Annotated in this window: 54 protein-coding genes and 1 pseudogene (1 of these 55 only partly in view); 39 read left to right on the top strand and 16 right to left on the bottom strand. The window is 60.7% G+C overall.

Translation table 11 applies throughout. The annotated features are described in order from the left end of the window. The first annotated feature begins 37 nt into the window (after positions 1-37). Entirely contained in the window at positions 38-361 is a 324-nt protein-coding gene (locus JQM68_RS05790) for a VOC family protein (RefSeq protein ID WP_235222045.1), read from the top strand. Between the two features lie 224 nt (positions 362-585). Here the strand turns inward: JQM68_RS05790 and JQM68_RS05785 are convergent, their stop codons facing one another. Next, positions 586-852 carry a hypothetical protein gene (locus JQM68_RS05785; protein ID WP_235222044.1) on the bottom strand — a complete coding sequence of 89 codons (267 nt, stop codon included), beginning with the start codon at positions 850-852 and terminating at the stop codon, positions 586-588. 230 nt (positions 853-1082) lie between these two features. On the opposite strand from JQM68_RS05785, the gene JQM68_RS05780 reads away from it, so the two are divergent. Next, a complete protein-coding gene (locus JQM68_RS05780; protein WP_235222043.1) occupies positions 1083-1736 on the top strand; it encodes a hypothetical protein in 654 nt (217 codons plus the stop codon). A gap of 62 nt (positions 1737-1798) precedes the next feature. On the opposite strand, the gene JQM68_RS05775 is transcribed toward JQM68_RS05780, so the two are convergent. Continuing rightward, positions 1799-2851 (bottom strand): LacI family DNA-binding transcriptional regulator, encoded by a 1053-nt coding sequence (locus JQM68_RS05775; RefSeq protein WP_235222042.1) that lies wholly within the window; start codon positions 2849-2851, stop codon positions 1799-1801. 240 nt (positions 2852-3091) lie between these two features. Here JQM68_RS05775 and JQM68_RS05770 point away from each other — a divergent pair, with 240 nt between their 5' ends. The 11 genes from JQM68_RS05770 (at position 3092) to JQM68_RS05720 (ending at position 15706) form a co-directional block, all read left to right on the top strand. Then, entirely contained in the window at positions 3092-3877 is a 786-nt protein-coding gene (locus JQM68_RS05770; protein ID WP_235222041.1) for a hydroxypyruvate isomerase family protein, read from the top strand. A 21-nt stretch (positions 3878-3898) separates the two neighbouring features. Beyond that, positions 3899-4915, top strand: a complete 1017-nt coding sequence (gene iolG / locus JQM68_RS05765; RefSeq protein WP_235222040.1) for an inositol 2-dehydrogenase — start codon at positions 3899-3901, stop codon at positions 4913-4915. 81 nt (positions 4916-4996) lie between these two features. After that, positions 4997-6004, top strand: a complete 1008-nt coding sequence (locus JQM68_RS05760) for a sugar ABC transporter substrate-binding protein (protein ID WP_235222039.1) — start codon at positions 4997-4999, stop codon at positions 6002-6004. A gap of 466 nt (positions 6005-6470) precedes the next feature. Beyond that, positions 6471-7661: a tryptophan synthase subunit beta gene (gene trpB / locus JQM68_RS05755; protein WP_235222038.1), complete on the top strand. Its 1191-nt coding sequence runs from the start codon at positions 6471-6473 to the stop codon at positions 7659-7661. Then, positions 7658-8434: a tryptophan synthase subunit alpha gene (trpA, locus tag JQM68_RS05750; protein ID WP_235222037.1), complete on the top strand. Its 777-nt coding sequence runs from the start codon at positions 7658-7660 to the stop codon at positions 8432-8434. Before trpB ends, trpA begins: the two co-directional genes overlap by 4 nt. Positions 8435-8487: 53 nt before the next feature. Beyond that, positions 8488-9474 carry a sugar ABC transporter substrate-binding protein gene (locus JQM68_RS05745; protein WP_235222036.1) on the top strand — a complete coding sequence of 329 codons (987 nt, stop codon included), beginning with the start codon at positions 8488-8490 and terminating at the stop codon, positions 9472-9474. 35 nt (positions 9475-9509) lie between these two features. Continuing rightward, positions 9510-11009 carry a sugar ABC transporter ATP-binding protein gene (locus JQM68_RS05740; protein WP_235222035.1) on the top strand — a complete coding sequence of 500 codons (1500 nt, stop codon included), beginning with the start codon at positions 9510-9512 and terminating at the stop codon, positions 11007-11009. Beyond that, positions 11006-11956 carry an ABC transporter permease gene (locus JQM68_RS05735; protein WP_235222034.1) on the top strand — a complete coding sequence of 317 codons (951 nt, stop codon included), beginning with the start codon at positions 11006-11008 and terminating at the stop codon, positions 11954-11956. The genes JQM68_RS05740 and JQM68_RS05735 overlap by 4 nt, the downstream gene beginning before the upstream one ends. Positions 11957-11969: 13 nt before the next feature. After that, complete coding sequence (locus tag JQM68_RS05730) at positions 11970-13412, top strand: xylulokinase (protein WP_235222033.1); 1443 nt, start codon at positions 11970-11972, stop codon at positions 13410-13412. A gap of 126 nt (positions 13413-13538) precedes the next feature. Continuing rightward, complete coding sequence (glf, locus tag JQM68_RS05725) at positions 13539-14699, top strand: UDP-galactopyranose mutase (protein ID WP_235222056.1); 1161 nt, start codon at positions 13539-13541, stop codon at positions 14697-14699. Then, the gene (locus JQM68_RS05720) at positions 14696-15706 is read left to right on the top strand and encodes a glycosyltransferase family 2 protein (RefSeq protein WP_235222032.1); all 1011 of its coding nucleotides are present in this window, start codon (positions 14696-14698) and stop codon (positions 15704-15706) included. The genes glf and JQM68_RS05720 overlap by 4 nt, the downstream gene beginning before the upstream one ends. Before the next feature lie 50 nt (positions 15707-15756). Here the strand turns inward: JQM68_RS05720 and JQM68_RS05715 are convergent, their stop codons facing one another. Further along, entirely contained in the window at positions 15757-16242 is a 486-nt protein-coding gene (locus JQM68_RS05715; RefSeq protein ID WP_235222031.1) for a nucleoside deaminase, read from the bottom strand. A gap of 249 nt (positions 16243-16491) precedes the next feature. Between JQM68_RS05715 and JQM68_RS05710 the strand changes: the two are divergent. The 5 genes and pseudogenes from JQM68_RS05710 (at position 16492) to JQM68_RS05695 (ending at position 19800) form a co-directional block, all read left to right on the top strand. Then, positions 16492-17937: pseudogene (locus JQM68_RS05710) on the top strand (circularly permuted type 2 ATP-grasp protein). Further along, on the top strand, positions 17919-18500 hold the full coding sequence (locus tag JQM68_RS05705; RefSeq protein ID WP_235222030.1) for an alpha-E domain-containing protein: 582 nt from the start codon (positions 17919-17921) through the stop codon (positions 18498-18500). The pseudogene JQM68_RS05710 and the gene JQM68_RS05705 overlap by 19 nt, the downstream one beginning before the upstream one ends. After that, complete coding sequence (locus tag JQM68_RS13740) at positions 18469-18603, top strand: hypothetical protein (RefSeq protein WP_268821424.1); 135 nt, start codon at positions 18469-18471, stop codon at positions 18601-18603. Before JQM68_RS05705 ends, JQM68_RS13740 begins: the two co-directional genes overlap by 32 nt. Beyond that, on the top strand, positions 18600-19538 hold the full coding sequence (locus JQM68_RS05700) for a M14 family metallopeptidase (RefSeq protein WP_235222029.1): 939 nt from the start codon (positions 18600-18602) through the stop codon (positions 19536-19538). Before JQM68_RS13740 ends, JQM68_RS05700 begins: the two co-directional genes overlap by 4 nt. Positions 19539-19596: 58 nt before the next feature. Further along, positions 19597-19800 (top strand): hypothetical protein, encoded by a 204-nt coding sequence (locus tag JQM68_RS05695; protein WP_235222028.1) that lies wholly within the window; start codon positions 19597-19599, stop codon positions 19798-19800. Positions 19801-19854: 54 nt separating this feature from the next. Here JQM68_RS05695 and JQM68_RS05690 read toward each other — a convergent pair whose 3' ends face one another. After that, positions 19855-21150 (bottom strand): cation:proton antiporter, encoded by a 1296-nt coding sequence (locus JQM68_RS05690; protein WP_235222027.1) that lies wholly within the window; start codon positions 21148-21150, stop codon positions 19855-19857. Between the two features lie 479 nt (positions 21151-21629). Here JQM68_RS05690 and thiD point away from each other — a divergent pair, with 479 nt between their 5' ends. Genes thiD through JQM68_RS05665 form a run of 5 tightly spaced genes read left to right on the top strand, consistent with a single transcriptional unit; the run spans position 21630 to position 25676 of the window. Further along, positions 21630-22436: a bifunctional hydroxymethylpyrimidine kinase/phosphomethylpyrimidine kinase gene (thiD, locus tag JQM68_RS05685; protein WP_235222026.1), complete on the top strand. Its 807-nt coding sequence runs from the start codon at positions 21630-21632 to the stop codon at positions 22434-22436. A gap of 1 nt (position 22437) precedes the next feature. Next, positions 22438-23103 (top strand): thiaminase II, encoded by a 666-nt coding sequence (tenA, locus tag JQM68_RS05680; RefSeq protein WP_235222025.1) that lies wholly within the window; start codon positions 22438-22440, stop codon positions 23101-23103. Between the two features lie 2 nt (positions 23104-23105). After that, entirely contained in the window at positions 23106-23861 is a 756-nt protein-coding gene (locus tag JQM68_RS05675; RefSeq protein ID WP_235222055.1) for an ABC transporter ATP-binding protein, read from the top strand. After that, positions 23858-24616: an ABC transporter permease gene (locus JQM68_RS05670; RefSeq protein WP_235222024.1), complete on the top strand. Its 759-nt coding sequence runs from the start codon at positions 23858-23860 to the stop codon at positions 24614-24616. Before JQM68_RS05675 ends, JQM68_RS05670 begins: the two co-directional genes overlap by 4 nt. A gap of 28 nt (positions 24617-24644) precedes the next feature. Beyond that, positions 24645-25676: an ABC transporter substrate-binding protein gene (locus JQM68_RS05665; RefSeq protein WP_235222023.1), complete on the top strand. Its 1032-nt coding sequence runs from the start codon at positions 24645-24647 to the stop codon at positions 25674-25676. A gap of 91 nt (positions 25677-25767) precedes the next feature. Here JQM68_RS05665 and JQM68_RS05660 read toward each other — a convergent pair whose 3' ends face one another. Further along, positions 25768-26724 (bottom strand): LysR family transcriptional regulator, encoded by a 957-nt coding sequence (locus JQM68_RS05660; protein ID WP_235222022.1) that lies wholly within the window; start codon positions 26722-26724, stop codon positions 25768-25770. A gap of 574 nt (positions 26725-27298) precedes the next feature. On the opposite strand from JQM68_RS05660, the gene gap reads away from it, so the two are divergent. From gap to JQM68_RS05645, 3 genes are all read left to right on the top strand, one after another. Then, positions 27299-28324: a type I glyceraldehyde-3-phosphate dehydrogenase gene (gene gap / locus JQM68_RS05655; protein WP_235222021.1), complete on the top strand. Its 1026-nt coding sequence runs from the start codon at positions 27299-27301 to the stop codon at positions 28322-28324. Positions 28325-28479: 155 nt separating this feature from the next. Next, positions 28480-29103, top strand: coding sequence for a hypothetical protein (locus JQM68_RS05650; RefSeq protein ID WP_235222020.1), 624 nt, complete (start codon positions 28480-28482; stop codon positions 29101-29103). Continuing rightward, positions 29060-30073 carry a GGDEF domain-containing protein gene (locus JQM68_RS05645; protein ID WP_235222019.1) on the top strand — a complete coding sequence of 338 codons (1014 nt, stop codon included), beginning with the start codon at positions 29060-29062 and terminating at the stop codon, positions 30071-30073. Before JQM68_RS05650 ends, JQM68_RS05645 begins: the two co-directional genes overlap by 44 nt. 42 nt (positions 30074-30115) lie before the next feature. Here JQM68_RS05645 and JQM68_RS05640 read toward each other — a convergent pair whose 3' ends face one another. Both JQM68_RS05640 and prfB read right to left on the bottom strand, forming a co-directional pair. Continuing rightward, positions 30116-31510, bottom strand: a complete 1395-nt coding sequence (locus tag JQM68_RS05640) for an MATE family efflux transporter (RefSeq protein ID WP_235222018.1) — start codon at positions 31508-31510, stop codon at positions 30116-30118. 127 nt (positions 31511-31637) lie between these two features. Next, positions 31638-32762 (bottom strand): peptide chain release factor 2, encoded by a 1125-nt coding sequence (gene prfB, locus JQM68_RS05635; protein ID WP_235222017.1) that lies wholly within the window; start codon positions 32760-32762, stop codon positions 31638-31640. Positions 32763-33006: 244 nt separating this feature from the next. Between prfB and JQM68_RS05630 the strand changes: the two genes are divergently transcribed. Beyond that, the gene (locus tag JQM68_RS05630) at positions 33007-35901 is read left to right on the top strand and encodes an S-layer homology domain-containing protein (RefSeq protein WP_235222016.1); all 2895 of its coding nucleotides are present in this window, start codon (positions 33007-33009) and stop codon (positions 35899-35901) included. 62 nt (positions 35902-35963) lie between these two features. Here the strand turns inward: JQM68_RS05630 and JQM68_RS05625 are convergent, their stop codons facing one another. The 3 genes from JQM68_RS05625 to pta form a co-directional block, all read right to left on the bottom strand. Next, a complete protein-coding gene (locus tag JQM68_RS05625) occupies positions 35964-36854 on the bottom strand; it encodes a YitT family protein (protein WP_235222015.1) in 891 nt (296 codons plus the stop codon). An 87-nt stretch (positions 36855-36941) separates the two neighbouring features. Next, positions 36942-38516: an N-acyl-D-amino-acid deacylase family protein gene (locus JQM68_RS05620; protein WP_235222014.1), complete on the bottom strand. Its 1575-nt coding sequence runs from the start codon at positions 38514-38516 to the stop codon at positions 36942-36944. A 346-nt stretch (positions 38517-38862) separates the two neighbouring features. Continuing rightward, positions 38863-39843: a phosphate acetyltransferase gene (pta, locus tag JQM68_RS05615; protein ID WP_235222013.1), complete on the bottom strand. Its 981-nt coding sequence runs from the start codon at positions 39841-39843 to the stop codon at positions 38863-38865. Positions 39844-40207: 364 nt separating this feature from the next. Between pta and JQM68_RS05610 the strand changes: the two genes are divergently transcribed. Together JQM68_RS05610 and JQM68_RS05605 are read left to right on the top strand one after the other, a co-directional pair. Continuing rightward, positions 40208-41866, top strand: coding sequence for a peptidoglycan DD-metalloendopeptidase family protein (locus tag JQM68_RS05610; protein ID WP_235222012.1), 1659 nt, complete (start codon positions 40208-40210; stop codon positions 41864-41866). Between the two features lie 11 nt (positions 41867-41877). Next, positions 41878-42264: a RidA family protein gene (locus JQM68_RS05605; protein ID WP_235222011.1), complete on the top strand. Its 387-nt coding sequence runs from the start codon at positions 41878-41880 to the stop codon at positions 42262-42264. Positions 42265-42299: 35 nt separating this feature from the next. On the opposite strand, the gene JQM68_RS05600 is transcribed toward JQM68_RS05605, so the two are convergent. After that, complete coding sequence (locus JQM68_RS05600) at positions 42300-42821, bottom strand: CarD family transcriptional regulator (protein ID WP_235222010.1); 522 nt, start codon at positions 42819-42821, stop codon at positions 42300-42302. A 241-nt stretch (positions 42822-43062) separates the two neighbouring features. On the opposite strand from JQM68_RS05600, the gene JQM68_RS05595 reads away from it, so the two are divergent. The 3 genes from JQM68_RS05595 to JQM68_RS05585 are packed head-to-tail and all read left to right on the top strand — an operon-like array spanning position 43063 to position 46057. Continuing rightward, the gene (locus JQM68_RS05595) at positions 43063-43989 is read left to right on the top strand and encodes a sugar phosphate isomerase/epimerase family protein (protein ID WP_235222009.1); all 927 of its coding nucleotides are present in this window, start codon (positions 43063-43065) and stop codon (positions 43987-43989) included. A 43-nt stretch (positions 43990-44032) separates the two neighbouring features. Then, positions 44033-45394: a TrkH family potassium uptake protein gene (locus JQM68_RS05590; protein WP_235222054.1), complete on the top strand. Its 1362-nt coding sequence runs from the start codon at positions 44033-44035 to the stop codon at positions 45392-45394. 15 nt (positions 45395-45409) lie between these two features. Continuing rightward, positions 45410-46057, top strand: coding sequence for a potassium channel family protein (locus JQM68_RS05585; protein ID WP_235222008.1), 648 nt, complete (start codon positions 45410-45412; stop codon positions 46055-46057). Positions 46058-46129: 72 nt separating this feature from the next. Here the strand turns inward: JQM68_RS05585 and JQM68_RS05580 are convergent, their stop codons facing one another. Then, positions 46130-46381, bottom strand: a complete 252-nt coding sequence (locus JQM68_RS05580; RefSeq protein WP_235222007.1) for a glutaredoxin — start codon at positions 46379-46381, stop codon at positions 46130-46132. A gap of 92 nt (positions 46382-46473) precedes the next feature. Beyond that, complete coding sequence (locus JQM68_RS05575; RefSeq protein WP_235222006.1) at positions 46474-47271, bottom strand: hypothetical protein; 798 nt, start codon at positions 47269-47271, stop codon at positions 46474-46476. 138 nt (positions 47272-47409) lie between these two features. On the opposite strand from JQM68_RS05575, the gene JQM68_RS05570 reads away from it, so the two are divergent. Then, positions 47410-47781, top strand: a complete 372-nt coding sequence (locus JQM68_RS05570) for a hypothetical protein (protein WP_235222005.1) — start codon at positions 47410-47412, stop codon at positions 47779-47781. A gap of 70 nt (positions 47782-47851) precedes the next feature. Here JQM68_RS05570 and JQM68_RS05565 read toward each other — a convergent pair whose 3' ends face one another. The 3 genes from JQM68_RS05565 to JQM68_RS05555 form a co-directional block, all read right to left on the bottom strand. Then, the gene (locus tag JQM68_RS05565; protein WP_235222004.1) at positions 47852-49135 is read right to left on the bottom strand and encodes a glycosyltransferase; all 1284 of its coding nucleotides are present in this window, start codon (positions 49133-49135) and stop codon (positions 47852-47854) included. A gap of 325 nt (positions 49136-49460) precedes the next feature. Beyond that, positions 49461-49835, bottom strand: coding sequence for a hypothetical protein (locus JQM68_RS05560; RefSeq protein WP_235222003.1), 375 nt, complete (start codon positions 49833-49835; stop codon positions 49461-49463). 123 nt (positions 49836-49958) lie between these two features. Next, the gene (locus JQM68_RS05555) at positions 49959-50969 is read right to left on the bottom strand and encodes a LacI family DNA-binding transcriptional regulator (protein WP_235222002.1); all 1011 of its coding nucleotides are present in this window, start codon (positions 50967-50969) and stop codon (positions 49959-49961) included. 411 nt (positions 50970-51380) lie between these two features. On the opposite strand from JQM68_RS05555, the gene JQM68_RS05550 reads away from it, so the two are divergent. From JQM68_RS05550 to JQM68_RS05525, 6 genes are all read left to right on the top strand, one after another. Further along, positions 51381-53246, top strand: coding sequence for an ABC transporter permease (locus tag JQM68_RS05550; protein WP_235222001.1), 1866 nt, complete (start codon positions 51381-51383; stop codon positions 53244-53246). Positions 53247-53266: 20 nt separating this feature from the next. Next, a complete protein-coding gene (locus tag JQM68_RS05545) occupies positions 53267-54388 on the top strand; it encodes an ABC transporter ATP-binding protein (protein ID WP_235222000.1) in 1122 nt (373 codons plus the stop codon). 62 nt (positions 54389-54450) lie between these two features. Beyond that, positions 54451-55686, top strand: coding sequence for an ABC transporter substrate-binding protein (locus JQM68_RS05540; RefSeq protein WP_235221999.1), 1236 nt, complete (start codon positions 54451-54453; stop codon positions 55684-55686). A 129-nt stretch (positions 55687-55815) separates the two neighbouring features. Beyond that, the gene (locus JQM68_RS05535) at positions 55816-56487 is read left to right on the top strand and encodes a hypothetical protein (RefSeq protein ID WP_235221998.1); all 672 of its coding nucleotides are present in this window, start codon (positions 55816-55818) and stop codon (positions 56485-56487) included. Further along, complete coding sequence (locus JQM68_RS05530; RefSeq protein WP_235221997.1) at positions 56465-57478, top strand: LacI family DNA-binding transcriptional regulator; 1014 nt, start codon at positions 56465-56467, stop codon at positions 57476-57478. The genes JQM68_RS05535 and JQM68_RS05530 overlap by 23 nt, the downstream gene beginning before the upstream one ends. A gap of 11 nt (positions 57479-57489) precedes the next feature. Beyond that, positions 57490-57671, top strand: the start of a protein-coding gene (locus JQM68_RS05525) for an endonuclease/exonuclease/phosphatase family protein (RefSeq protein WP_235221996.1). 856 nt of this gene lie beyond the right edge of the window; 182 of the gene's 1038 nt are visible here — the first part of the coding sequence; it begins with the start codon at positions 57490-57492; its stop codon lies beyond the right edge, outside the window.

Genomic DNA, 57671 nt, shown 5'->3' with positions numbered 1-57671 from the left:
GCGCTTACCGGGTATCGTAAAAAAGGAGGAAACTTCTATGTCCGCTGAGTATATGCACATCGGCATCCCCGTCACCAACCGCAAGCCCGGAATGCTCCACAACGAGGGTGCGAAATTCTGGTACAGCAATGTGGACGACTACGACTACAAGATCGAGTACCTGAAATTCGAGGAGGGCACGCCCTTCCCGGAGGAGATCCACCGCAATCCCCATGTGGCCTACAAGGTGGATGACCTGGAGAAGTACATCGCCGACGCTGACAGTGTCATCTGCGGCCCCATGGAGGCCAACGAAAAGGGCGACCGCCTCGCCTTCGTCTGGAAGGACGGCGCCATTCTGGAGCTCTATCAGGAGGCCTGAGAGCACCATGCATAAAACAGCCGCCGTGCCGGGTATACCCGGCACGGCGGCTGTTTTTTAATTTGTTTTACTGAGCGTCGTCCGCCGGCTTGCGGTACTTGGCGTACCGGGCCTTGACGTCGGCGATCTCCTTCTGATAGAGGGCGTCGGCCTTCTCAGGGAAGTTGTTCTTCAGAGAAGCTTGGCGGCATCCACTGCGCTGCCGGTGTATTTTGCAAAACGATCTACACGGCTGCGTGCAGAAGGGCATTGGTTTTTGCAATGACCGACTGGAGCTCCTTCTGCGTTTGGCGGCTCCCCTGAAAGGCGGGGGTCAAAAACGACAGCGCGGCTCTGATGTTGAGCAGATCGGAATGTTCGATCTGGCCCTGCTGAAGATGCTGGTGCGTTTCCCAGTAACGCTTTCGGATCTGCTCACTGACGGACTGCGGCGCGAAGTAGGACTGGATCACCCCGTCGATCAGCCAGGATTCTTCCTCTGTGTAACCCATGCGTATCCCTCCCAACGACAATATATGGTAGCACAGAAAGCAAAAGCCTACAAGATGCGCCTGTGGAGAGAAATTGACAAAAACTTCGTTGGATTTGCCAGCTTGACAAGGCGGCCAGGACCGGTTTCCGCAAAAAATGGCCGGCGTTGGTTGTACATTGCCGTTTCCTGTGGTAAAATGAACAGGATTTTCCGGGACCGGATTTTTGAAGACCGATGGAGGTACCGCGTATGCTGCGATTGAAGGATGTTTACGAAAACCCGCTGCCGCCCATGGCGCTGACGGATTATGACGCCCTGTCCAAAATTTTAAATGACGGGATGCGGCGGTGCGGGGAGTCGGGACGGAACTTCAACATGTTCCTGGACTGGGCGATCCACGCCCTGATCACCAGCCTGACCTCTGACAGCGCCTCCCGCATTTTCCTGCCCAAGACCAAAACCGCGCCGTTTTACATGGACGATCTGCTGCCCATATCCGGTATCCAGCCCTCCGGGAAAAAGCGCGTTCAGCTGCAGGAGACGTATCTGATCGCCCCGGTCTGGAACAACACGGACCTGGAGCTGGCGCTGGAGGCTTTCTACGACAGCGGCTTTGAGGACAGCAAGGTGGACCAGCCCTTTGACGGCGCCTATATCGAAGAGCTGAAGCTGGCGATCATCGACTCTCCGTCCAATGTGGATGTCCCGTATGTCCTGCGGGTGTGGGGCCGGGGCAGCATCCAATTAAACACATATTCCCTGAAACAGTTGAAAACCGTCCTCCGGACGGACGGCTCCAAATGGTACATCCAGGACGAAGAAGAACGCTCCGAGCCGGTCCTGGAGCCCCGGATGGCGGCGCTGTACAACTGCGCCCTCCGCCGGTACTGCGCGGAAGACTGAACCCCGTTTGATACAGAAAAAGGACCCCTGCCGGCAGTCGGCAGGGGTCCTTATTTGCGGTTTTACGTGCCGGATTCCGGCAGATTTTCCGCGCAGAGAATGTCGATCTGCGTGTTGAAGCGGTTCAGGTCCACGGGATTCTTTTTCCGCACCAGGTCCCGCAGCAGCATCAGCGGCGCGTAGCCCTGCTGGGTAAAATTCTGGGGAATGGTAAAGTCCACGCTGCCCTCCCGCAGGAGCTGGCGGATGCTCTCGTTGATGTCGTGGCAGACCACATGGACCGTCCCCTTTTTCCCAGCGCTCTTCACCGCCGCGGCGCAGGCCGAGACGTTCAGGTTCGCCATGTAGACGCCCCGCAGATTGGGATACTGCCGGAGGGCGCTCTGCACGATGTGGAGGGTGGTCTCGTAGTCGTTGAAGGTCTCCCGGATGACGATGTGGTCCTCGGGAAAGCCCAGCTCCCGCATCCTGTCCCGGAAGCCGTCCAGCCGCTGCCGGTGGCCGTCGAATTTCAGGTTGCCGACGGCGGCCAGGACCATGTCCTCTTTTTCCACGCACTTGCTCATCAGCCCTGCGGCGACCCGGCCGGCCTTTCGGATGTCCTGCCCCACAAAGCACAGCCGCCGGCTGCCGGGCAGGTCGGAGTTGAAGGTGATGCAGGGAATGCCCGCCTCCGCGAGTTCCGAGACGCGCTGTTCAATAGAAGGGTCGTTCAGCGTACACACCGCAAGGCCGGAGACGCCCTCGGCCCGCAGCTCCTCCAGCAGGCCGATGGCTTCCTGGGCCAGGTCTGTTTTGCACTTCCGGCTGATGACCTGCACATGGGAGTCCGCCAGCTCCAGCTGGGCCTGCCGGATGCCCTGGGTCACCTCGGTGAGAAACTGGTTGTCCCAGTTGGGCATGAGGACCCCCAGCTTGATGGGCTGAATGGCGGCGTCCATCTGCTGCTGGTGGGACTCCCGGGGAGACACATACCCGGTGTCCCGGATGGCGTCCAAAACTCGCTCCCGGACGTCCGCGCGCACATAGGAGCGGTTATTCAAAACACGGTCAACGGTACCCCGGGACACCCCGGCCAGGTCCGCTACCATCTGGATCGTGACCTTCTTTCCCATACAGGACCTCCTTGAATATGTGCATTTTTAAAAAAGCACATAAAGCACATCTTGATAGTAACGCATTTCTGCATGGTTGTCAATCCGCAAAAAATCGGGGAAATCTTTTGTTAAAAGCGACTATTTTCAAATATTTTAAAAAAATCGGCCAATTTTCTATTGACAACGGAGCGTGCTTTGCCTATATTGTGCTTAGCACATAGATGTGCAAAGCACAGAAAAGGAAAGACGGTGACGAACATGAAGTTTCTCAAATCCGCATGCATCGAGCCCATGTACAGTGAGCTTCCCTTCCTGGACCGGTTCCAGGCGGCCAAGAATGACGGTTTTGATTTTGTGGAGTTCTGGGGCTGGACGGACAAGGACCTGGACGCGGTAAAGGCTGCCGCGGAAAAGGCGGGCGTCGGCATCTCCGGGTTCAACGGCGACGCGGAGCTCTCCCTCATCGACCCCGAGCAGAAGACGGCCTACCTGGACTTTTTGAAGCAGTCCGTGGCGGCGGCAAAAAAGGTGGGGGCCCGCAGCGTGACCATCCACTCTAACGGCCTGGGCGAGGGCGGCGTGGTCATCAACCACTACGACGAGCTCTCCGACACGGTGAAGCTCTGTGCCATGTACGATACCCTGCTGGAGTGCGCCAGGATCGCGGAGGAGAGCGGCATCCAGATGAACCTGGAGCCGCTGAACATCACCACCGACCACGTGGGCAACTTCCTTCGGACCACCCGGATGGCGGCGGAGATGACCCGGCTCATCGGCTCCCCCAGGCTGAAGGTCCTGTATGACGTTTACCACATGCAGCTCAACGAGGGCAGCATCTGCGACAACATCCGGGCCTACGGCGACCAGTTCGGCCACATCCATGTCGCCGACGCTCCCGGCCGCCACGAGCCCGGCACCGGCGAGATCAACTACGCCAATGTGTTTGCCTGCCTGGAGGCATGCGGCTACACCGGCCTGGTGGGTTTTGAGCTGATCCCCAAAACCACCACTGCGGAAGCAGTGAAAGCCATTATGAAATATTAATGTATTCGGAGGATGAATCGTATGAAAACCATTCAAATCGGCATCATCGGCGCCGGCCGCATCGGAAAGGTCCACGCGGAGAACATCACCAAGTTTGTCCCGGAAATGGAGATCAAGACCATCGCCGACCCCTACATGAGCGAGGAGACGGTGGAGTTCCTCAAGCGCCTGCGTATCCCCAACATCGTCAATGACGTGGACCTCATCCTGAATGACCCGGAAATCAAGGCCGTCGTCGTCTGCTCCCCCACGGATCTCCACGCCGAGTACGCTATCAAAGTGGCACAGGCGGGAAAGGACGTGTTCGTGGAGAAGCCGGTGGACTACCGCATCGAACGGGTGAAGGAGGTCATCGCTGAGGCGAAAAAGGCCGGGGTAAAGCTCCAGGTGGGCTTCAACCGCCGGTTTGACCACAACCACCGGGCCGTCTATGAGGCCGTCCGGGCGGGCAAGGTCGGCAAGGTCAACCTGGTGAAGATCAGCTCCCGTGACCCCGAGCCCCCCACCATCGACTATGTGAAGGTCTCCGGCGGCATCTTCTACGACATGATGGTCCACGACTTCGACATGGCCCGCTTCCTGGCCGGTTCCGAGGTCACCGAGGTGTTCGCCTACGGCGGCGTGCTGGTGGACCCCGCCATCGGCGAGGCCGGCGATGTGGACACCGCCGTGGTGTCCCTGAAATTCGCCAACGGCGCCATGGGCGTCATCGACAACAGCCGCAAGGCCGTCTACGGCTACGACCAGCGGGTGGAGGTCTTCGGCTCTGAGGGCGCGGTGATGGACGTCAACGACACCCCCAACAACGCCACCTTCTACGGCGCCGACGGCACCGTCTCCGGCACCTGCTACAAGATCATGTGGGACCGCTACACCATGGCCTTCGCCGCGGAGCAGAAGGCGTTTGCCGAGGCGGTGATCAACGGCACGGAGACACAGGTCACTGGGGAAGACGGACTCGCCCCCATCCTCATCGCCGCGGCCGCCACCAAGTCCCTGAAGGAGGGCCGCCCCGTCAAGATCAGCGAGATCGAGTGAGATAGGCAAGCCCCATTTGCTGTTTGGGCCCCGGAATTGGATATTCCGAAAAAATAGGAAGAAGAAAAGGAGCAAGCAACCATGAAAAGATTTCTCGCATTGGCCCTGACTCTGGTCATGGCCCTGTCCCTGACCGCCTGCGGCGGCAAGACCGCAGAAAAAGCCCCCGAAGCCGAGACCCCGGCAGCCACTGAGACGGATGACGGCTATCACATCTCCGTCATCCTGAAGACCAGCTCCTCCGAGTACTGGCAGTACATCATCGCCGGCGCACAGGCGTACGAAAAGGACCATCCCAACGTCACCGTGGAGATCAAGGGTCCTCCCTCTGAGACTTCCTACGATGAGCAGCAGAACATGATCGAGACCGACATGAACAACGCGGACATCGACGGCTATGTCATCGCGCCCCTGCAGTCCGACATGGTGGCTACCATGATCAAGGGCCAGACCAAGCCCGTCATCGCGCTGGATACCAAGATCGACGCTCCCGAAGTGCTGGCCTTTGTCGGCACCGGCAACGAGGCCGCCGCCAAGATGGGCGGCGAGGCTGCCGTGGCTCTGGCCAAGGAGCGGGGCTGGACCGAGATCAACTGCATTGAGATCGCCGGCGTGCAGGGCGACTCCACCAACACCGCCCGGATGGACGGCTACCGCACCGGCGTCACCGAGGCCGGCGGCGTGTTCCTGGACGATGAGGTCCAGTACGCCAACGCTCTGGCTGACCAGGCCGTGACCTGCATGGAGGCCATCATGCAGAACCATCCCGAAGGCGTCGCCATCATCTGCGCCAACAACGAGGACATGGCGGTGGCCGCCGCCCGTGCCGCCGCCGGCAACGAGGCTTATAAGAACACCGTGTTCCTGGGCTTCGACGGCTGTCAGGCCGGCTGCGAGGCCATTCTGAACGGTCAGCTGACGCTGGACGTCTGCCAGCAGGGCTTCGACATGGCTTACAAGGCCGTGGACGCCTGCGTCCGTGCTCTGGAGGGCGAGAAGCTGGAAGCCTTCATCGACTCCGGCTCTATGATCATGGATGAGAGCAACGCACAGGAGCGCCTGGACCAGCTGAAGGGCTACATGGGCTGATTTTTACTGATCAAACGGCCGGGCTCCGTGTTTTCGCGGGGCCCGGCTGTTTGCCTGCCCGGGGCGTTGTACGCTTTTCACAGACTTCGAGCGAGAAAAACGGCTTATTTTTTACTTGACTTTTTCTCATCGTGCGGCTATGATAGGGACAATCCAATCAAGCACAAACCGCTGAGGTGAAAGTAAAGACCACCGTGCGCGCACAGAGAGTCCGGGGTGCTGGGAGCCGGGCCGAGATGCAGATGGTCACAATGGGTCACCGAGGGCGCGGCGAAAGCGGCATGGCCGCAAGTATCCCGCGACGCCGAAGGCAGGCGTTATCAGGCCGGGAGTATGTTGGTACTCTGCTGAGCGTGCGGCAGTTTCTGCCGCGAACCAAGGTGGCACCGCGGTTATTTACCGTCCTTGATGAGAGTTTTCTCATCGAGGACGTTTTTTTGTTGCGTAAAGCAAGGAGGCAATCACCATGACGAATCCGAAAGGAAGATTTGGCATCCACGGCGGACAGTATATCCCTGAGACGCTGATGAATGCCGTGCAGGAGCTGGAAGCGGCTTATGAGCACTACAAAAACGACCCGGAATTTCAGGCGGAGCTGACGGCCCTTTTGAATGACTACGCGGGCCGTCCCAGCCGGCTGTATTTCGCGGGGAAGGTCACGGAGGATCTGGGCGGCGCCAAGGTCTACTTAAAGCGGGAGGACCTGAACCACACCGGCGCCCACAAGATCAACAACGTGCTGGGCCAGGCGCTGCTGGCAAAGAAGATGGGCAAGACCCGCCTCATCGCCGAGACCGGCGCGGGCCAGCACGGTGTGGCAACCGCCACCGCCGCCGCCCTGATGGGCATGGAGTGCGTGGTGTTCATGGGCGAGGAGGATACGAAGCGCCAGGCCCTGAACGTCTACCGGATGCGGCTGCTGGGCGCGGAGGTCATTCCCGTCACCACCGGCACGGGAACCCTGAAAGATGCCTGCTCCGCCGCTTTCCGGGAGTGGACCAACCGCATCGCCGACACCCACTACTGCCTGGGCTCCGTTATGGGCCCCCATCCCTTCCCCACCATCGTCCGGGATTTCCAGTCCGTCATTTCCAGGGAGATCAAGGAACAGCTCATGGAGAAGGAGGGCAGGCTCCCCGACGCCGTCATCGCCTGCGTGGGCGGCGGCTCCAATGCCATCGGCGCTTTCTACAACTTTATTAACGACCCCTCCGTCCGGCTCATCGGCTGCGAGGCGGCGGGCCGGGGCGTGGACACCGCTGAGACGGCGGCCACCATCGCCACGGGGCGGCTGGGCATCTTCCACGGCATGAAGTCCTACTTCTGCCAGGACCAGTTCGGACAGATCGCCCCGGTGTACTCCATCTCCGCGGGCCTCGATTACCCCGGCATCGGCCCGGAGCACGCCTATCTCCACGACATCGGCCGGGCTGAGTACGTCCCCGTCACCGACGAGGAGGCGGTGGAGGCCTTCGAGTATCTGAGCCGCATGGAGGGCATCATCCCCGCCATCGAGTCCGCCCACGCGGTGGCCTACGCCAAAAAGCTGGCTCCTGCGATGGGCAAAGACCAGATCATCGTTGTCAATATCTCCGGCCGGGGCGACAAGGACTGCGCCGCCATCGCCCGGTACAGAGGGGAGGATATTTCCGAATGAGCAACATCAAAAAAGCCTTTGCGAACGGCAAGGCGTTTATCCCATTCATCACCTGCGGCGACCCGGACCTGGAGACCACCGCCAAGGTCGTCCGGGCTATGGCGGAGGCGGGGGCCGACCTCATTGAGCTGGGCATTCCCTTTTCCGACCCCACCGCCGAAGGCCCCGTCATCCAGGCGGCCAACGTCCGGGCCCTGTCCGCCGGAGCCACCACCGATAAAATCTTCGACCTGGTGCGGGACCTGCGGAGGGACGTCACCGTCCCCATGGTGTTCATGACCTACGCCAACGTGGTGTTCTCCTACGGCTCTGAAAAGTTTATCTCCACCTGCGCGGAGATCGGCATCGACGGTTTGATTTTACCGGACATCCCCTACGAGGAGAAGGACGAGTTCGACCCCATTTGCAAGCGGTACGGCGTGGACCTAATCTCCATGGTGGCCCCCACCTCCGAGGACCGCATCGCAATGGTGGCAAAGGAGGCCAGCGGCTTTATCTACGTGGTGTCCTCCCTGGGCGTCACCGGCGTCCGCAGCGAGATCACCACGGACATCGGCGCCATGGTGAAGCTTATCCGGGCCAGCTCCGACCTGCCCTGCGCCGTGGGCTTCGGCATCTCCACCCCGGAGCAGGCGAAAAAGATGGCGGGCCTCTCCGACGGGGCCATCGTGGGCAGCGCCATCGTCAAGCTCATCGCCCAGTACGGGCGGGAGGCCGTCCCCTACGTGGCGGACTATGTGAAGCGTATGAAAGACGCGGTACGGGAAGCGTAAGCGGGCGTCTGGTATCAAGCAACCTAACAAGCAATTTTAAGGAGGAACCTGAAATGAAAAAGTTTGTCTCTGTGCTGGCAGCCCTGACGCTGCTGCTGTCCCTGACCGCCTGCGGCGGCACTTCATCCCAGTCTTCTGCTCCGGCGGAACAGCCCGCCGCGGCGGAAGAAAGCCCCTTCGCCGGGAAGACCGTCTCCGTTATGACCCCCTACATGGCCTCCGTCACCACGAACCAGATGGTGGGCTACCTGGAGACCGACCTGACCGCCCAGGGCGCCGAGGTCAACGTCATCGACACCGCCAACGACTTCGCGGAGCTGGCCAGCCGCATCGAGGACGTCACCGCCTCCGGCACCGACGCCATCGTGCTGGTCAGCGCCGACCCAACCCAGCTGGAGAACCAGCTCCGGGAGGCCATGGACGCGGGCATCCCCGTCTTCGGCGTGGACAGCGGCTATATCGACGGCATGCAGGTCAACGCCACCAGCGACAACCACCAGATGGGCCAGCTGATCGCCGGTTACCTCTTTGACGACCTGATGGGCGGCGAGGGCACCGTCATCACCCTGACCCACCGGCCCCATCCCGGCGTGGTGAAGCGCTGCGAGGCTTTTGACGAGCTGATCGCCGCCAACGACAAGCTGACCCTCATCACCGAGCAGCACGTCCCCGCCGAGCAGCCCATCAACGACGCCCAGGACATCGTCCAGAACCTGCTGCTGGCGAACCCCGACAAGGGCTCCATCACCGCCATCCTCTGCGCGTGGGATGAGCCTGCCATCGGCGCTACCCAGGCCTGCCAGGAGGCCGGCCGGGATGAAATTCTGGTGGTCGGCGTGGACGGCAACGAGCAGGCCGTCTCCCTCATCCAGGAGGGCACCAACCTGAAGGCTACCGTGGCCCAGAACTTCCAGGGCATGGTGGACATCGTGGTGGAGGACATGGGCAAGCTGTTCGCCGGCGAGACTATTGAGACCGGCGAGAAATACGCCGAGGCCACCCTCATCACCGCCGACAACGCGGCTGATTTTATCAAGTAACTGACCAAGAGACTACCCACGAAAGGAGGCCCGCCATGCTGCTGCAAACGGAACACGTCAGCAAGGCGTTCAACGGCATCTATGCCCTGCGCGACATCAATTTCCAGCTGGACGCCGGAGAGATCCACGGCCTGGTGGGAGAAAACGGCGCGGGCAAATCCACCCTCATCAAGCTGCTGACCGGCGTCTACCAGCTCCGGGAGGGCCGCCTTTTGTGGAACGGGGAACCGGTGACCATCTCCTCCCCGGCGGACAGCCGGGCGCTGGGCATCCGGGTCATCCACCAGGACCGGACGCTCATCCCCACGTTCAACGGCATTGAAAACTGCTACTTAGGCTTAGAGTACCCCACCCGGCTTGGCCGGGTGGACTGGGCCGCCATGGAGCGCCGGGTGCGGCAGACCATGGAGAGCCTCGGCATCGGCCTGGATTTGAAAAAGACGGCGGCGGAGCTGTCCCCGCCCCAGCGGACGGAGCTGGAGATCGTCCGGGCCCAGATGTCCGACTGCCGTCTGCTGATTCTGGACGAACCCACCGCCAGCCTGACGGACCAGGAGGCGGAGCGGCTGTTCCGATTGCTGCAAAGCCTGCGGGAAAAGGGCACCTCCATCCTGTATGTGACCCACCGGCTGGATGAGATTTTCCTTTTGACCGACCGGGTGACCGTGTTCCGCAACGGCCAGCTGGTGGAGACCGTTCCCACTGAAAGTGTTACCCGGGAGGAGCTGGTGGCGAAAATGACCGACCAGACGGCGGTGGAGCCCATCTCCCGCCGGGACAGCTTCGGCCCGGTGCTGCTGGAAGTCAAAGACCTTGCCTCCCGGGACGGCCGGGTGAAGCAGGGCAGCCTGTCCCTTCGCAGCGGCGAGATTTTAGGCTTGTTCGGTCTGGGCGGCAGCGGGCGGACGGAGCTGCTGGAATGCATCTTCGGCTGCCGGGCCACTTCCAGCGGCACCGTGCTGCTGGACGGCGAGGCACGCCCCGGCCTGACGCCGGAGGAGGCCATCCGCAGCGGCATGGTCCTCATTTCCGAGGACCGCCGGGGCAAGGCCATGATCGGCGGCCTCAGCGTCCGGGACAATATCCTGCTCTCCAGCATCGATACCTTTTCCCGCCACGGCGTTCTGCGGACGAAGGCCGGAAATGACGCGGTGGCGGAGCAAATTGACGCCCTGCACATCAAACTGGCAAGCCCGAACCAGCGGATGCTGGAGCTCTCCGGCGGCAACCAGCAGAAGGCGGTGTTCGCCCGGGCGCTGATGACCGCACCGAAGATCTTCCTGTGCGACGAGCCCACCCAGGCGGTGGATGTGGCCACCCGCAGCGACATCCACCACCTTCTCCGGCAGAAAGCCGACGAGGGCGCCGGGGTGCTGTACGTTTCCTCCGACCTCAAGGAGCTGCTGGAGGTGGCGGACAACATCCTGGTCATGTCCAGGGAACGCACCGGAGCATGCTGGAAAAATGAGAATCTGACCCCACGGCAGGTACTGGCCTGCTGTTATGAGACCCAGGAGAAGGAGGCGCAGCCATGAGCCGCTCAAGCCTGAAAAGAATCTTGCAGTCCTACGGCACCGTTCTGGCGCTGGCGGTCATTGTGGCATCGTTCAGCCTCATCCGCCCGGACAAGTTCTGCACCCTGACGAACTTCATCAACATCACCCGCCAGATCTCCCTGCTGGTGATGATCTCCCTGGGCACCACGCTGGTGATGAGCGTCAATGAGTTTGACCTGTCCGTGGGCAGCATGGCGTCCCTCGGCGGCATCATCGCCGCTGTGCTGGCTGTAAAGGGCCTGCCCATGGCGGTGTGCTTTCTGCTTCCCGTTATCATCAGCTTCTTCATCGGCCTGCTGAACGGCTGGGTGGTGGCCCGGTTCCGGGTGCTGTCCTTCATCACCACCCTGGGTATGAGCACCGTCCTCTCCGGCGTCATCTACCGGCTCTCCGGCGGCGCCACGATTTTCGAGGGCATCCCCAAGTCCTTTTCCTTCCTGGGCACCGCCAAGCTGGGCCGTATTCCCCTGCTGTCTATCCTGATGGTGGTGTTCGTGGCCCTGTTCTTCTTTCTGCTGGAGCACACCACCCTGGGCCGGAAGTTTTACGCCATCGGCGGCAATGAGGAAACCGCTAAAATTGCCGGCATCCGGGTGAAAAAGTACAAGACCATCGCCTTCGCCCTCTGCGCGGTGATGGCCTGCGTCACCGGAATGCTCATCGCCTCCCGGGTGGGCTCTGCCAACACCACCGCCGGCGACGGCTATTTCCTCCAGTCCTACGCCGCCGTGTTCATCGGCTGCACGGTCTCCCGGAAGGGTATCCCCAACGCGGTTGGCACCCTGGTGGGCGCCGCCATCCTGGGCATTCTGGCCAACGGCCTCACCATTCTCCAGATGCCCAGCTACATGCAGAACATCATCACCGGCGGCATCATCATCCTGGCGGTCATCGCCCAGAAAGCCGGTCACGGCGACGCGGCGTGAGGAGGGAAACCATATGACATACATCGCCGCATTTGACGCGGGCACCACCGCTGTCAAGGGCACACTGGTCAATGAAGCGGGGGAGGCCGTTCTCTCCCGCTCCGTGGAATTGTCCACTCTCTGCCATGACGGGTTTCAGGACCAGGCACCCCAGGACTGGTGGGCGGCTTTCTGCGAAATTTCCCGGCAGTTCACCGGAGATGTCCCCGCGGAGGACATTCAGGGCATTATCATGAGCGGGCAGATGCAGGATCTGATCCCTTTGGATGAGAATTTGGACCCGGTCTGCCCCGCCATCCTCTACTCCGATGGCCGGGCAGAGGCCCAGGCCGCCGCGCTGGAAGAAGCCGTGGGCGGCGAATACTTCCTGCACACCACCGGGAACCGCTGCGACGGCTCCCTGTCCCTGCCCAAGCTGATGTGGCTGAAGGAGCACCGCCCGGAGCTGTACGCCCGGACGGTCCACATCCTCATCAGCTCCAAGGACTTTCTTGTTGCCCGGCTCACCGGCGTCTGCGCCGGGGATGTGACCGCCTGCGCCACGGCGGGAGCCATGGACATCCGCCGCAAGTGCTGGGATGAAAGGCTCCTGTCCGCCGCCGGGGTGGACGCAAAGCTGTTCCCCACGCTGTACCAGCCCCACCGGCAGGTGGGGACTGTTCTCCCGGAGGCGGCCGCTGCCTGCGGCTACCGGGCCGGGACAGCGGTGTTCGCCGGCATCGGCGACGCCGGGGCCACCACCCTCGCCAGCGGCATCCGCCGGCCGGGGCAGTACAACATCAACCTGGGCACCTCCGGCTGGGTGGCGACGGTATCGGATGACATTCTGCTGACGGAGGCGGGGGTCTTTAACCTGGCCGCCGCGTCGGAGGGCTGCTACATCAACGTGGTGCCCTTCCTCAACGCAGGCAATGTCCACAAGTGGATCGCCGGGGTGCTGGGACGGAAGGACGGTGCGCCGGACTATGGGGCGGTCAGCGCCCTTTTGGAGCAAAGCGCCCCCGGCAGCCACGGCGTGCTGTTTCTGCCTTACCTTGTGGGCGAGCGGTTTCCTGTGCTGGACCCGGACGCCCGGGGCTGCTTCTTCGGTATGACGGCGGAGACCTCCACCTCCGACCTGGCCCGGGCCTCGCTGGAGGGCGTGGCCTTTTCCCTGCGGCAGGGTCTGGAGCAGTTCTCCGAACCGCCCGCGTCCATCTCCCTCATCGGCGGCGGCGGCCGGGAGGCCGTCTGGTGCCAGATCCTGGCGGATGTGCTGGGCCATGACATCACCGTGCTGGGGGATACGGAATTCCGGGCCGCGCGGACCCTGGCCGCCCTGACCCGGCAGGATGCGGACAGCCTTATTTCGGCGGAGGACGGAACCGTTTACCGCCCCCGCAGCGAATACCGGGCGCTGTACGATGCCCAGTACGCCCGCTATCGGAAGCTCTATCCCGCCCTGCGGGAAATTTGACATCGAAAAACAGCGGTTTGGCAAAAGTCAAACCGCTGTTTTTGCGCTCCGCAGAGGGAAATCGGGCGAATCTTGACAGAAATTGCCGGTGATTTTATAATTTATCTCTAAGAAACAATCGCATTCATCCGACAGAAAGAGGGAGTTCCTACGAGCAACGGCGGAACAGCGCATTACCAATATCTCGTCGTGGGCGCCGGGCTGTTCGGCGCGGCCTTTGCCCAGCAGGTCAGGGCGGCGGGCAAGTCCGTCCTGGTCATTGACCGGCGGAGTCATATCGGCGGCAATGTGTATACGGAGGAGATCGAGGGCATCCAGGTGCACCGTTACGGCGCCCATATTTTCCACACCAATGACCGCTCCGTCTGGGAATACGTGAACCGGTTCGCGGAGTTCAACCGCTATACCAACGCCCCGGTGGCGAATTACCGCGGCGAACTGTACTCCCTGCCCTTCAACATGTACACCTTCAACAAGCTGTGGGGCGTGGTCACGCCCCGGGAGGCCGAAGCGAAGATCAGGGAACAGCGGGAGGCGGCGGGCATCACGGAGCCGAAAAACCTGGAGGAGCAGGCCATCTCCCTGGTGGGCACGGACATCTATGAGCGATTGATCAAGGGTTACACGGAAAAACAGTGGGGGCGGCCCTGCAGTGAGCTTCCGTCCTTCATCATCAAGCGGCTGCCGGTGCGCTTCACCTTTGACAACAACTATTTCAACGCCCGCTACCAGGGCATCCCGGTGGGCGGCTACACCCGCATGGTGGAAAGGATGCTGGACGGCGTGGAGGTCCGGCTGAACGTGGACTACCTCCAGCACAAAGCCGAGCTGGACGCCCTGGCGGACAGGGTGGTCTATACCGGCTCCGTGGACGCCTATTTTGATGACTGCTACGGCCCCCTGAGCTACCGCTCCGTGCGGTTTGAAACAGAAGTGCTGGATACGCCCAACTTCCAGGGCAATGCCGTGGTGAACTACACCGACCGGGAGACGCCCTTTACCCGGATCATTGAGCACAAGTTCTTTGAATTCGGCACCCAGCCGAAAACGGTGATCTCCCGGGAGTACAGCGCGGAGTGGCGCCCCGGCATGGAGCCTTATTATCCGGTCAACGACGAAAAAAACAGCGCCCTGTATGAACAATACAAGGCGCTGGCGGACCGGGAGCGGAAGACCGTTTTCGGCGGACGGCTGGGAGAGTACCGCTACTACGATATGGACGCGGTGCTGCTGTCCGCTTTGCAGCTGGCGGAAAAAGAACTGGGCAAAGAGGGGGAACAAGCGTGAAACTGCTGACGGTGACGGTGCCCTGCTACAACTCCCAGGACTACATGCGGCACTGTATCGAGAGCCTGCTCCCCGGCGGAGAGCGGGTGGAGATCCTCATCATCGACGACGGGTCCAAAGACGATACCGGGCGCATCGCGGATGAGTATGCCGAAAAGTATCCCACCATCGTCCGGGTCATCCACCAGGAAAACGGCGGCCACGGCGAGGGCATCAACCAGGGCCTGCGGCACGCTGCGGGCACCTATTTCAAAGTGGTGGACAGCGACGACTGGCTGAGCGATGATTTCCCGGCGTTTCTGGACCTGCTGGAGCAGTGCGAGGCCCGGGGAGGCGTGGATCTGGCGGTCACCAATTACTACTACGTTCATTCCGACGGGATCGGGGACCGCTCCATCAATTATTCCAGCGTTCTGCCGGAGGGCCGCGTTTTTACATGGGCGGATACGAGGCCCTTCCGCATCCACCAGATGCTGACCATCCACAGCTGCACCTTCCGGACGGAAAACATGCGCAAATGGGGCTGCGAGCTCCCAAAGCACACATTTTATGAGGACAATCTGATGGTCTACCTGACGCTGCCCCACACCCGGAGGATGGTCTACATGAACGCCGACCTGTACCGCTATGCCATCGGCCGGCCGGACCAGTCCGTGCAGCGGACGGTGATGATGAAGCGCTACCACCACCAGATTTTGGTGACGGAGCGGTGCTTTACCTCCTGCCATCTGGATGATATTCAGGAGCCGCGCCTGAAGCGGTACATGCGGCATGAGCTGTTTGTGATGTTCGGCATCGCCATCTTATTCACCCGGCTGAACAGGACCGTGGAGACGGACGCGGCCCTGGAGCGGATGTGGGAAACCTGCATGGCATTCGACCCCAAATGGGGCGGGTATTTCCGGAACCGCTCTCCGCTGCGGTTTATCTGTCTGCCGGGCAGGTTCGGACAGAATGTTTCCGGCCTTGTTTACAAGCTGGCGAACAAAGTCGTGCGGTTCAATTGAAGAAATGAGAGAATACCGGCCTTTTGGACGCTCCAAAAGGCCGGTATGTTTCAATGGTTCCAGAACCCTTTGTGGACTTCGGCGGCCTCCTGCTCCAGGGCGGGGAACGGCCCGATCACCCGGATGTCCTTCTGCCCCCTTGCGAATACGTCCCGGCAGGGCAGGTCAAAGGTGGGATTCTGCTCGTCGCTGCCGGTCAGCTCCAGAAGGCGCTTTTCCGTCATGGCGTACACCACCCGGCCGATATTGGCCCAGTAGATGGCGCCGGAACACATGGCGCAGGGCTCCGCTGTGGTGTACAGCGTGCATTTCCAGAGGAATTCCTTTGAGTAGATGTGGGAGGCCCTGGCGGCCAGCGCGGTCTCGGCGTGGCCTGTGCAGATGTTTTCCGTGATCTCGATGTTCCCCTGCTCCAGCAGGATGCTGCCGTCTTCGTCCGTCAGCAGCGCGCCGAAGGGGGTGTTCCCGCCGGCACGGGCCATCCGGGAAAGCTCAATGCACCGTTTCAGGTAGAATTCGTGGGGCTGGTAACGCATTGCAAAAACTCCTTTACTAAATTTTGGAAATCAAAAAAAGAGACTACCGGCGTGCCGTTCGTATCAGAAACAGCGAAAACCTTGTAGTCTCTTTTAAGTCAGACAGACTGATCGACTTGTCGGGACGACTATATCAAAAATTGCGGGCCAGTGCAAGGCTTTTTGCAAGAAATATCCCCGCCCGGAAGAACGGCGGGGAGGAACGCACAAAAAAGCCGGGCGGTCGGCGGCGAATATTCGTCATTAGGGATGTTTTCCCGCCTCCGTTCCCGGTTTTTCTTGACGGAATCCCGTATCCCGCCTATAATGAACTCATTCAGAAGCATGGCAACGGCGCCGAGAGGTGCCGCTGCCATGCTTTTTTGCGAGGAGGGTGTGTGGATGAATGATTTGATTCGGCATGAGCGGCAGATCAACCAGCAGCTCGGGCGGTACGGTGTGAAATTCGGCATCTATAAAAACGGCGAATTCCACGAGCGGCTGTTCCCCTTTGACACGATCCCCCGTGTCATTACGGCCCGGGAGTGGGAGAGCCTGGAAAAGGGCCTGATCCAGCGGGTCAGGGCGCTGAATCTGTTTTTAAAGGACGTCTAGGGGGAGAAGCGCATCATCGCCGACGGCGTGGTGCCGGAGGATTTCGTGTACCGCTCTCCCGGCTATCTGCCCCAGTGCGAGGGCATCCTCCCGGTAAAGGGCGTGTACAGCCACATCTCCGGCATCGACCTGGTCAAGGGGAAGGACGGTGTGTGGTACATTCTGGAGGACAACCTCCGCATTCCCTCCGGCGCATCCTATCCGCTGATCGCCCGGGAGCTGTGCCGCCGGTGCAGCCCGGACACCTTCCGCCACAACGACGTTCTGGACAACCGGAATTACGGACAGCTCCTCCGCCGCACCATGGACAGTGTGAATACCGGCGGCATCAACGTGGTGTTTACGCCGGGGCGCTACAACGCCGCCTATTTTGAGCACTCCTATCTGGCGGAGCAGGCCGGGGCGGTGCTGGCGGAGGCCGGAGACCTGTACGTCCGGGACAGCGCCCTGTATTACCGCTCCACCCAGGGGGACCAGCGGGTGGGCGCCATCTACCGCCGGGTCTCCGACGAGTACATGGACCCGCTGACCTTTGAGGCCAGCTCCCTCATCGGCATCCCCAACCTGATGTCCGCCTACCGGGCGGGGAATGTGGCGGTGCTGAACGCCTTTGGCAACGGCGTGGCCGATGACAAGGGCGTCTACTACTTTGTGCCCAAGATGATCCGCTATTACCTGAATGAGGAGCCCATTCTCTGCAACGCGCCCACCTACCTGCCCTTCTATGAGGAGGACCGGAAGTACGTTTTGGAGCACATGGACACGCTGGTCATCAAGGATGTGGCGGAGGCCGGCGGCTACGGCGTGGCCTTCGGCAGCAAGCTGACGCGTGAGCAGCTTGATGACCTGAAGAACACCATTCTGGCCCAGCCCCGCCGGTTCATCGCCCAGGAGGTCATCGACTTCCAGGACCTGCCCATCATGGAGGGAGATGAACAGGTGGACCGCAAGGCGGACCTGCGGGCCTTCGTGCTCTCCGGTGCGGAGGACACCGTGGTGTGGCCCAGCGGCCTGACCCGGTTTTCCCGGAACCCGGACAGCTTTATCGTCAATTCTTCTCAGGGAGGAGGCTTTAAGGATACATGGATACTGTCACGCTGAGCAAACAAAACCGCCTGTTCTGGCTGGGGCGGTACGCCGAACGGGTCTACACCACCACCCAGTACATGATGAAGCAATACGACCGCCTCATCGACGGCGAAACGGTGGATTACGAAACATTCTGCCAGAAGATGGGTATTCCCTGCGCCTATGACAGCGGGGACGACTTCTGCCGCCGGTATCTCTTCGACAGCACATCTCCCTACTCCGTGCAGTCCGGCGTGGAGGCCATGCTGGGCAACGGCATGGTCCTGCGGGAGACCATCACCTCCCCCACCCTGGCCTATCTGCAGATGGCCCACTCAGCCATGGAGCTGGCTGCCCGCAGCGAGGCCCCCGGCGTGGAGCTGCAGTGGGTGCTGGACGACATCATGGCCTTCCGGGGCAGCTTCGACGACTCCGTGGAGGTGGAGACCGCCCATCGCCAGCAGCGACGGCTGCGTCTCCTTTGTCAATGCGCCCTGTTCGGGCATTTTTATCCCCGCCGTGGCCCACGCCTCCCATGTGGAGCAGGGGCAGGAACTGGGAGCCGTGGTGGACCCCCTGACGGGGGAGACCTGTGAGACGCTGAAAAGTCCGGCGTCGGGGCTGCTGTTCACTCTGCGGGAATACCCCGTGGTGTATGAGGGCTCCCTGATCGCCCGTATTCTGGGAGGCGGCGTATGAGAGAAGAAGTGTTATTTACCGTGGATACCCCGTACCGCCATTCCCTGCCTGTGAAGGGCTGGCGCTTTGGAGACCCGGAGAAAAAGAGCCTTGCCGTCATGGGCGCCCTCCGGGGCAACGAGGTCCAGCAGATGTATATCTGCGCCCAACTTATTCAGACTTTGGAGAAGCTGGAGCGGGACGGCCTGCTGTCCCCGGACTGCGGCATCCTGGTGGTGCCCTGTGCCAACCAGTTTTCCATGAATGTAGGCCGCCGGTTCTGGGCGGCGGACAACACGGACATCAACCGGATGTTCCCCGGCTATGACCAGGGGGAGACCACCCAGCGCATTGCCGCCCATATTTTTGCCGCCATTCAGGGCTACGCGTACGGCGTCCACCTCACCAGCTTCTATCTGCTCGGCGACCTGCTGCCCCATGTCCGCATTATGGAGACGGGCTACCAGCGGGAGGAAGAGGCACTGGCATTCGGCCTGCCCTACGTCCTCTTGCGGACGCCCCAGCCCTACGACACGACCACGCTGAACTACAACTGGCAGATCTGGGAGACACAGACGTTTTCCCTGTACACCCACGAGACGGACAGCATCGACCCGGACGCCGCCCGTCAGGCGGTGGAAGCGATTGTGCGGTTTCTGGCGGTCAAGGGACTGGTTCGCCGGGAAGCTCCGGCTTTGGAAAGCGCCCCTGTTCTGTTCCGGGAGGACCGCCTCCACAATGTGCTTTCGTCAACAGGCGGACTGCTGTTCTGCCGCCGCAAGCCGGGGGACGCGGTACAGGCGGGGGATGTGCTGGGCGATATTCTGGACCCCTGCACCTGCGCTGTGCTGGAGCAGCTCCGGGCGGACTGCCGGGGCCGGGTGTTTTTCCTCCACCGCGCCCAGCTCATCGACGGCCATGAGGTGGCGTTCCGCATCCTGCCGGACTCTGTGTAATTGAAAAAATGCCGGATACCATGCGCCTTTTCGGGCAGACTATGCCTGAGGTGATTTCATGGCGAAAAAAGGCATGGCCCGGCCGGACTGGACCCACACGCAGCCCCGCAACGACGCGCCCTCGGTCCCCCTCATCCAGGGAAAGGCCAAGCACGGCAAAGAGAAGGCGAAGCCCATCATCCCCGGCACCGGCGGCCCAGATATGAAAGTCTATCACGAATTGAAGGGCGACGGCTCCGTGGGAGATACCAGCCCGGAATAAAATACCGCCCCGCGCTGTTTGGCGCAGGGCGGTATTTTTGTGAAAGCGAACTCATTATTTGCTTTCCTTGCTCTTTTTCATCATCCGGCGGTTCCGCTCCAACAAGTCTGCGGACACGATATCCAACTGCTCCGCCTCCCGGTAGCGGTCTGCCAGGCCGTTCTCCCGCAGGGATTCCTGCGATTTGCCCCGGAACACCAGCTTCAGCAGGACAGGTGTCAGCACGGCGCAGCCCACCACGGTGATGATGACCGGCGTCATCAGAGCCTGGTCCAGGACTCCGATGGACATTCCCCGGTTGGCGACAATGAGGGCCACCTCGCCCCGGCAGGCCATACCCGCGCCAACCTGAACGCACTCCCGGCCGCTGAAGCCGCAGAGCTTCGCGCCCAGGCCGCAGCCGATGACCTTGGAGAGGATGGCGACCGCCAGAAGCAGCAGGGAGAACAGCACCAGTGCGGCGTTCAGTTCCGGCAGGACCGCCTTGATGCCGATGCTGGCGAAGAACACCGGCGCCAGCAGCAGATAGCTCAGCGGCTCAAACTTGGACTCGATGTACTTGGCCTTGGGCGTGGACGCCACCACCAATCCCGCCGCGAAAGCGCCGATGATGTCCGCGACGCCGAAGAATTCCTCGGCGCAGTAGGCCATCAGCAAACACAGCGCAAAGGCCAGCACCGGATAGCGCCGCAGGTTCTTTCCGCAAGCCCGGCCGATCATCCAGCGGAAGAAACGGATGGCAGCAAAGCCCACCGCAACGGCAAACACGAAGAACAGCACGATCTTCAGCAGCACCACCGGCAGGCTCACGCTCTCGCCCGCCAGGCTGGTGACCACCGTCAGGGCGATCAGACCTAGCACATCGTCGATCAGCGCCGCCGCCAAAATGGTACCGCCCACCTTGGTATCCAGCTTTCCAAGCTCCTTCAGGGTCTCCACGGTGATGCTGACGGAGGTAGCGGTCAGGATGGTGCCCAGGAATACGTCCTCCAGCAGGGTGTTCCCCGGCAGCCAGCCAGTCTTTCCCGCCAGCCATCCAAATGCCGTACCCATGGCCAGTGGCACCAGCACACCACACAGGGCCACCAGGAAGCCGGGCTTTCCGGCTGCCCGCAGCTCATTCAAATCGGTGCCCATACCGGCAGTAAACAGGATGACGATGACACCCAACTCGCTGAGCTGGGACAGAAACTCCGTCTCTGTGAGAATGTCCAGCATGGCGGGGCCCAGAATGAGGCCCGCCAGCAGCGCGCCCACTACCTGGGGCATCTGGAACCGGCGGGTCACCATCCCCAGCACCTTGGTGCTCAGCAAAATCAGCGCCAGATCCAGCAGATAATGATACGACATGGTCCAAGACTTCCTTTCCGATCAACAAACCATTTTTATCAGGGCTTACATTGTAGTTCTTCTGTTGAGATTTGCAAGTGAAAAACTGCACAAAAAGCTGTGAAAAACGTTTGCTTCAAATCTTGCCAAAGGCGGTAAAATCATCTTGACAGGGCATTTCCGCCGCATTAAAATAGATGCGCAAGGGAGTTCTCGGAAAGAGGGCTGAGAGGAGGGTGATTTCCCTCGACCTCACCTGATTTGGGTAATGCCAACGTAGGGATGCGACACGCTACATTTTTACGAGACACGGTGGACCCCCGGCGGTATTGGCCGCTGCGGGTCTTTTTTCATTCCGTGGCATTGCGCCGTTCTCCCCTTGTGGGCGAACGGCTTTTTGCTGTTTTCCCACCCGGCTGTGCCGGGAAACGCGGCGGATCGGGGGCACCACCTTCCGTCGCTCCATAAAAATAATGCTGAAACAAGAAAGGAGCATCACAATGAGAACAGCATTATCGATCGCTGGAAGCGATTCCAGCGGAGGCGCCGGTATCCAGGCAGACATCAAGACCATGACAGCCAATGGCGTATACGCCATGACCGCCGTGACCGCGCTGACTGCCCAGAACACGACCGGCGTCACAGACATCCTGGAGGCCACGCCCTCCTTTCTGGCAGCGGAGCTGGACGCCGTATTCACCGATATTTTCCCCGACGCGGTGAAGATCGGCATGGTCTCCTCTGCCGAGCTCATCACCGTCATCGCGGACAAGCTGACCCAGTACGGCGCCCGCCACATCGTGGTGGACCCGGTGATGGTGGCTACCTCCGGCTCCAAGCTGCTGCGGGACGACGCCATCGGCGCCCTGACGGATCGGCTGCTGCCCCTGGCGGAGGTCCTGACCCCCAACATTCCGGAGGCGGAAATTCTGGCGGACATGAAGATCGAGAGCCCCGCCGACATGGAGACCGCCGCCCGGACCATCAGCGAAAAGTACGGCTGTGCCGTGCTGTGCAAGGGCGGCCACGACCTCAACGACGCCAACGACCTGCTGTGGAAGGACGGCCGGGCCCGCTGGTTCAACGGCCGCCGCATCAACAACCCCAACACCCACGGCACCGGCTGCACCCTCTCCAGCGCCATCGCCTCCAATCTGGCGAAGGACATGGCGCTGGAGGACGCTGTGGAGCGGGCCAAGGCGTACATCTCCGGCGCACTGGGCGCCATGCTGGACCTGGGCCACGGCCGGGGCCCCATGAATCACCTCTTTGACCTGAAAAGCGAATACTGCGGGGAGGACGCCTGATATGAGCCAGTCTGTTTCCGAGCGGCTGCGCCAGGCGGCGGCCCCCATCTGGGAGAAATGCCTGCACCATCCCTTCGTCACCGCCATCGGCGACGGCACCCTTCCCGTGGAAAAATTCCAGTATTTCATGCTGCAGGATTACCTGTACCTCTTTGACTATGCCAAGGTCTTTGCCCTGGGCGTGGTCAAGGCCCAGGATAGGGCCCTGATGCAGACCTTTTCCCAGAATGTGAATGCCATTCTGAACGGCGAGATGAACATCCACCGGGCCTACATGCAGCGGCTGGGCATCACCGAGGAGCAGGTCTCCGCAGTGCAGCCCGCGCTGGACAATCTGTCCTATACCCATTACATGATGGCGGTGGCGGACATGGGCGGTCCCATGGAGATCGTGGCCTCCATCCTGGCCTGCTCCTGGAGCTATGCCGAGATCGGCCAGGCCTTGGCCAAGATCCCCGGCGCGGCGGACCATCCCTTCTACGGCGAGTGGATAAAGAGCTACGCCTCCGAGGACTACGCCGCCACCAACCAGGCCCTCATCGACTTGATGGACGAGCTGGCGGAGGGCGCCTCCGAAGCCCAGTTTGACCGTCTGGCGGAGATTTTTGTCAACTGCAGCCGCTATGAGCTGGGCTTCTGGGACATGGCCTGGGAGATGCGTCCATGAGCCTGCTGGAATTTGAGCACGTCTCCTACCAGTACCCCGGCGAGGACTTTGACATCATCGACGACCTGAGCTTTTCCGTGGAGCCCGGTTCCTTTCACTGCATCATCGGCGTCAGCGGCTGCGGCAAAAGCACCATTTTCCGCATGACCAACGGCCTTTTGCGGCCCAAATCCGGCACCATCCGGGTGGGCGGGAAGTCCATCGCGGAGCAGAAGCACTACTGCGGCTATATGCCCCAGAAGGACCTGCTGTTCCCCTGGCGGACCATCGGGGAGAACCTGGCCCTGCCCCTGGAGATCATGGGCGGGTATTCCCGTGCGGAGCGGCGGGAGCGCATCGACGACGCCCTGGCGGATGTGGGTCTGGAGGGCTGCCGGGACAAGATGCCCGACGAGCTCTCCGGCGGTATGCGCCAGCGGGCGGCCTTCGCCCGGACCATGCTCACCGGCAGCGACCTTCTGCTGCTGGACGAGCCCTTCTCCGCCCTGGACTTCCTCACCCGCATCTCCATGCAGGAGTGGCTCCTGGGCCAGTGGGAGAAACACAAAAAGACCATTCTCTTCATCACCCACGATGTGGAGGAGGCGGTGTTCCTCTCCGGCAGCGTCCTGGCGGTCACCAGCACGCCCATCCACGCCCTGACGGAAGTTCCCGTGCCCGCGGACTATCCCCGCACCCGGGAATGCCTGACCCATCCCGACATGGTGGCCCTGCGGGAGGACCTGATCAACGTTCTGAGAAAGCAGGTGGCGCCATGACGAAGCACGCCAACCGGGGCAACCTGCCAGCGGCCATCTTTTTGTTCTGCCTGCTGTTTTTGTGGCAGCTGGGCGCCATGAAGGTGAACGCCGCCTACATCCTGCCCACCCCCATCCAAATTCTGCAGCGGCTTTGGGAGCTGCGTGTCCCGCTGTTCACCGTCCACCTGCCCGCTACCATGGCGGTCACCGGCATCGGCCTGCTGATCTCCGTGATCCTGGGACTGGCCCTGGCGGTGGCGATGGACTGGAGTCCCCTGCTGCAAAAGTGCCTGTATCCTATCGTCGTGGCCTCCCAGACCATCCCCACCACCGCCATCGCGCCCCTGTTCGTGCTGTGGTTCGGCTACGGCATCTGGAGCAAGGTGCTGGTGACGGTGCTGATGACCTTCTTCCCCATCACCATTACCGTCTGTGACGGCTTCCGGGCCGCCAAGACGGAGATGAGCGAGCTTTTACAGACCTACGGCGCCACCAGGTGGGACATTTTTATGAAGATCAAGGTCCCCTGCGCCCTGCCCTATTTCTTCTCCGCCATCAAAATGGCGGTTCCCCTGAGCATCATCGGCGCCGCCATCGGCGAATGGCTGGGCGCCCAGAGCGGCCTGGGGTACTTCTCCCGCCGGATGATGACCCAGCTGGACGGCGCCGGCGTGTTCGCCCCCATCGTGCTTCTGAGCGTGGCGGCCATGCTGGTGGTGGCCCTGGTGGGGCTCATCGAAAACAAGGTCGTGAAGTGGCGGGGCGAGTCCTGAAAAGTTGTTTGCTCTTTGAAAAAATTATATGAATGGAGAATTTTCTGTGAAAAAATTGACTGCAATGCTGCTCTCCGCCCTGCTGTGCCTGTCCCTGCTGGCGGGCTGCGGCGGGAGCACTACCTCCGAAAAGACCGCTGAAAGCGGCGAGCTGCGGGAGCTGGACGTGGTGCTGGACTGGTATCCCAACGCCCTCCACGCCTTTTTGTACGAAGCGATTGACAAGGGTTACTACGCCGAGGAGGGCCTGAAGGTCAACATCCGCTTCCCCTCCAACACCAACGACGCCCTGTCCCTGGTGGCCGCCGGCAAGGCGGACATCGGCCTTTACTACCAGCATGACGTCATCCAGGCCCGGGCGGAGCAGGGCGTGCCGGTGAAGTCCATCGGCGCCGTGGTCCAGGGCCCCCTGAACATCATCCTGTCCCTGAAGGAGAAGAACATCACATCCCCTGCCGACCTGGTGGGCAAGACCGTGGGCTACGCGGGCACGGAGCTGTCCGAGGCGCTGGTCCGCAGCATCATGGAGAACGTGGGCGCGGATTACAGCGACGTGACCATGATCGACGTGGGCTTTGACCTGATGAGCTCCATGACCACCGGCAATGTGGACGCCACCATCGGCTGCCTCGTCAACCATGAGGTGCCCCAGATGGAGGAAGAGGGCTTCGAGGTCAACTGGTTCAGCCTGGACGACTACGGCGTGCCCACCAACTACGAGGGCGTGTTCGTGGCCAACGACGACGCCATCGAAAACGACAGCGAGACGCTGAAAGCCTTCCTGCGGGCTTCCGCCAAAGGCTTTGCCGATATGAAGGCCGACCCCGAGGAGGCCCTGCGCATCCTGCTGGAGAACCAGAACGAGGAGAACTTCCCCCTGTCCGAGACCGTGGAGCGCTCCAGCATCGGCGTGCTGCTGCCCATCATGGAGACGGAGGACGCCAGGTTCCTGTCCCAGTCCGACGCGTGCTGGCAGGAGAACATCGACTGGATGCTGGCCCAGGGGCTCATCAGCTCCGCGCCCGCTCTGGACGACGTCCGGGTCAACCTGGAGTTCTGACCGGCGCGTCATTTCCTGTAAAAAACAGCCATGGACCGCCCAATCGCGGCCCATGGCTGCTTTTTTGTCCTGCGGCAAAATGCCGGGAAACTCACATGTTCTTTGTGTCATCGGGGATCTGATACTCCGGTTCCCGCACCTGAAAGCGCGGGGTGTGGATCAGGTCCGCCTCAATGAAATCCCGGACATAGCGGATGAATTCCTGCACCGGCGCCGTCTGCAAATGCTGCCCCCGCTCCCAGACCAGGACATATTCCACCTGCTTCATCGGCTGGGTGATGACCTTCGAGACCACGTGGGCGTTCGGCGTGTAGGTGGTCTGGGGGAAGATGCTGATGCCCACATTCTGCTCCGCCAGGGCCACGGCGTCCATGTAGTTAGACATTTCGCACAGGATGCTTGGCTCCGCGCCGATGCCGGCAAACCACGCGCGGATGGCCTCCACACGGGACTTGCGGCGGGGGACGATCAGGGGCTGGCCTACAAGACTGGAAAGGGGCAGCTCAGCGCCCGGAACCGCGGCCAGCGGGTGGCTCCGGGAGATGATGGCGACCCAGGGCTCCCGCCCCACGGAGAAGCCGTCCAGATGCTCGATGTCGTAGGGAGCGGCAATGACGGCCAGATCCGCCAGCCCCCGGTGCAGCTGGTCCAGCACATCGTCGCTGCTGCCGTTCCACAGCTCATACCGGACCAGGGGGTATTCCTCCTGGAATCCGGCGATCCAGCGGGCCGCCAGATAGGGCGCCCGGCCCTCTACCATGCCGAGGCAGATCGTCCCGGAGAGCTCGTTTCCCAGAGAAGAGAGATCCCGCCGCGTTTTTTCCGAAAGCTCCATCATCTGAACGGCCCGCTGCAGCAGCAGCGTGCCCGCTTCGGTCAGCGTCAGCCGCCGCTTGCCGCGGATGAACAGCTGCACGCCCAGCTCTTCCTCCAGTGCCTTGATCTGGCTGCTGAGGGGAGGCTGGCTCATTTGCAGTTTTTCAGCGGCCCGGGTGAAGTTGAGCTCCTGTGCCACGGCAATAAAATATTGCAGAGAGCGGAAATCCATTGAAAGACCTTCTTTCCACCGTTTTCCGGATGATGCCTTATTATATCAAAATCGTATAGTAAATGCAATTTAATATGTATTTCACATTTTGCGAAAAAGGGTTTATCATCAGAATTGTTCCAAGGGAACGAGAGAACTTCCGGGAGACCAAGGAAAAGAGGCGAAAAGAAATGAAGAAGCTGTCCGTGATGCTGGAGTCTTATTATCACATGTTTGGTTAATACGATAGCCCGTGAGAGAACAAATGAAGGAGGCGAAAAGAAATGAAGAAGCTGTCCGTCATGCTGCAGTCTTACTACCATATGTTTGGCTGAGGATATGCAGGAAACGATCAGAGAGGAAAAAAATATGGATCATCCAAAGAGGTAGGCAGTATCCGTTCACGGTGCTGCCTGCCTTTCTGTTTATGCGGCAAGCGTTTGCGGCACGGGCAATCCGTTTATTTCCATAAAAATTTTTATATAAACATGCGTAAATTTTACGTAATAATAGTTAACTTTCCCGAAAACGGATGCTATAATTGGAACCATACCTGCGGTACCCCTGGCAAAATATGAGGTGGAGGAACAGTAACATGGCGATTAAAGTTGGCATCAACGGTTTTGGCCGGATCGGACGCGTGGCGCTGCGGATCATGGTGGAGCGGGGCTGCAACAGCTATCAGATCTGCGGCATCAACCTGCGCAACGCCGATCTTGACTACATGGTCTATCAGGTAAAATATGACTCCGTTTTCCGGACGTTCCAGGGCAGCGTGGAGCATGACGGCAAGAACCTGATCCTGAACGGCAAGAAGATCCGGGTATACAGCGAGAGCGACGCCTCCCAGCTCCATTGGGATGACTGCGGCGCGGAGTACATCATTGAATCCACCGGCGCTTACAACACCACGGAAAAAGCATCCGTCCACCTGGCGGGCGGCGCCAAAAAGGTGGTCATCTCCGCACCCTCCAAGGACGACTGCACGCCCACCTTTGTCATGGGTGTGAACCATAAAACCTATACGACGGAGATGGATGTGGTGTCCAACGCCTCCTGCACCACAAACTGCCTGGCGCCTATGACCAAGGTCATCCACGATACCTTCGGCATCAAGCAGGCGCTGATGAGCACCATCCACGCCGCCACCGCCAAGCAGAAGGCGGTGGACGCCCGCGCGGGCCGGGACTGGCGGACGGGCCGCAGCGTTCTGGGCAACATCATCCCCTCCACCACCGGCGCCGCCAAAGCCGTGGGCGAGGTCATCCCGGACCTGAAGGGCAAGATGACCGGCATGAGCTTCCGGGTGCCCACCAACGATGTGTCCGTGGTGGATCTGACGGCCCGACTCATCCAGCCGGCCAGCTACCATGATGTGTGCGTCGCCATGGAGAACGCCGCCCAGAACAGCATGAAGGGCATCATCACCTGCACCCGGGACCAGGTGGTCTCCTCCGACCTCACGGGATTTTCCGAGACCTGTATCTTCGACGAGACGGCGGGCATTATGCTGGATGACGATTTCGTGAAGCTCATCGCCTGGTACGACAACGAATGGGGCTACACGAACAAGCTGCTGGACCTGATCGCCTACATGTATGAGGTGGATCATCGGGCATAAGGCGAAAGACAGCGGGTAATTTTTCGGCGGATGTTAGAGCGGCGGGCGAATTCGCCCGCCGCTCTTGATTGTTGCGCTTTTTTGTATAAAATAGAACAAATTGCGAGTCAACCGTGATCTTTACGGAAATGATGACAGGAGAGGGGACGGCGGATATGAAAAACCGGGCGCGCAATACCGCTGTCCTCCTGTGCGTGCTGCTTGTGATCGTTCTGACGGCGGCCGGAAGCAGACTGGAGACTTCCCGCATCCCCGCGCTGGACGAGGGCGAGCTGATCTCTCTGCGGGATCAATGGACGCCGGCGGCATCTCCGGAAAACGGCTTCCGGGACTATACATACGTCATCCCGGAGCTGGGAGGAAGCGCCCACACGGTCAGCCTGGAGGTGTTCTGGTGCAATGCCGTACTGCTGCTGGACGGCGAGGAGCTGCTCAGCTATGAGGAGCCCCCCAGAATGGCCGGCACCGTCCGCCTGTGGGCCGACCTGCCGGAGGACTGCGGCGGAGCCGTGCTGACGCTCCGACTGGAGGAGGGCAGCCGCAGCGGACAGCGGGTGCTGTCCGGGAACAGCTATCTGGGCAGCTCCAACGCGGTGTTCGCCCGGTTTGTGTATGACAACCTGTACGCCCTGATCTTCGGCTGCTTTACTACCCTGCTGGGCTGCATCGTGCTTGCCGGCGGCTATGTCCTGGGCTACCGCCGGGAGCCGAAGCGGGTATACGGCAGTGTGTTTTTTGGCCCTGTTTTTGTTCCTGTCCGGCATGTGGGTGGTCTGTGATTCCCAGTTTCCCATGCTGTTTTCGGGCAACACGGTGCGCGTTGTGTTCCTCTCCTTTGTGACGTTCATGGCGATGCCGGTCAGCCTGCTTCTATATGTCCGGCAGGTGCTGCGTCGTCAGCGCCGGATCCTGGACGCCCTGTGCCTGGCGCAGGTGCTGAACCTGCTGGTGATGCTGGTGTGCTATCTTCTGCGCCGGAAAGAGCCGTACAGCACGCTGATCGTCTGCCATGCGTTGCTGGTGTGCTCCATGGGGGCGGTGCTCTGCCTCTGCGTGCGGGAGAGGCAGCGCGGCAATCTGGAGACCCGGGGGATCATCAGCGGCTTTGTGCTGTTCGGTATCTGCGGCATCGCGGCAATGGCCCTGTTTTACCTGATGCCGGGTAGAAATTACGCATATCTGTACAGTATCGGGCTGATGCTGTTTGCCCTGTGCCTCGCCTGTGCAAACATGAAAAGGCTCTATGTCCAGATGGAGAAGAGCGTCCATGCGGAGACATATCAAAAGATGGCTTATTCAGACGCTTTGACGGGGCTTGAAAACCGGATGGCGCTGGAGAAGCGGCAGACGCAGATGCCGGACCGGGTCACCTACGTGCTGTTTGACTTGAATGACCTGAAGGGCATCAATGACCACTACGGCCATTCCGCGGGAGACACGGCCATCATCGCCGCGGCGGAGAGCATCCGGGAGGCGTTCCAAGGCCTGGGGAGATGCTACCGGATCGGCGGCGACGAGTTCCTGGCGGTTTTGGAGGACGCCTCCGACCAGGAGCTTCTGGACGCTGAGCAGACCATGTATCAGTATCTGGAGCAAAAGAGCCGGAGACTGCCCTATGAGGTGACGGTGGCCATGGGCACCGCCCGGAGCACCGGGCCGGAGGAGACGGAGGATTCCCTGTTTTCCCGGGCGGACGAGCGGATGTATCAGAGAAAAGAACAGATGAAAAAGGAACGTTCCAAGCGATAAAAACAAGGTCCTGCTCCCACGGGAGCAGGACCTTGTTTTTAGTTACGCTTTGCGGCTGGCCAGCTTCGCCCCGGCGGAGCGCATGGTGCGCCGCAGGAAGATGGCGCTGAGGGTGACGGAGGCGATCTCCGCGATGGGGAAGGACCACCACACCAGCTCCAGGCGGCCCGTCTGGGCCAGGAGCCACGCCGCCGGCAGCAGGACCACCAGCTGGCGGCAGATGGAGACCACCATGCTGTACAGCGGGTTGCCGATGGCCTGGCAGACGGAGCCGGAGATGATGCAGAAGCCCGCCAGCAGGAAGGAGATGCTGATGATGCGCAGGGCGGGCACGCCGATGGCGGTCATTTCCGCCGACGCGTCAAACAGGGCCAGCAGGGTCGCCGGGGCCAGCTGGAAGACGGCAAAGCCCGCAGTCATAATGCATACGGCGGTGCAGATCGTCAGCTTCACGGTCCGCTTTACCCGGTCCATCCGGGCGGCGCCGTAGTTGTAGGAGATGATGGGGAGCATGCCGTTGTTCAGGCCGAATACCGGCATGAAGATGAAGCTCTGAATTTTGAAATACGCGCCGAACACGGCGGTGGCGGTGGGCGTGAACACGAACAGGATCTTGTTCATGCCGAAGGTCATCACGGAACCGATGGACTGCATGACGATAGAGGGGACGCCCACCCGGTAGATCTCCTTTGCCACGCGGCGGTCCGGGCGGATGAGCCGGAGGCGGATATGAATATCGGGGTTGCGCTTCAAATTCAGAAGGATGGCCAGCAGAGCGCCCACAAACTGGCCCAGCACGGTCGCCACCGCCGCGCCGGTGACCCCCAGCCGGGGCATGCCGCACAGACCGAAGATAAAGACGGGGTCCAGCACGATGTTGATGACGGCGCCGATCATCTGGGTGGCCATGGCTAGGACGGTCCGGCCGGTGGACTGGAGCAGGCGCTCAAAGCAGAACTGGCAGAAAAGACCCACCGAGAGCCCCAGGCAGATGCGGGTGTAGGCGGTGCCCATCTCCACGATCTCCGGCACGCTCTTAGCCTGGGACATGAAAAACGCCCGGGAGAGGAAAATGCCGATCAGGGCGAACACCACGGCGTTGCACAGGGAGAGGAAAATGCCCGTGCCCGCCGCCCGGTCGGCCATCTCCTGCTTCTTTTCCCCCAGGGAGCGGGACAGCAGGGCGTTGATGCCCACGGCGGTGCCCGCGCCCACGGCGATCATCAGGTTCTGGAGGGGGAACGCCAGACTCACGGCGTTCAGGGCGTTTTCGCTGATGCGGGAGACGAATACGCTGTCCACCACGTTGTACAGGGCCTGCACCAGCATGGAGAGCATCATGGGGATCGCCATGCTGGCCAGCAGGCGGCCGATGGGCTGAACGCCCATTTTGTTTTCCTGGGGAGCCGCACCAGCGGCGGGGGTCTTATCGTTCATTTCTGATGTTCCTTTCTCTTTGGAAATCGGCAGAAAAAGGACGCGGCTCTCGCAGCCGCGCCTTTTTTCGCAGGGGCGCCGCCCCTGCACCCCGCCGGCTTTTTTAAAAAAGCCGGGGCAAAAACTTTTACTTTTTCAGCTCGCCGGTGGCCAGCTGGGTCAGGTAGGCGTTGAGGAAGCCGTCGAGGTCGCCGTCCATGACGCCGTCGATGTTGCTGGTCTCGAAGCCGGTGCGGGTGTCCTTCACCATCTGGTAGGGCATGAACACGTAGGAGCGGATCTGGCTGCCCCACTCGATCTTCATCTGGACGCCCTTGATGTCGGAGATCTTCTCCGCGTGCTGCTGCGCCTTCAATTCCAGCAGCTTTGCCCGCAGCATCTTCATGCAGTTGTCCTTGTTCTGGAACTGGCTGCGCTCCTGCTGGGAGGCCACCACGATGCCCGTGGGCTTGTGGATGAGGCGGACGGCGGAGGAGGTCTTGTTGACGTGCTGGCCGCCGGCGCCGGAGGCGCGGTAGACCTGCATTTCAATATCTTCTTCCCGGATCTCCACAGAGTTGTCGTCCTCCAGCTCCGGCATGACCTCAATGGCGGCGAAGGAGGTCTGGCGGCGGGCGTTGGCGTCAAAGGGGGAGACCCGCACCAGCCGGTGGACGCCGTTCTCGCTCTTCAAAAGGCCGTAGGCGTTCTCGCCCTCGATGGAGATGGCGGCGGATTTGATGCCCGCCTCGTCGCCTTCCTCGTAGTCCAGAATTTTGTAGACGAAGCCGTGGCGCTCGGCCCAGCGGGTGTACATGCGGTAGAGCATCTGGGCCCAGTCCTGGGCCTCGGTGCCGCCGGCGCCGGCGTGGAACTGCAGAATGGCGTTGGAGTTGTCGTACTCGCCGGAGAGCAGCGTGGTCATCCGGGTCTCCTCCACCCGCTCCTCCAGGTCGGCGAACTCACTTTTCAGCTCCTCCAGGATGTCGGCGTCGTCCTCCTCCTGGCCCATCTCGCACAGGGTGGTCAGGTCCTCCCATGAGGAGATCAGCTTTTCCTGGCGGGTGATCTTGTTCTGCAGCTGCTTGAGCCGCATCTGCACCTTCTGGGAGCGCTCCAGGTCGTTCCAGAAGCCGTCCTGGGCGGTCTCGTCCTCAAGACGCTGGGCCTCCTGCCGGGCGCTTTCAATGTCCAGCGCGGCGGACAGCTTGTCCAGCTCCGGGCCCAGCTCCCGCAATTTCTGCTTGTAAACGTCATATTCGATCAAAGCCATGGCGGTTCTCCATTTCTCCGAAATTCTTTAGCCATAGTATTATATAGGAAGTGTATTTATTTGTAAAGGGAAACGTGGAATATCTGAAAATATCTGAAAATATCTGAAAAATAGGGCGGCAATGCCGCTTGTTCATAGTTTGTTCATGATTGCCTTTGCGGTTTCGGCTATGTTATAGACAGGAATATTATGTAACCGCGGTTTCAAAAGGATTCAAAATTGATGATTGATGGAGGGTTGTTTGATGAAACGATTATGGAAAACAAAGCTGCCGGCCTTCCTGCTGGCCATGGCGATGGTCATTGGCATGATCCCCGCCGCGGCAGCGGCCAGCACCGTGATCAGCTGCGAAGTGGATGCGGACGACGAAGTCGAGCTCAGCCGCTCTGATTTCAGAGACCTGTACAATAACAATACCGGCAGCAGTAGCAGCAGTTTTTCCTACCTCGTCTTTACCGATTACGATGACCTGGAGGATTACGGATATTTTACGGCTGTGAACAAGAGCGGCAGCACCGAGTCGCTGGATGAAGACAGCCTGGAAGATGTCTGGTTCTATTACAACAGCAGCGATATTTCCCACAACGGTGACTGCCGCCTGTCGGGGCTCACATTTGTAACGGACAGAAACGCTCCCAGCGGTACGATGTCCCTGAAATTCAGACTCCATGGAACCAGCAGCTCCGACTATGTGGACGGCACCCTGAAGATCACGGTGGACGGCGGAACGAGCAGTACTTCCAGCACGATTTCGTACGAAGTGAAGCCCGGCGGCACCGTGAGCTTCAGCCGCTCCGATTTCAACAAGCTGTTCCAGAAGAAGTATTCCGGCGATGTGTTCCGGGTGGTGTTTGACCGGCCTGATTCGGACTCCTTTGACGAAGGGACCCTCTCCTGCGGCTCCACGCAGTTCTCCTGCCGCACCCTGGAGGACGCCACCTTTTACTATGACAGCAGCTATGTCACCCGTTCCGATGAATACGCGCTGGATAAGCTGACGTTCAAAGCCGACAGTGACTTTGAGGACACGGTGGAACTGCCCTTTACCGCCTACGCCATCAGCAGCAGCCGCTACGTGAAGGGCGTTGTGAAGATCAGCTCCAGCGAAAAGAGCGGCGGCAAGTCCGGTGATATTGTTTGGGAAGTGGATCCGGATGACGACATTTCCTTCAGCAAGAGGGACTTCCGTGACCTCTTCGAGGAGGAGTACGATGACTTTGACCGCCTCGAGTTTACGGACTGCGAGGGCCTGGACGACTACGGCAAGCTGTATGCCTATGACTATTCCAAAAAGAGTGACGTCCGCATCCGCGAGAGCAATCTGGACGACTATTCCTTCTATTACAGCTCTTCCGATGACGATTACCTGATCAGCGACCTGATTTTCTATGCCGACGATGACGCCGACGGCGAGGTGGTGGAGCTGGACTTCACACTTTACGGAAAGACCCGGTCCCACACCGTCAAGGGGACCCTTACGATCGAGATCGGTGATGTGAAGAGCTCCTCTTCCAGCAAAACAGGCGACATCAACTATGTGGCCAAGCCGGAGGAAGAAGCGGTGTTCGATCCGGAGGATTTCAATGCGTTTTTCCAGAAATCCTATTCCGGGGACATTCTGTATGTCCGTTTCACAGACTCCGAGAATCTGAAAAACAGCAACGGCCGGCTCTATTACCGCTACGACAGCAAGAAGGAAGAGAGCTTCAGCGCCAGCGGCCTGGAGGACTATTATTTCTACTACGACGAGGACGACATCCCCGTGGACGATGAATACTGCTATCCTCTGGAGGACATGAGCTTCGTCGCCGGCAAAGATTTTGACGGCACCGTGACCTTGAAATTTGTGGCTTACAAATCCAGCAGCAAAAAGGTCACGGGCACGTTGGTGATCTCCTCCAAGAGCACGAGCACCAACGCCATTTCCGGCAGCAGCATCCGCTATTCCACCACCGGCAGCACTGCCGTGCAGATCAACGCCAATGACCTTGCCCGGGACTATGCCAAGAAGTATCCCGGCGGCACCCTGCAGTCCGTGCAGCTGCTGAGCGTGCCCACCTCCGGCAGCCTGTACTATGATTACTACGGCAGCGGCCGCGCCCAGCTCACAAGCCAGAACTGCGCGGGCCAGCTCTTCTACCGCAGCCCCAGCGGCAGCCAGTATGACCTGAACCGGCTGACCTATATCCCCTCCGGCACCAACTACTGCGGATACATTCTGTATACCGCCAAGGGCACCGGCGGTTCCACTTTGGGCACCATCCTCATCAGCGTGACCAAGTCCGCGGTGTCCGAGGTGTACGGCGTCACGCCGAAGAACACAACGGTCACCCTGCCCGCCGCCTCCATCTATAATGTGGTCTACACCGCCACCGGCACGGCCCTGGCCTCGATCCAGCTGCTGGAGCTGCCTGCCTCCACGGTCGGTACCGTCTCTCTCAGCGACGGCTACCTCAGCACGAAGGCGGACACCAGCACCAAATACACCTACGCCAGCGGCTCCAAGTCCATGAGCCAGCTGAAATTTGTGCCGGCGTCCGGCTACACCGGCTCTGTGGAGATCCCCTATCTGGCCTATGATAAGGACGGCACCGCCATCGCCTCCGGTATGTTCTCCCTGGGCGTGGTGAACAGCGTCAAGAAGTTCTCCGATGTGACGTCCTCCACCTGGTGCTATAAGTATGTGGCGGAGCTGTCCGACGCCAACGTGATCTCCGGCTACTCGGACGGCAGCTTTAAGCCAAACAACACCGTCACCTACGGCGCGGCGCTGAAGCTCATCATGCTGGCCGCCGGATATTCCGAGCAGCAGCCTACGGGCAGCAACATTTTCAGCGGGTATCTGGATAAGGCGCGGGCTGACGGTATCATTACCAGAAGCGACGTCAACCTGAGCAAGCCCATCACCCGCTTGCAGATGGCCCAGCTTGCCGCCGGTGCGCTGAAGCTGGACACCAGCAACCTCTCCAGCGTGCAGCCCTTTACCGACACCACGGACGCCAGCGTCCGGGCATTGAATGCCGCCGGTATCGTCGAGGGTTATTTCTCAGGCGGCACCAGCACCTTCAAGCCCGACAACACCCTGACCCGCGGTCAGGTGTCCGCTATCGTCTGGCGGATGCAGAATTACAGAAAGTAACGGCAAATGAAAACAGGCCCTCCGCGGTTCATTGATCCGCGGAGGGCCTGTTTTAGTAACGGTTATTTCTGAACGCTCCTGCCCAGTACGTCGGACACCTCGGAGATGGTGATGAAGGCGTTGGGGTCGATCTCTGTGACAAGGGCTTTCAGCTTGGCGATCTGAAAGCGGTTCACCACAAAATAAATGACGGTCTGGTCGGCGCCGGAGTAATATCCCTTGGCTTCGATCAGGGTGATGCCCCGGCCGAAGGCCTCCGATAAGGTGCTGCTGATCTCGCCTGCCTTCTCGGTGACGATCATGGCGGACTTGGCTTTGTCCAGGCCCTCCACAATAAAGTCCACCGCTTTGATGGCCACGCCGTAGGTGACGATGGAGTACAGGGGGAGGGTCCAGCTCTGGAAGATACAGCCGATGGCGATGTACAAAAGGACGTTGTAGACCATGACGAAGGACCCCACCGTCAGCCCCAGCCGCTTTGCGAAGATGACCGCCATGACCTCGATGCCGTCGATGGCGCCGCCGAGACGGATGGTCATGCCGCTGCCGATGCCGGAGATCAGGCCGCCGAACAGGGCGCACAGCAGCAGGTCCCGGCCCGCGAAGGGCGAGGCGGTGGAGACGTCCACCGGCAGAATGTTGGTGATGACATAGGACGCGGCGGAGTAGACGAACACCGCCCAGATAGAGTAGATGGTGAATACCACGCCCTGTTTTTTTAAACCAAACAGGAACAGCGGAACATTCAGCACCAGCAGAAAGAGGGACAGGGTATATGATTCCGGCGTGATCTGCCACAGCAGCATGGAGGTGCCGGAAATGCCGCTGTCGTACAGGTGGACAGGGGCCAGAAACATAGTGACGCCGACGGCGTTGATGACGCCCGCGGCGAATAAGAGAAGGAATGTCAGGGGCCGAAGCGAACGGAAAAGCGTTTTCAGGGTGTGTTTCATAGGCTGCCTCCTCAAAAAAGAGATAAAAGAATGCCTCCATGTTACCATGGAGGCAGGGTAAAAAACCGCTAATTTCCTGTTAAAAAATCAGAGGATGCGTCCGCTGAAGCGGTCAGTGAAGCGGCCCTCCGCGATGGCGGGCACGCCGTTTACAAACACATAGTCCATGCCCTGGGACAGCCGCTCCGGGTCCAGCCAGGTATCCGTCTCATGCACCCGCTCCAGGTCGAACAGGCACAGGTCCGCGTCGGCGCCCACCTCAATGCGGCCCTTTTTCGTGAGGCCGAAGCGGTCCGCAGGCTGGCGGGTCATCTTCCGCACGGCGTCCGGCAGGGTCAGGATCCCCCGCTTGCGGACATAGGTCTCCAGGATCCGGACAAAGGAGCCGTATACCCGGCGGTGGAGCAGGCCGCCGGGATAGGTGGCGTCGGAGATCACGCTGGAGAAGGGCACCCGAAGGATGTCGTCGATGTCCTCCTCATGGGCGATGGTGTCGATCATGGAGACGGCGCAGTGTTCCTCCGCCAGCAGGTCGAACAGGGCGTCATAGGGATCTTTGCCCTGGGCCTCTGCGATCTCCTGGATGGATTTCCCCTCCAGATGCCGGTTTTCCGGCTGGTGGAGGGAGGTGGGATAGATGTTTTCAAAGCCCATCAGCATAGAAATGTTCTCAAAATCCGACCCGGTCTCCATGCGGTCACGGATGCTTGCCCGCCGGGCGGGGTCCCGCAGGGCCTCCGTCAGGGCGTCCATACCGCCGGCCACGAACTCCGGCGGCAGAACGTGGATGAGCTGGGTGGAGCCCGCCGAATACGGGTACACGTCGCAGGCGATGTCCAGCCCCTCCTGACGGGCACGGGTCAGCATCTCCAGCATTTCCGGCACCAGGCGGCGCCAGTTTTTCTTCCCGATGGCCTTCAGGTGGCTGATTTCCACCGGAATGTTCAGTTCCCGGGCGACAGTCATCATCTCCCGCAGGGAGTCCACCACGCCGTCGCCCTCCTGCCGCATGTGGACGGTGACGGTGACGCCGGAGCCCCGCAGGGGCTCCAGGGCCCGGATAAGCCCGGCGGTGTCGTAGAAGCACTCCGGGGCGTAGCCCAGGCCCAGGGAGACGCCCACGGCGCCGTCGGCCAGGCTCCGCTCCAGCAGGGCGTGGAGACGGCGGTATTCCTCATCCGTCAGGGGAGCGTCCCGGAAGCCCGCCGCGCAGGCCCGGAGGGTGCCCATGCCCACCAGCATGCCGTTGTTCAGCCGCTGGGGTACCGTGGACGCCTGGGCCCGGTAGTCCGCCAGCGTGGGGAAGTCCCGGCCCTCCGGCAGGCTGCCCACAATGGGCACCAGATAGCGGAGCAGCTCGTCACGGTGAGGGCCGGCTGCCGGGGCCAGGGACAGACCGCAGTTTCCGTTCAGCACGGTGGTCAGGCCCTGGGCCAGCTCCGCCTTTCCGTAGTCCGGGGAAAACAGGGCACTGTCGCCGTGGCGGTGGATGTCGATGAAGCCCGGCGTCAGATACCGGCCCCCGGCGTCGATGGTGTGGACGGCGGAGGCACCGGACAGCGCCCCCACAGCGGCGATGCTGCCGCCGGAGACCGCCACGTCGCCGAAAAAGGCGTCGGCGCCGTCCAGGACGCGGGCGTTTTGGATCAGATAATCGTACAAAAGGGCCACCTCTTTTCTGTGCTATCAGTGTAGCATTGCGGCGGCTGATTTGCAAACCGAATTGCCGCAAAAAACGAGGACGCCCTTTCGGGCGTCCTCACAGCTATGTAGGAAAGGATCAGTCGTTGCACAGGCCGGCGGTGATGATGGCCATGGAATAGACCGCCCCACGCGGCAGGCCGCGCGGGGGCCCCTTGTTTTGATTCAAATGGGCCGAAGTGAATCCGGCCCATTTCAAGGTTTTGCCTGCGGCAAAACGCTTGTACGCCGCGGACGCGGCGAAGCCCAGGAGGTCTCGAAAAAGAGGACGCCCTCTCGGGCGTCCTCGCAGCTATGTAAGAAGGGATCAGTCGTTGCAAAGGCCGGCGGTGATGATGGCCATGGAGTAGACCTCCTGGGCGTTGCAGCCGCGGCTGAGGTCGTTGATGGGGGCGTTCAGGCCCTGCAGGATGGGGCCGTAGGCGTCGAAGCCGCCCATGCGCTGGCAGATCTTGTAGCCGATGTTGCCGGCGTTGATGTCGGGGAAGATGAAGGTGTTGGCGTGGCCGGCCACCTTGGAGTCGGGGCACTTGGTGCGGGCGACGGTGGGGGACACGGCGGCATCGAACTGCAGCTCGCCGTCGATAGCCAAGTCAGGCGCGGCGGCCTTGGCCTTGGCGCAGGCGTTGCGCATCTTGTCCACGTCCTCGCCCTTGCCGGAGCCCAGGGTGGAGTAGCTCAGGAAAGCGACCTTGGGGTCGATGCCGAAGACCTTGGCGGTAGCGGCGGTCTCGGTGGCGATCTCCACCAGCTCGTCCTCGGTGGGCTTGATGTTGATGGCGCAGTCGCCCATGGCCAGGACCTCGCGGTCGCCGGTGGCGGAATCACGGACCAGGATGAAGCAGGAGGACACGATCTTGCTGCCGGGCTTGGTCTTGATGATCTGCAGGGCGGGACGGACGGTGTCGGCGGTGGAGTAGGTGGCGCCGCCCAGCAGGGCGTCGGCATAGCCCATCTTCACCAGCATGGTGCCGAAGTAGTTGGCCTGCTTCAGAGCGGCACGGCACTGATCGGGGGTCATCTTGCCCTTGCGCAGCTCTACCATGGTGTCCACCATCTTGTTCATGTCCTCAAAGGTCTCGGGGTCAATGATGATGGCGCCGCGGATATTGAAGCCGATCTCCTCGGCGGCCTTCTGAATGGCCTCTTCGTTGCCCACCAGGACGGGGGTCAGGAAGGTACCGGACAGCAGGCGGGCGGAAGCCTCCAGAATGCGGGGATCGGTGCCCTCGGTGAACACGATCTTGCGGGGATGAGCTTTCAGCTTTTTGATCAGAAACTCAAACATCTTTATTTCCTCCATACAAATTTACGTTTTTATTACGCAATCATACTGAATTTATTATACACAACTGGGACAAAGGGTCAATTAAAAAAATAAAAATATCAGCACAAAAATTCATACTCTGTCCACCAAATCTTCCGTCAAATATGCAAGACTATCCGGGAATTTTCCGCGTACCGGGCAAATACCCCAAAAATTCCGGAAAGTGTCAACTTTTTGACAAGGGAAAAGGCTTGACGGCTCCCGGAAAAAGCGGTATGATAGGAAATAGTAACAAATTGTAACTTTTTGAAAGTGTCCATACAGGAGATCTATGAGTCAGAATTTGAAAAAGAGAAACCCGGTTTCCTTCAGGGGGAAACGGGAATTGAACGCGCCGCGGCGGGGCGCGGCCATTCCCGACTGGGAGGAGCCGGCTCCGGCGGAGCGGGAGGAGCGGTCGCTGAAGAGCACCCTGTCCATCCTGCGGGTCCGGACGCGGCGGAAGATCCGGCATATCCAGCGGCGGTGGTGGCACATCGTCCGGGAGGAGAAGAAGCACAACTTCCCGGAGTCGGAGCGGGCACCTATCCAGCTGGTCCTGTTCGCCTGGAATATGCTGCCCATGCTGGGCAGCCTCCTGCGGGAGAAGACCTGGGGCCGGCGGAAGCAGCGGCTCCACTCCATTGAGCGCCTGTGGGCCAAAATGGAGCGCCATAAGCTCCACCCGGCGGTGTTCCTGGGCGTGGCCTGCACCCTGGCGGTCATCATCGCGTTCTGCTCCGAATACACCATCGGCACCACCGTGCGCTACGACGGCGAGGTCATCGGCGCCGTGGAGTCCGAGTCCACGGCGGAGGCGGCCCGTTCCCGGCTGGAGACCATCACCACCCGTACGCTGGGAGAGACCTTTACCATCGACGACTCCCTGATCCAGTATTCCTCCGGCCTGCTGAAGCGGCAGGATGTGGTGGACGGGGAGACCTTTGAGGAGGACCTGTCCGAGGAGATCGGCCTGGTGACATCTGCCTACTGCCTGTATGTGGACGGCGAGCGCATCGGCGCCACGCCCTACGAGGGCGCTTTGGAAGAGCTGATGGAGCAGATGAAGGAGGCCGTCACCAACGAGGATACCATCTCCTGCGACTTCGCGGAGGACGTGGAGGTCAGGCAGGAATATGTCTCCACCGACGAGATCATGAACCTGGGCTACCTGGCGGAGATCCTGTACAGCACCAAGACCGCCGAGGTCACCTATGAGGTGAAAAAGGGCGACACCTGGTCTGAGATCGCCGAGGAACACGGCCTTACCACCCAGGAGCTGCTGGCCCTGAACCCCGGCTACAACATCAACAAGCTGCAGATCGGCGAAGTGCTGACCCTGTCCGCCTCCGTTCCCTACCTGACTATGACGGTGGTCCAGCGGGAGCGGTATGTGGAGGATGTCATGTACGACATCGAATATACGGACTCCGCCAACCTGTACAAGGGCGATTACAAAATCACCTCTCCCGGCCAGTACGGGGCCGCCGATGTGGTGGCCACCGTTACCTACGTCAACGGCGAGGAGACGGAGCGCACGGTGCTGTCCTCCGTGACGCTGCGCGAGCCCGTGACGGAGCAGCGGCTCCAGGGCACCAAGGCACGGCCTACCTGGCTGCCTACCGGCAGCTTCCGCTGGCCCGTGTCCGGCCGCGTCACCTCCTACTTCGGCGGACGGAAGTCCCCCGGCGGTATCGGCTCCACCAACCACAAGGGCATCGACATCGCGGCGCCCAGGGGCACGCCGGTCTACGCGGCGGACGGCGGCACCGTCACCTATGCCGGCTGGATGAGCGGCTACGGCTATCTGGTACGCATCAACCACGGCAACGGCTACGAGACCTATTACGGCCACAACAGCAGCCTGACGGTCTCCGTGGGACAGAAGGTCTACAAGGGCCAGCAGATCGCCCGGGTAGGCTCCACCGGCAACTCCACCGGCAACCACTGCCACTTTGAGATTCGTTACAACGGCGTGGCCAAGAACCCCCTGAATTACCTGTGATGAGGTGACACATGATGGACTGTGAATTTCTGAACCTGCAGGAACCCGGCGAAGGGCCTTATTCCGACCTGGTGGCCGTGGACGGCAAGTTCCTGTTTCTCTCCGGCCTGGTGTCCGAGGACTTTGAGACCGGGGAACTGGTCTCCGGTGACATTGCCGCGGAGACCCGGCAGACTTTGAAGAATCTGGCCATGATCCTGAAGCGGTATGGCTCCGATATGGACCATGTGGTCCGCATTGAGGTGATCTTGGCGGACTTTTCGGAGCGGGACGCCATGAACGCCGAGTACGTGAAACATTTCGACCCTGCCCATAAGCCGGCCCGCCTGTGCTTCGGCGGCGTGGACCTGGCGGATGGCTGCAAAATCGAGATCATGGCCACCGCCGTCAGAAAATAACGGAAAACACCGGGAAGTTTCGCTTCCCGGTGTTTTTACGTCTGAGCGGGCGGGGCTTCCTCCACCCGGCGGGCGATGTAGGGCTGGACTTCCTCAAAGGGGATGCCCAGCGCGGCGGAGAGCTCGCCGTACAGCAGCCGCTCCGCCTGTTTCATATACCGCTCATCCACCATGCCCAGCCGCCGCTTCTGGGCTTCCGCCTGCCGCTGCTTGGCGTAAATGGACATCATCAGCTCCAGCAGCTCCCTGCAGTCGTGGCTGCAGACGGCGGACTGGTAGTGCTGGGCCAGGGCCTGCAGGGTAGGGGCGTGGCAGGCTTCCGCCTGAATGGAGGGGATCAGGTCGATGAGGTCTTCCGCCTCCTGCCGGGAGATGACGGGGCGGATAGGGACCTTCTGACTGTCTACCGGCGCGTAGATGACGCCGTCCTGATACAGGGGCTTCAGCAGATAGTACTGCCGGCCCCATTCGGCGCGGGTGAGGTTCGGCGTGGCGACGCCCTCCACCCGGCATACGCCGGTCGTACCGTATACCAACAGCTCTCCGGGCTGAAACATGATACGTGCCTCCTTACACAACACACATAAAAAAGCACAGCCCCGGCAACTGGACTTACGTCGGCCGGGACTGCGCGCTGCATATACAGTATAGCATGGTTTCCGCCGGAAATGTAAGGAAAAATTTTAAAAATTGTTATTTTTTCAGCGGGATTTCAAGGAGCGCGGGAGTGGCGGAGCGCGGAAAACGTTGACAGCGGGACAGGCCATGCCTTAAAATGAGACGAATGGAGGCGATAGGATGAGACTTGCGATCAAGACCTGTACATTGGATATGTCCTATACCGATATGCTGGATTTCTGCGTGGAGCAGGGGGTCGGCGCCGTGGAGATCGGCACCGGCAACTGGTCCGGCGCGCCCCATATCGATCTGGAGGAGATGGTGTCCTCCGGGACGGCCCGGCAGCAGTGGTTTGACGAGATGCGCCGCCGGAATATCGAGCTGTGCGCCCTGAACTGCTCCGGCAACCCCCTGGCCTATGAGAAGGACTGGGCTGTGACGGAAAAGACCTTCCGCCTGGCGGAGAAACTGGGCGTGAAGAAGATCGTGATGATGAGCGGCCTGCCCGCGGGCTGCCCCGGCGACAGGACCCCGGTGTGGGTGACGACTTCCTGGCCGCCGGAGACCCAGGACATCCTGGATTACCAGTGGAACGAAGTTGCCATACCCAAGTGGCGGGAGCTGGTGCGCATGGCAGAGGACTGCGGCATTGAGCGCATCGCTCTGGAGAATCACGGGATGCAGCTGGTGTACAACCCGGAGACGCTGCTGCGGCTGCGGGAGGCCGTGGGCCCCATGGTGGGCATGAACCTGGACCCCTCCCACCTGTTCTGGATGGGCGGCGACCCCATCGAGGCCGCCCGGGTGCTGGGCGAGGCGGGGGCCATCTACCACATTCACGGCAAGGATTCCCGGCCGGAGCGCCGGATGTGCGGCCCCAACGGGATGCTGGACACCAAGACCATCGACCAGTTCGCGCAGCGGTCCTGGAACTACGTGGCGGTGGGCGCGGGCCATGGCGCCCAGTGGTGGAAGGAGTTCTTCTCCGTGGCCCGGATGTGCGGCTACGACGACGATGTGTCCCTGGAGATGGAGGACCTGACCCTGCCCATGCTGGAGGGCCACATCAGCTCCCTGCGGACGCTGAAGGAAGCCCTGGTGCTGTAAATTTCCGTGAACTGTGGTACAATAGGAAGCAAATCCTTTGCAGATGGGAGAAATGGCCGTGCCCTTTTGGAAAAATGACAGGATCACACCGGCTCAGATCATCATTCTGGGCTTCCTGCTGCTGATCACCGTGGGAACGGTGCTGCTGATGCTGCCCTTTGCCACCAACAATCCCAGCGGCGCGCCGTTTCTGGACGCCCTGTTCACCGCTACCTCCGCCACCTGCGTGACGGGCCTGGTGGTTCAGGATACCGCGCTGTACTGGTCCCCCTTCGGACAGGCGGTCATTCTGGTTCTTATTCAAATCGGCGGCATGGGCGTGGTGACTATGGCTGTGGCGATCTTTATCTTTTCCGGGAGGCGGATCAGCCTGAAGCAGCGCTGGGTCATGCAGGAGTCCATCTCCGCGCCCCAGGTGGGCGGCATCGTGCGGCAGACCCGGTTCATTTTGAAGACCGCCGTTATCATGGAGGCGGCGGGAGCGGTGCTGCTGGCCCTGCGGTTCTGCCCCGGCATGGGCTGGAAGGGCCTGTGGTACGCGGTATTCCACTCCATTTCCGCGTTCTGCAACGCGGGCTTTGACCTGATGGGAACGAGCAGCGGTCCCTGTTCGTCCATGACGGCCTATACCGCCGACGCGCTGGTGAATATCGCTCTGATTTTGCTTATCGTGCTGGGCGGCATCGGCTTTATGACCTGGCAGGATTTCCGGGAGCACAAGTGGCACGTGCGGACCATGCGCCTCCAGACGAAGGTGGTTTTATCCACCACCGCCGTTTTGCTGGTGGGCGGCTTCCTGTATTTTTACTTCTACGAGTTCCGGCAGACCCAGTGGCGGGAGCTGGGCGCTGGGGAGCGGTTCTGGGCGGCGCTGTTCCAGACGGTCACGCCCCGCACCGCCGGTTTCAACACCGTGGATTTGAGCGAGATGACCCAGCCCGGCCAGCTTGTGACGGTCTTCCTCATGCTGGTGGGCGGCTCCCCCGGCTCCACCGCCGGCGGTTTCAAGACCACGACGCTGGCGGTGCTGCTGCTGACCACAGCGGCGGTGTTCCGCCGCCGTGACACGGCCCACTGCTTCGGCCGCCGCCTTCAGGAGGAGGCGGTCCACAGTGCCACCGCGCTGCTGGTGATCTACCTGCTGCTGGCCATGACGGGCGGCATCCTCATCTGCTGCATCGACGGCATCCCCCTGATGGGGGCGCTGTTTGAATCCGCTTCTGCCGTGGCGACGGTGGGACTGTCCCTGGGCTATACCGGGGGGCTGTCCGCGGTGTCCCGGCTGATTTTGATTTTCCTCATGTACTTCGGCCGCGTAGGCGGCCTGACGGTGATCTACGCTGTGACCACCAAGGGGACGGGCAAGGTCTCCCAGTTCCCCCAGGAGCGGCTCACGGTGGGATGACAGAAAGGACAAACTATGAAATCTGTTTTGCTGATCGGCCTGGGCCGGTTTGGACGCCATATGGCCATGAAGCTGCGGGAGCTGCACCACGAGGTGCTGGCCATCGACAACAACGAGCAGCGGGTCAACGACGCGCTGGAATTCGTGACCAACGCCCAGATCGGCGACAGCACCAATGAACAGTTTATCGCCTCTCTGGGCGTGCGGAACTTCGATCTGTGCGTGGTGGCCATCGGGGACAACTTCCAGAGTTCTCTGGAGACCACCGCCCTGCTGAAAGAGTACGGGGCGCCCTTTGTCCTCTCCCGCGCCACCCGGGATGTCCACGCCAAGTTTTTGCTGCGCAACGGCGCCGATGAGATCATCTACCCCGAAAAGCAGATGGCCGACTGGGCGGCCGTGCGGTACAGCGGCGACCATATCTTCGATTACGTGCAGCTGACGCCGGACCACTCCATCTATGAGACGGCGGTGCCGGAGAGCTTCGTGGGGAAGACGGTGGTGGAGCTGGCCGTCCGCCAAAAATACCATGTCAATATCCTGGCGACAAAGCGGGACGGCGTCCTGGAGCCGCTGCCCGGCCCCAACCACTGCTTCACCGCCGATGAGACCATCTTTATTCTGGGCGGCAATAAGGACCTGCAGAAATTCCTGAATCTGTGAGCGTTCAGCGGTAAATGCATGACAAAAAACGGACGGTATGCGGCGCATACCGTCCGTTTTTCATGGGATGCTTTATTTCAGCACGGCGTCCAGGTCCCGGGTGACGGTGCCGTCCTCCAGGATGAAGCAGGGGATGCCGATGCCGCCGTTTGCCCGGATGTCGGCGTAGGCGGGGCTGTCCTGCCGCAGGGCCAGATAGGCCTCCAGGTCGGAGAGGCTTGCGGAGAGGTTTTTGAAGTCGATCTCCGCCTTTGCTTCGCTGAGGCGGTTCAGGGCGTACAGGGTATCCGGGCACAGATGGCTGCCGATGACGGTGACTTTCATGGTAAAAAACTCCTTTGCGTATGGATTGGATAGGCTATTTTACAGCAACAAATTCCATTTCGCAAGAGAACTTTTTGAAAAGCCGCCTGCCCTTAAAAGACGCTCATACGGAGGTCGGGGCCGTCCGCTCTGACGGGGCCGCTGTCATAGGAAAAACCGGGCTGGGAGCCGGTGGAAAACTGAATTCTGAACACCAGACGGCCGCAGGCTTCCTCACGGACCGCCAGCTGATAGGCGGCGGCTTCCGAAAGGTCGCGCTCCCCGCGGCGGAACCGCGTCAGACGGCCCGTGCCCTGTACCGAAAGCACGTTTGACCGGCCCTCGGGACACCGGACCGCCGCTTCGTGCCCGGACGCGTACAGGCACAGGCCATCGTGCTCGTCACCGGCAGTATACCGGATGGCGCGGTCCGTGCTGTCCCCGCTGGGGATGAACGCGTGGAGGGAAAAGGGCCGGCCGGAAAAGGGGACACGGCTGTTTTCCATGCAGCCCCGTGCGGTGCCCATCAGACAGCAGCCGCGGCGACAGGGCCTTGTTGTGGTGGAGCGGGTGCAGGTGGTGGATGTGCAGGTGGTGGATGTGGTGGTGGTCGTCGTGGTGCAGGGCATCAGCTCCCGGACGTTTTCCAGCTTGAACTGGAGCAGCATCTGGAGCTTGATGATCGTTTTGATCATGTCCTCTGCGCTTTTATTCACTTCCGTGACGTCGCGCAGCGTGCAGCCGCCGTGCTGACAGCGGTCCAGCACATGCCGTATTTTATCGTGTTCGGCGTCCATGAGCTTTGCCAAACTCATTTCCTCCATGGCGATAGAGGAGAGCAAGAGGTTGACCGCGTCGCAGGAATCCATATCAATGACCGGCTCAATGTCCGGAATGTTCGGAAATGACATCAGAACGCTCCTTTCTTTGAGGGAGTATGAGAGATACGTTCTCTCACCAGTATATTTCGGGGTTTCCCCGGGGGTGTATGCACACATGGAGGGAACCGAACTATAATGAAATAGACCCATTGGAGAAAGGAGTCTTATATGTCTTTTCCCAATATTCCGGACGTGGATGCGTCTGTCGATATTTCCACGGAGGATTCCGTGAACCTGCTGCTGGCCTCCATTGCCTTTGAGGAGCTGGGCCTTGCCCATATCATCAACGCCGAGGCGGAAAAAATCCAGTTTGTGCTTGGCACCCTTGAGGATCAGGAGTGGGAGAGAACCACTCCCACCATTGAGGACCTGCTGGACATCAACCGCTCGGTGGACCAGACCCTGAAAGAGGTCATCAAGACCCAGATGCTGCTCCAGTTCAAGCTGGAGGATGTGCTGACCATCAGCACCACGACAACCAGCACCACCAGCACCACCACGACCACGACGAAGCACAAGGATGACGAGCCCACCGTGTGACCCCCGGAGCTGACAACTGCGGACGAACGTCCACGGAGAACAGAAAAGCTGCCCGGATGGGCGGCTTCTCTTATGCTTCCAGCAGCGGCTGGAGCTGATTGTACCACACCCAGCCGGGGCTGAAGAACTGACGGGTCAGGGCCTTGGCCCGCAGCACCGGGTTATCCCGCATCCGGTCGGCGATCTTCACCGCGTGGTTTTCCAGATACCCCATCTCGGACGGCTGGTAGGTCTCCTTGGTATCAAAGCCGAAGTTCCGGGCGTCCCAGCGCATAAAATACGCGCCGAACTTTTTCCCCAGCTCCTCCAGCGCGGGAACGGCCTCGTTCAGCACCAGGAAATTCCCCCGGCTGGCCGCCTCCAGCACCGTCAGGCCGAAGGACTCGGAGTAGGACGGGCAGATGAACAGGTTCGACAGCGTGAAAAGCTCCAGCACCGCGCCGCGGGGGAAGCCGGACTGGTAGCCAAGGTCGCTGGTAAAGAGCATGTCTTCGCCATCCAGCCCGCACACCTCCCCGGTGGCCCGGATGATGAGCTTATACTTGACAGCATCCGTGTCCATACAGGGGAAGTCACAGAAGACCACCTTCACGGTCCGCTCCGTCCGCTTTTTGATAGCGCCGGCCAGGGCCGCCACCTTTTCAAACCGTTTTCCCGTTGTAAAGCGCCCGGGGTAGACGATCAGGAAATCGGGGGTCAACAGGTCCATCCGGCTGTGAACGGCGGCAATATCCGCGCTCATGGCGGAGAGCAGGTTCAGACTGTTGGAGACGACCCGGCACTTTCCCTCCGGCACGTCGTACTGCCGTGCCAGCGCGGGGATGCCGGACTGGGTGGGATAGACGTAAATGGTGTGGGGCATGGCGGTGTACCGGCAGGAGAAGGGATACTGGGGCGCGGGCGGCCGGTTCACCGGCGCGGAGTGGGTAAAGGCGATGAACCTGACATGGGGCAGGCCCTCCTGCGCCTTGCGGACAGCCACATTGTGGACGAGGCGCCAGCCCTGGTAATGGATGTCGTGCATGATGCACACATCCACGTCGGAAAGAGCCGCCTGGAGGCTTTGGGCGATGACCTCCGCTTCCGCATAAAAGCTCTCATGCACCTCCCCGGACGGCTGGGAGTAGTCGTGCCACTGGATCGGCCTGCCGTCCAGCCGGTTTGTGATCTTCACCCACTCCAGCCGCTCATCGGCGAAGATGCCGCTCCGGTCACTGTCGGGGCAGTCCTCACTGACCAGAACTTTCGTGGGTATCCCGGCGTCCAGCAGCATTTTCAGGTGTTCGGCCACGACGTTGACCAGCGAATACGTACTGCTCAGCCCGTTGAACATGCTTAAAACGGCGACCTTCATGCAAATCCCTCCCAATTTCCGCCATACGGCAGCTTATACTAGAATCCATTAAAAACAAGACAATGGTCTTGTTTTTATAGCGCCAACGGCGCGTTGGATTCTTATGAGACGCACCGACGCGCAAAGCGCGGCGGTTCCCATTAAAATATCTTATTTTAATGGGAGAGTAGTATTACTGTCAGTCTATGCGGAGAGATGGACGGAGTTGCGGGCGTTTTGCCGGCGGGGATCCTGAAAATACCGCAGAAAGGTTTCCCCCGGCATTTGCCAAAGGGAAACCTTTCTGCGGCCATTGATTTTTCAACGCTTTTTCGAAAAATGTGCCTCAAACGATGCTGCTGCCGGGGCCCACGCCCTCCGGCGCGCCGGGCAGCTCCGGGCGGCGCTCTTTCAGCAGGCCGAGGGCCCGGTTGGCGTCCTGCTCCCGGTCAAAGGTCAGGCTCTGATAGAACTCGCCGCCGTACTGGACCCGCACCACAAAGACCTGCAGCTGTCCGCCGCAGCAGCCCTTGGGGGAGATGGAGCTCTTCTGGACCCAGGCCCGGTCCAGCGTTTCCAGAGGGAGATACTGCGCGCCCACCGGAAAGGCCGGAATATACAGCGCGTCCTTCCCGAACCGGATATTCCCGATCTTTACGGCGGATTGATAGTCTGACTTCGGGTCCTGCAGGGGATTTCCATAGATCGCCTTGAATGCCATGTTTTCGCCCTCCTTATCAATTGCGGGGGTTTCCCGGTACAGATTTTATATTATCATACCATTTTAGTAGGAAAAAGATATGACAAATGCAACGTTTTTTAACAAAATTTCAGCGCGCACTTTTTACCGGCAGGTGTTCCGCTGGATCAGCACCGGCGTCAGCAGGCGCTGGGTGAATTCCATCCCATCGCCCTGCTGGATCAGTTCCATCAAAAGCCGCACGCCGGAGCCGGCCAGAGCCTCGGTCCGCTGGGAGATGGTGGTCAGCCGGATCTTGGGCAGGGCGGTGTAGTCGATGTTGTCGAAGCCCATGAGAGACAGGCGGCCAGGAATGGAGATCCCCAATTCATCCGCCGCCTGCATAGCGCCCAGAGCAATGAGGTCCGAGGCGGCGAACACCGCCGTCTGGGAAAAGGGCTTCCGGAAGATCTCCATGGCCAATTGGTAGCCGCTTTCCGTGGTGGAGCGGTTTTCCTGATTCCATACCGTGGACACTTCCATTCCAAGCTCGGAAGCCGCGTCTTCAAATCCCCTGTGCCGGAGAAGGTGGGTGTCGCTGTGCCGGCGGGCGCCCAGATAGACTACCTTCCGATGGCCCAGGCCGTGGAGATACCGGGCGGCCATCTGGCCGCCCACATAGTTGTCGGTGCTGACACAGTTGATGCGTGTCGAGGCGTCCGGCGGGACAAAGGCGCCCAGCAGCACGATGGGGACGGCGGACTGGTACTTCTCCAGCAGCGCCGGTGCGCCGTTGCTGGAGCTGGCCAGCAGGATGCCGTCCACCCGCTGGCTGATGAGGAAGTCGAACAGCTCGTCGATGCCCTTTTTCCCGGGGCGGCCGCTGCACAGCATGACCTGGTAGCCAAGCTGGGCCGTGCAGGTCTCAATATGCAGGGCCAGGGCTGCGTGGAACGGGCTGGAGATGTCGGGCAAAACGACGCCGATCACATTGGAGCGGCTGGAAATCAGGCTGCGGGCCAGCAGATTGGTGCGGTATCCCTCTTTCTGGCAGAGCTCCAGGATGCGCTCCCGGGTCTCCGGACTGATCTCCGGCGCGTTGTTGATGGCTCTGGAAACAGTGGTCACGGAAACGCCCGCCATCCGGGCAATGTCTTTGATCGTTACACGCCGCATGAAAAATTCCGCCCCCCACAGTGATTGCTATATTTGCTGGTAACGTTTGCACTCCTGAAAGCAAACCAGGATGCTGTCTCTCCACGAAATGGGAAATTGATGCGTTAAAACTGAAAAAAGATTCAAAATTTTGACTAAAATCAAAAAATAATCCGGTCAAAAAGGACTTACGAAACCTTTTTCGGTTTCCATTATAACAAAAAGAGACACAAGAAGATATTGTGCAAACAACACAAAAAGAAGGGGCTAATATAGTATTTAATGTGAAAAGTGCAAACAACGCTTGACAATTCTCTACATGGAATGATAAGGTATTAGCAAGAAAGCCGAAAACGTTTGCATAAAACCGCGAAACTGTGGGCGTGCTTTCTGCTTTGAAATCTCAGGAAAGAGAGAGGGTGCCTTCACGCAATGAAGCAAAATGAGCGAAGCTATTCCCGGTCCAGGCGTCTCAAGAACCAGATCAAGGCTGTGGTCACGAACCCCTACAATGTGATCGTACTGATCGCCATCGTCCTGCTGACCTACCTGATCATCTTCCCCCTGGTGGACATGCTGTCCACGACCTTCCAACTGTCCCAGCGGGATCTGCGGGCGGTTCCCGGCGGCGTGGCCGGTGAATTTACGTTCTACTACTGGCAGCGGCTGCTGGCCAGCGAGCTGTCCAAAAACCTGCTGATCGTCCCCCTGGTGAACTCTTTGAAGATCGGCGTCGGCGTGTCCGTGTGCGCCATTGCCCTGGGCTCCATTCTGGCCTGGCTGATGGTCCGCTCCGACCTGCCCTTCAAGCCCTTCTTCTCCCTGGCGGTCATCATCCCCTACATGATCCCCTCCTGGGTGAAGTCCCAGGCGTGGCTCAGTATGTTCAAGACGCCCCGTGTCGGCGGCTCGGCGGGCTTTGTGGCGTCGATCATGACCTCCATGGGCATGTCCAATGAGGCCATTGAAACGATCCTCTCGCCCATTGCCTACGGCCCCATCGCCATCATCATCGTGCTGACGCTGCACTATTACGCCTATACGTACCTGCTGGTCTCCGGTGCGCTGGGCTCCATCAACTCCGAGCTGGAGGAGATGGGCGAGATCCAGGGCGCCAGCAAGAGCCTCATCCTGCGGAAGATCACCCTTCCCCTGGTGCTGCCCTCCATGCTGTCCGCCGTCATCCTGACCTTCTCCAAGGCCATCGGTACCTTCGGCACCATCAATTACCTGGGCTCTCCCGTCAGCTTCCGGACGCTGTCCAGTGAGCTGTACTCCAACTCCAAGTCCCAGAACACCCAGACGGCCTTCGCCATGGCCATCCTGATGATCTGCATCGCCGCCCTGTCCGTGTTCATCAACCAGAAGCTCATCGGCTCCCGGAAGTCCTACGCCACCATCGGCGGCAAGGGCGGCCGCTCCACCCTCATCGGACTGGGCGGATGGAAGCCTTTGATCACCCTCATCCTGATCATCTTCTTCATCGTCGGCATCATCATGCCGGTGGTCATCCTGATCGTCGAGAGCTGCATGCTGAAAGAGGGCGTGTACTCCCTGGATAACTTCACGCTGTACTACTGGATCGGCGAGGGCGACCCGAACATCATGGAGGGCGTTCCCGGCATCTTCAAGAACAGCAACTTCAAGCTGGCGCTGTGGAACTCCCTGAAGCTGACCATTGTCAACGGCGTGTTCGGCACCATCTTCGGCCAGCTGCTGGGCTACATCTGCGCCAAGGGCCGCGGCAAGTTCCACGGCAAGCTGGTGGAGCAGCTGGTGTTCATCCCCTACCTGATCCCCTCCGTGGCCTTCGGCGGCATCTACCTCTCCATGTTCTCCAAGCCCCAGACCCTGTTTGGCGTGACCCTGGTCCCGGCGCTGTACGGCACCTTCGCCCTGCTGACGCTGACCTCCGTGGTGAAGCACCTGCCCTTCGCCTCCCGCGCCGGCACCTCCAACATGCTGCAGATCAGCGGCGAGCTGGAGGAGGCCGCCATGATCGAAGGCGCCGGCTTCTTCAAGCGCTTCGTCAAGATCGTGTTCCCGCTGTCCAAGAGCGGTTTCATCTCCGGCTTCATGCTGATCTTCGTCTCCATTATGAAGGAACTGGACCTGATCATCCTGATCATGACCCCCAAGACCTCCACGCTGCCCTACCTGGCGTTCCAGTATCAGAATCAGAACTGCCCCCAGGCATCTAACTGCGTGGCCATCGTGATGTTCTCCATCGTGTTCCTGGTGTACGCGCTGGCGAATATCTTCGGAGACGCTGACCTGGCCAAGAGCATGGCCGGCTGAGAACAGAAAGGAGAGCAATTATGAGCAAGATCGTACTGACGAATATTGATAAATTCTACGGCAAGAACCACGTCCTGAAGAACCTGAACCTGACCATCGAGGATGGCGACTTCATGACCCTGCTGGGTCCCTCCGGCTGCGGCAAGACCACCACCCTGCGTGTGGTCTCCGGCCTGGAAAAGCCCCAGAACGGCTTCATCCACATGGACGACAAGGAGATCGTCAACGCCGCCGAGGCCTACTTCGCGCCTCCCAGCAAGCGTAACCTGAACCTGGTGTTCCAGTCCTACGCCCTGTGGCCCCACATGACCGTGTTTGACAACGTGGCCTTCGGGTTGAAGATCCGCAAGGAGTCCAGCGATGTCATCGCCAAGAAGGTCGCCAGCGCCCTGGAGCGGATGCAGATCGGCGAGTACGCCAAGCGCTACCCCACGGAGCTCTCCGGCGGCCAGCAGCAGCGTGTCGCCATCGCCCGCGCCATTGTGTCCGAGCCCCGTCTGCTGCTGCTGGACGAGCCTCTTTCCAACCTGGACGCCAAGCTCCGCGTGGATATGCGTGCCGAGCTGAAGCGGCTGCACCATGAGACCGGCACCACCATCATCTACGTCACTCACGACCAGGTGGAGGCCCTGACCATGTCCACCCGCATTGCCCTGTTCCGCAAGGGCGAGCTGGTCCAGGTAGCGCCGCCCCTGGAGCTGTATGACAACCCCGTGAACCTGTACACCGCGGACTTCATCGGCAACCCCAGCATCAACTTCGTCAAGGGCACCGCCACCGTGGACGCGGGCGGCATGGTGACGGAGAGCTCCGTGGGACAGGTCAGCTTTGACCGGGCGGACATGACGCCCGAAGCGCCCCAGAGCGGCAAGCTCGACGTGACCCTGGGCATCCGGCCCGAGCAGCTGACCATCAGCCGCACCGCCGACGACGAGCACCGCATTGAGGGCCATGTCTACTCCGGCATGCCCGCCGGCTCCGAGACCCTGGTCTCCGTCCGGGTGGGCGGCGATATGCTCACCGTCAAGGAGCTGGGCTCCACCCACTACGGCAGCGACGAGAAGGTCTACCTGGGCTTCAATCCCAAGAAGATCAACGTCTTCGACTCTACCACAGAGAACCTCATCAAGTACTGCGTCTGATCCGTGCCCTAGCGGCGGATGCCGCATGAAATAAAAAGGAAGAAATCAAGGAGGAAAAGGAAATGTTCAAGCACAAGAACGCTCTGGCCGCGCTGATGGCCGTGGTCATGCTCTTCAGCCTGACCGCCTGCGGCAAGAAAGCTGAGCAAGCCCCCGCCGAGACCCCCGCCCAGACCGAGCAGCCCGCCGAAAAGCCCGCTGAGTCTGACCTGACCGAGTGGGAGCAGAGCTCCGGCATCTACAACACCGACGAGACCGACGAAGAACTGTATCAGAAAGCCCTGGAGGAGGGTGCCACCGTGACCCTGTACTCCATCTCCTCTCGCTGCACCAAGGTCGCTGACGCCTTCATGGCCAAGTACCCCGGCATCGAGTGCGTGCCCTTCGACATCTCCACCAACGAGCTGCTGGAGAAGGTCACCCGCGAGTATGACGCCGGCGCCCCCACCGCTGACGTGGTCCACATCAAGGACCAGGACGGTTCCATGTACAACGAGTACGTCCAGGGTGGCAAGTTCTATAACTTCCAGCCCGCCGACATCTTCGACCACATTGATCCTTCCTATACCGCTACCGCCACTCCCCTGTACATCGAGCTGACCCAGCTCTTCTACAACACCGAGGCTTATCCCGATGGTTCTCCCATCACCAACATCTGGCAGCTGACCGAGCCCCAGTGGAAGGGCAAGATCATGATGCAGAATCCTCTGGACAACCTGTCCTGGGGCTCCTGGATCACCGGCTTCTGCGTGGGTGAGGAGCCCGACCGTCTGGCCGAGGCCTACAAGAACTGCTACGGCGAGGACCTGGTCCTGTCCGACGGCTGCGAGAACGCCGGCTATGAGTTCCTGAAGCGCCTGCACGCCAACGAGCCCATCTTCACCTCTTCCTCCGACGAGATCGCCGAGGCTGTCGGCACTCCCGGCCAGTCCGATCCTCCCGTTGGCTTCTGCGCCTCCTCCAAGCTGCGTAAGGCCGAGGAGAACGGCTGGGTCTTCGCTCCCGTGAACCTGGAGCCCGACACCGGCATCCCCGCCGTCAACACCCTGTACATCGTGGAAGGCACGCCCCATCCCGCCGCCGCCAAGCTGCTGGTCCGCTTCATGATGGGCGGCATCGACGGCGACACCTCCGGCTACAAGCCCTTCAACACCCTGGGCGGCTGGCCTGTCCGTGACGACATCGAGCCCGCTGAAGGCTCCGTCGATTATTCCGAGATCAATGTGGCTCCCTTCGATGCCAACGAGATCTACGTGAACTACAATACCGTGCGCGACTTCTGGCAGATGCTCGGCTGATCTCCTGTCGGCTGACTGATTCATCCACCAATAAGCGGCGGGCGGATCCCCGCCCGCCGCTTATCCTGTTGACTGGCCGCTTTCCCTCCCTTGTTACCGAAGAAACCCTCCGCTTACAAGGAGCCTGCTATGAGTTTTTTTATCGACCGCTTTAACCGCAGAAAAAGTCCCATTGCCCTGGCCGCCTTCGGCGCGGCCTTGCTGTATGCCGTCATTTTCGGCGTGCTGTACGCGCTCCTGGCGGAGCCGCTGTACCATGCCGTTTCCCTGGGCAGCCCCACTGCCACCACTGTGTGCCACACCGTGATCATCGCCGTGATCGGCACGGCGGTCTGCTGCCTGCTGTTCCTGCTGAAGGACAAGCGGGTGGCCCCTTACGGCTTTTTCGGCCTGGCGGTGGTCCTGGGCATGTTTTATGCCGCCGCTATCCTGCTGGAGGGCGACGCCCGTTCCCTGATGCTGTACCTCATCACGATCTACGGCCTGGCCCCCGTTCTGGTGGGCAATGCCGTGACGTGGCCCATTTACTTGAAAATGAAGCGCGACAATCCTGCGCTGAACCATAGAAAGACCATTGCGGAAGAACTGCAGGAGGCAGTGGCGAAGGAGGCTGCCAAAAAGTCCGCCCAGTCCAAGCCTTCCCAGCCTCCAAAACCCGCTCCTTCCCAGGCGCCGGAGCCCTCCGGCGACGCCCTGTTCGGTCCCCAGGCCGACCGCAGCCCCGCGGTCTCCCGCTCCGCCCAGGAGGAAGCCATGCTGTTTTACGAGGACGATGACGATGAAGAAACGGGCGACGATTAAAGATGTGGCGGCCCTGGCGGGGGTCAGTGCCGCTACCGTCTCCCGCGCCCTGGATGACCGGCCCGAGATCAGCACGGAGACGAAGGAGAGCGTCCGCGCCGCCTGCGCCGAATTGGGCTATGTGCCCAACGCCGCGGCCAGGGGCCTGGTGGGGCAGGCCACCCATACCATCGGCCTAGTGGTGCCCGATATTTCCAACCCCTATTTTTCCGGCATGGCCACCGCCATTGAACAGACTGCCGCCGCCCACGGCTACCGGGTGTTTCTGAGCAATTCCCTCCGGAAGCCGGAGCAGGAGCTGCGGGCTATTGAGAACTTTACGGCCCGCCAGGTGGACGGCGTGCTGATCTCTCCCATCTCCCCCCAGACCCAGGCCCGCCACCGGGACATTCTGGGGAATCTCCCCTGCGTTTACCTGGGGGTGAACCACGGCGAAAACTGCAGCTACGTCATGGCGGACAACGAGGCCGGCGCCTACCTGGCCGCCCGCTATCTGATCCAACTGGGCCACCGGGACATCTTGTTCCTGGGCGGCCGCCCCACGTCCCGCACCCGGGAACTGCGCCTGCGGGGCTTTCACAGGGCGTTGAAGGAGGCCGGACTGGAGGGCCGGGAGCTGCCGGCCCCGCCCAATGTGACGCTGATGCGCCAGTGGAGCTACGAGGCTGCCTCCGAGCTTTTGAAGGGCCCCCTGCCGGACGCCATTTTTGCCTTTTCCGACATGACCGCCCTGAAGGTTTTAGAGGCGGCGGAAGAGCGGGGCGTCCGTGTTCCGGAGGATGTGTCCTTGGTGGGCTATGATAACATTGCGTTCACGGCCCTTTCCCGGATCCACCTCACCACGGTCTCCCAGCACAAGTTCCAGCAGAGCCGCATTGCGGTGGAACGGCTGCTGGAGAAGATCGGCGGCTCCAGGGCCAACACCGTGGACCTGCTGGAGCCGGAGCTTATCATCCGCTCCACCTGCGCGAAAAATCTATCCTATCCATAAGGAGGGTTCCTATGAACGGACTTCCCAATGAAGAGCGGCAGCGCCTGGGCGCGCTGCTGGAGCATACCTCCCAGGCGGAGGTCATGGCGCAAATTTCTCAGTTCTCCCAGGCGGAGATCCACAATATCGCTCCCACCCCGGCGCAGGCCCCGGACTCCCTAGGCCTGCTGGTATTCAACATGGAGCGGGGCGT

The organism is Oscillibacter valericigenes, from assembly GCF_021531435.1.
Lineage (GTDB): Bacteria > Bacillota > Clostridia > Oscillospirales > Oscillospiraceae > Oscillibacter > Oscillibacter valericigenes_B.
Note: the sequence above shows the minus strand (reverse complement) of the source record. Positions and strands in the feature narration are given on the sequence as shown.

Bases quoted from the DNA above. Each gene is read 5' to 3' on its own strand.
- JQM68_RS05705 (WP_235222030.1), top strand. From the start codon at position 17,919: ATGGATACTGTCACGCTGAGCAAACAAAACCGCCTGTTCTGGCTGGGG.
- JQM68_RS05785 (WP_235222044.1), bottom strand. From the start codon at position 852: ATGGGTTACACAGAGGAAGAATCCTGGCTGATCGACGGGGTGATCCAG.
- JQM68_RS05570 (WP_235222005.1), top strand. From the start codon at position 47,410: ATGTCTTTTCCCAATATTCCGGACGTGGATGCGTCTGTCGATATTTCC.
- gap (WP_235222021.1), top strand. From the start codon at position 27,299: ATGGCGATTAAAGTTGGCATCAACGGTTTTGGCCGGATCGGACGCGTG.
- JQM68_RS05530 (WP_235221997.1), top strand. From the start codon at position 56,465: ATGAAGAAACGGGCGACGATTAAAGATGTGGCGGCCCTGGCGGGGGTC.
- JQM68_RS05600 (WP_235222010.1), bottom strand. From the start codon at position 42,821: ATGTTTCAGCCCGGAGAGCTGTTGGTATACGGTACGACCGGCGTATGC.
- JQM68_RS05650 (WP_235222020.1), top strand. From the start codon at position 28,480: ATGAAAAACCGGGCGCGCAATACCGCTGTCCTCCTGTGCGTGCTGCTT.
- tenA (WP_235222025.1), top strand. From the start codon at position 22,438: ATGAGCCAGTCTGTTTCCGAGCGGCTGCGCCAGGCGGCGGCCCCCATC.
- JQM68_RS05545 (WP_235222000.1), top strand. From the start codon at position 53,267: ATGAGCAAGATCGTACTGACGAATATTGATAAATTCTACGGCAAGAAC.
- JQM68_RS05560 (WP_235222003.1), bottom strand. From the start codon at position 49,835: ATGGCATTCAAGGCGATCTATGGAAATCCCCTGCAGGACCCGAAGTCA.
- JQM68_RS05780 (WP_235222043.1), top strand. From the start codon at position 1,083: ATGCTGCGATTGAAGGATGTTTACGAAAACCCGCTGCCGCCCATGGCG.
- JQM68_RS05700 (WP_235222029.1), top strand. From the start codon at position 18,600: ATGAGAGAAGAAGTGTTATTTACCGTGGATACCCCGTACCGCCATTCC.
- trpA (WP_235222037.1), top strand. From the start codon at position 7,658: ATGAGCAACATCAAAAAAGCCTTTGCGAACGGCAAGGCGTTTATCCCA.
- JQM68_RS05670 (WP_235222024.1), top strand. From the start codon at position 23,858: ATGACGAAGCACGCCAACCGGGGCAACCTGCCAGCGGCCATCTTTTTG.
- JQM68_RS05745 (WP_235222036.1), top strand. From the start codon at position 8,488: ATGAAAAAGTTTGTCTCTGTGCTGGCAGCCCTGACGCTGCTGCTGTCC.
- JQM68_RS05555 (WP_235222002.1), bottom strand. From the start codon at position 50,969: ATGCGGCGTGTAACGATCAAAGACATTGCCCGGATGGCGGGCGTTTCC.
- JQM68_RS05585 (WP_235222008.1), top strand. From the start codon at position 45,410: ATGAAATCTGTTTTGCTGATCGGCCTGGGCCGGTTTGGACGCCATATG.
- JQM68_RS05775 (WP_235222042.1), bottom strand. From the start codon at position 2,851: ATGGGAAAGAAGGTCACGATCCAGATGGTAGCGGACCTGGCCGGGGTG.
- iolG (WP_235222040.1), top strand. From the start codon at position 3,899: ATGAAAACCATTCAAATCGGCATCATCGGCGCCGGCCGCATCGGAAAG.
- JQM68_RS05535 (WP_235221998.1), top strand. From the start codon at position 55,816: ATGAGTTTTTTTATCGACCGCTTTAACCGCAGAAAAAGTCCCATTGCC.
- JQM68_RS05740 (WP_235222035.1), top strand. From the start codon at position 9,510: ATGCTGCTGCAAACGGAACACGTCAGCAAGGCGTTCAACGGCATCTAT.
- JQM68_RS05690 (WP_235222027.1), bottom strand. From the start codon at position 21,150: ATGTCGTATCATTATCTGCTGGATCTGGCGCTGATTTTGCTGAGCACC.
- JQM68_RS05760 (WP_235222039.1), top strand. From the start codon at position 4,997: ATGAAAAGATTTCTCGCATTGGCCCTGACTCTGGTCATGGCCCTGTCC.
- prfB (WP_235222017.1), bottom strand. From the start codon at position 32,762: ATGGCTTTGATCGAATATGACGTTTACAAGCAGAAATTGCGGGAGCTG.
- thiD (WP_235222026.1), top strand. From the start codon at position 21,630: ATGAGAACAGCATTATCGATCGCTGGAAGCGATTCCAGCGGAGGCGCC.
- JQM68_RS05595 (WP_235222009.1), top strand. From the start codon at position 43,063: ATGAGACTTGCGATCAAGACCTGTACATTGGATATGTCCTATACCGAT.
- JQM68_RS05640 (WP_235222018.1), bottom strand. From the start codon at position 31,510: ATGAACGATAAGACCCCCGCCGCTGGTGCGGCTCCCCAGGAAAACAAA.
- trpB (WP_235222038.1), top strand. From the start codon at position 6,471: ATGACGAATCCGAAAGGAAGATTTGGCATCCACGGCGGACAGTATATC.
- JQM68_RS05565 (WP_235222004.1), bottom strand. From the start codon at position 49,135: ATGAAGGTCGCCGTTTTAAGCATGTTCAACGGGCTGAGCAGTACGTAT.
- JQM68_RS05605 (WP_235222011.1), top strand. From the start codon at position 41,878: ATGATGGACTGTGAATTTCTGAACCTGCAGGAACCCGGCGAAGGGCCT.
- JQM68_RS05770 (WP_235222041.1), top strand. From the start codon at position 3,092: ATGAAGTTTCTCAAATCCGCATGCATCGAGCCCATGTACAGTGAGCTT.
- JQM68_RS05660 (WP_235222022.1), bottom strand. From the start codon at position 26,724: ATGGATTTCCGCTCTCTGCAATATTTTATTGCCGTGGCACAGGAGCTC.
- JQM68_RS05590 (WP_235222054.1), top strand. From the start codon at position 44,033: ATGGGAGAAATGGCCGTGCCCTTTTGGAAAAATGACAGGATCACACCG.
- JQM68_RS05735 (WP_235222034.1), top strand. From the start codon at position 11,006: ATGAGCCGCTCAAGCCTGAAAAGAATCTTGCAGTCCTACGGCACCGTT.
- JQM68_RS05550 (WP_235222001.1), top strand. From the start codon at position 51,381: ATGAAGCAAAATGAGCGAAGCTATTCCCGGTCCAGGCGTCTCAAGAAC.
- JQM68_RS05540 (WP_235221999.1), top strand. From the start codon at position 54,451: ATGTTCAAGCACAAGAACGCTCTGGCCGCGCTGATGGCCGTGGTCATG.
- JQM68_RS05575 (WP_235222006.1), bottom strand. From the start codon at position 47,271: ATGTCATTTCCGAACATTCCGGACATTGAGCCGGTCATTGATATGGAT.
- JQM68_RS05695 (WP_235222028.1), top strand. From the start codon at position 19,597: ATGGCGAAAAAAGGCATGGCCCGGCCGGACTGGACCCACACGCAGCCC.
- JQM68_RS05730 (WP_235222033.1), top strand. From the start codon at position 11,970: ATGACATACATCGCCGCATTTGACGCGGGCACCACCGCTGTCAAGGGC.
- JQM68_RS05625 (WP_235222015.1), bottom strand. From the start codon at position 36,854: ATGAAACACACCCTGAAAACGCTTTTCCGTTCGCTTCGGCCCCTGACA.
- JQM68_RS05580 (WP_235222007.1), bottom strand. From the start codon at position 46,381: ATGAAAGTCACCGTCATCGGCAGCCATCTGTGCCCGGATACCCTGTAC.
- JQM68_RS05715 (WP_235222031.1), bottom strand. From the start codon at position 16,242: ATGCGTTACCAGCCCCACGAATTCTACCTGAAACGGTGCATTGAGCTT.
- pta (WP_235222013.1), bottom strand. From the start codon at position 39,843: ATGTTTGAGTTTCTGATCAAAAAGCTGAAAGCTCATCCCCGCAAGATC.
- JQM68_RS05790 (WP_235222045.1), top strand. From the start codon at position 38: ATGTCCGCTGAGTATATGCACATCGGCATCCCCGTCACCAACCGCAAG.
- JQM68_RS05665 (WP_235222023.1), top strand. From the start codon at position 24,645: ATGAATGGAGAATTTTCTGTGAAAAAATTGACTGCAATGCTGCTCTCC.
- JQM68_RS05630 (WP_235222016.1), top strand. From the start codon at position 33,007: ATGAAACGATTATGGAAAACAAAGCTGCCGGCCTTCCTGCTGGCCATG.